This is a genomic window from Bacillus sp. SD088 (assembly GCF_017355205.1).
Classification (GTDB): domain Bacteria; phylum Bacillota; class Bacilli; order Bacillales; family Bacillaceae_C; genus Lederbergia.
This window is the reverse complement of sequence record NZ_JADIJK010000007.1, coordinates 57,672-115,342: the sequence shown is the minus strand read 5'-3', so window position 1 is coordinate 115,342 and position 57,671 is coordinate 57,672. Positions and strand designations below refer to the sequence as shown.

The window sequence follows — 57,671 nt, the reverse complement described above, 5'->3', positions numbered from 1 at the left end:
AATAGGAACATTGATTGTTCTTTGGCGAGGAATATTATCTTCTTCTACCTGTAAAATCTCAATCGCCCTAGGTTTTGTAGGGTCGCGTCTAATTAACCCTTTCTTTTCAAGCCGAGCAAGATGCCCATGAACCGTTGAACTCGAAGCTAATCCAACAGCCTGTCCAATTTCCCGTACGGATGGAGGATATCCTTTGCTTTTCACTTCATTTTTTATGAAATCAATAATGTCTTGTTGTCTTTTGGATAACTTTGTCAAATGTCTCACTCTCCCTCTATAAATATATCTATCTTAATTATAGCACGAAAATACATATACAACAAACGTAAGTTCGAAAAAAGCATTGACAACAAACGGTTGTTCTCATATAATGAATTTACATAAGAACAAACATTCTAAAAAAAGACGGGGGTCATAAATATGATAACTTTATGGAGAAAATATTCATTTATCATTGTATTTATATTCATTACATTTCTTATGGGAATTTATATAATAAGTAGTAAGACAAGTAGTGAGCAAACCCATTTAACTGTAACAGTTCAAGAAGGAGATTCCCTTTGGTCGATCTCAAAGAAATATGCGGAAGAATACGGGATTTCAACCGCTCAATTTGTAAAAATTATTGAGAAGGAAAATCAACTTTATGGAAAAGTGATCAAAAGCGGTGAACAACTTGTTATACCAGGTGAATATATTCATTCTTCGCCTTCACAACTGAAAATGGCACTAAAGGAAGAGTAAGGAAGTGTAAAAATGAAGGCTCTTATCTATTGCAGAGTAAGTACAGAAAAGGATACACAGGTCACCTCGCTCCATCGTCAGCAAGAAGAACTGGAGATGGCGGCAAAAAATTGGGGTTTAAACGTTCAGTCGGTTATTTGCGATCAAGCAAGTGGCTATGATATGGAAAGACCTGGTATTTTAGATGTATTTGAAAGAATAAAAAATGACGATATTGAAGCTATTTTAATCCAAGATGAAACGAGGATAGGCAGGGGAAATGCAAAAATCGCCTTGCTTCATTGCTTAATGAAGGAAAATGTGAAGGTTTATAATGTAGCACAAAATGGTGAGCTTCAACTATCTGAGGCTGACTCAATGGTCCTTAATATATTGAGTGTTGTAGAGGAATACCAGCGAACATTACATAATTTAAAAATAAAAAGAGGTATGAAACGTGCGGTTAAAAAAGGTTATCGGCCTGAGAAAAACCTAAAGAACCGTGGAAATATAGATGGGAGAGAAAGAAAAGTCGTCCCTATCGAAGAGATTGTAAGATTGCGGAAGAATAAATTGACTTTTGCAGAAATTGCTGCGACCTTAAGGGGATTCGGATACGAAATTTCTAAAGCTACGGTCCATAGAAGATACCAGGAGTATATGTTGCAATCAGACATAGAAACAAAAACAGAATAGCTTTAGTTGAAGGCAGATCATTTGTGATCTGTGCTTTTTTTTAGTAGGATAATATAAATTATGCCAAGTTTAAAGGAGCTTCTTTATGTTATCAAAGGAAAAAATTAAAAGAATTAATCAATTGGCCAAAAAAGCTAAAACATCAGGACTATCAAATGAAGAAGCGAAAGAACAAACAAAGCTTCGCTCTGAATATTTACAGCAATTTCGTTCATCCATGAGGCAAACAATCGAAAATGTACGTGTTTTCGATACAGAGGGCCAAGATGTAACACCTGAAAAGGTCAAACGCATTCAAGAAGGAAAAAACAAAAAACTTCATTAAAACGCATGCTCAATAAGGAAGTTGATGCAAGTTTTTCAAAATATGGTAAAATATAAAGCAGATTGAGTGAAAGGAAGTTGAGATATGTTTACGAAAGAGGATCAAATAGCAATAAATACTATACGAACATTATCGATCGATGCGATTGAAAAAGCAAATTCAGGACATCCTGGCTTACCAATGGGTGCAGCTCCTATGGCCTATACACTATGGACAAGATTTATGGATCATAATCCGAAAAATCCAGCTTGGTTTAACCGTGATCGTTTTGTGCTTTCAGCAGGACATGGCTCCATGTTACTATATAGCTTACTGCATCTATCAGGTTATGGTGTTGAAATGGATGACATTAAGAATTTCCGCCAATGGGGAAGTAGAACACCCGGGCATCCTGAGTATGGTCATACTCCAGGTGTAGAAGCAACAACAGGGCCACTTGGCCAAGGAATTGCAATGGCCGTTGGGATGGCAATGGCTGAGAAGCATCTCGCAGCTACCTATAATCAAGATGGCTATAATGTGGTGGATCACTATACTTACGCATTATGTGGTGATGGCGATTTAATGGAAGGTGTTTCATCTGAGGCAGTTTCCCTAGCTGGTCACTTAAAATTAGGAAAAATGATTTTATTATATGACTCCAATGATATCACTCTTGATGGAGAACTTGATAAATCCTTCTCTGAAAATGTAGGAGATCGTTTTAAAGCTTATGGTTGGCACTATATTAGAGTAGGGGATGGAAATAACGTCGAAGAAATCGCCAAAGCTTTGGAAGAAGCAAAGGCGGAAACCTCTAAACCAACCTTAATTGAAGTAAAAACGGTTATTGGCTATGGCTCTCCGAATAAATCTGGGAAATCAGCTGTTCACGGTGCTCCATTAGGCGAGGATGAAATGAAGCTAACAAAAGAATACTATAAATGGACATATGAAGAAGATTTCCATGTCCCAGCAGAAGTCTATGAATTATTCGAAAAAACAATTATTAAAAATGGACAAGAAAAAGAATCTGAGTGGGAAAACCGCTTAGCTAAATATAAGCAAGCATACCCAGAACTTGCAAGCCAATTTGAACAAGCCATTGCTGGAAAGCTTCCTGAAAATTGGGATCAAGATATTCCTGTCTATGAGGAAGGGAAAAGCTTAGCAACAAGAGCATCAAGCAGTGAAGTTCTAAATGCGATTGCTAAAAATACGCCTAGCCTAATTGGCGGAGCAGCTGACTTGGCTGGTTCTAATAAAACAATGATCTCTGGTTCTCCTGATTATAGTGCAGACGACTATTCTGGAAGAAATATTTGGTTTGGGGTAAGAGAATTTGGTATGGGTGCAGCGATGAATGGCATGGTGCTCCATGGTGGGTTACATGTCTTTGGCGGAACCTTCTTCGTGTTCTCTGATTATTTACGTCCCGCTATTCGTCTAGCTTCTTTAATGGAACTACCTGTTACCTATGTATTTACTCATGATAGTATTGCGGTTGGAGAAGATGGACCAACTCACGAACCAATTGAACAGCTAGCTTCATTACGTGCTATGCCTGGCCTTTCAGTTATCAGACCAGCAGATGGAAATGAAACAGCAGCGGCTTGGCGTCTAGCATTAAATTCGAAGCATCAACCTACAGCTCTTGTACTAACACGCCAAAACTTAGATACGATGCCTGGAACTATTGATGGAGCGGTTGATGGGGTAGAAAAAGGTGCCTATGTTGTTTCTCCTGCAAAAGAGGAAAATGTAGACCTTCTCCTTCTAGCAACAGGTTCAGAGGTAAACTTGGCTGTGGAGTCTCAGCAAGCATTAGCTGACAAGGGAATCCAAGCAACAGTTGTAAGTATGCCTTCATGGGATCGGTTTGAAAAGCAATCAAAAGAGTATAAGGAATCTGTATTGCCTAGCTCTGTTAAAAAGCGTCTTGCCATTGAAGTGGGTTCTTCCTTTGGCTGGGAAAGATACACTGGTGATGACGGAGCAGTACTTGGAATCGATCGATTCGGTGCCTCAGCACCAGGAGGAAAAGTCATGGCAGAATACGGATTTACCGTTGAAAATGTTGTAGCTCAGGTTGAAGAATTACTGAATCGCTAATAGTAAAATGTATGTAACGATCTAAATGGGTGAAAGAGAGGGGACCCCTCTCTTTTTTTTATAAGAAAAGTATATATTTGACTCGTATTATTAGACTTCGAAAACCTTGTAGGGAATGCTGAAATTTAAATGTTTTTTCTGAATATAACAAGATTAGACAAAAAATTTATCAAACCTCATCTATAATAGAGTAAAATAAGGCTGAGGAGTGAAGGGATCATGAGAATTTATTTGATTTACTTAATAGAAGATGAATTTGCCGAGTATTTCTATGGACGAGAAAGTAAAATTGTCGAATTGTTCAGAGCGGAAAAACAGTCGCATGGCGAATTATTAGAAACTATTAGAAAACAAATTAATTACATAACGAGACCATTGCCTTATTTAGATCTGCATAAACATTTATCATATGAGGTTGAAAAAAGAGAGTTTTTTATTAACGGAAAAACATACTGTAAGGAATCTAACTATAAAAATGATGGAGCAGAATTATCGATTGGAGAACGCTTTTTACAATTAAAAGCGTGGGGTGGATATGATAGTGAGTCTAGTTTTTTCGAAGCATTACGTAAATTTGATGGTAGATTTTTAGCCATGGATATGAAACATAACCATTATGGCTGGGTAAAGCCAATTAAAGAAAGAAAATATGTATGAAATCGTCGGCCATTATTGTATAATAATCAAGGATTTAGTAAACTGAATGATAGACAACTTGAAGGAGGATCACTATGTGGTGGCAATTTGGACTAACGGGTTTTTTATGTCTCCTAGCAGGACTAGCCCTAGGCTTTTTCATAGCCCGAAAATATATGATGGATTATTTAAAGAAAAATCCACCAATCAATGAACAAATGCTAAAAATGATGATGATGCAAATGGGAATGAAACCATCCCAAAAGAAAATCAATCAAATGATGAATGCAATGAATAAACAGATGGATAAGTAACCATTGGTACAACAACGCTTCTAACAATTTAGGAACTTGTTCATTCGCTTAACATAGCTGTTTGATTAATTTTTCTCAAACCACTTTTTCTAACAGAAAAAGTGGTTTTTGTGCTTTTAAAAGCCTTAATCGAAAACCAATCAATGCCAAGGGATACACGCAAATGGAAGATGCTGGCGGCTAATGAGCCTCCTTATGCAGTGTACGGGACTGACCGAGATTTTGTCTATACGAGATCGCATATTCCATTTGCGACATTCTAACGATATCCTGCTCCCAACTAATTGCCCACTATTTATAATGCTTTTTCCGCCGATTCAACAGTATGCTTCATCAATGTAGCAATTGTTACAGGACCAATACCACCTGGAACAGGGGTTATGGCGCTGGCAACTTCATAACAAGTATTATAATCAATATCCCCGACATTCCCTTTGTTATAACCTGCATCTAAAACGATTGCCCCCTTCTTTAACCAACTTCCTTGAATAAACTTAGGTTTCCCTACCGCTGCAACGACGATATCTGCTTGTTTTACAATGTCAGGTAAATTGGAAGTTCTTGAATGGCAGGTAGTAACGGTTGCATTTTCATTAAGAAGTAACGCTGAAATAGGTTTCCCTAGGATTGGGCTTCTCCCAACTACTACAGCATGTTTACCATCAATTTGTATCTGATAATATTCTAATATTTTCATAATTGCAGCTGGAGTACAGGAAGGATATTCCCCAAACCCTAATGCTGTCTGACCGTATCCTCTACTTGTAACACCATCTACGTCTTTTCGAATATCAATTGCTTCAAAAGCAAGCCGCTCATCAATATGCGCTGGGACTGGATGCTGCAAAAGAATGCCATGAACGGAATGATCATTATTTAATTCTTGAATCGTTTTTACTAACTCTATTGTTTCTGTTTCTTCGGGCAAATCAACACGAATGGACTTTATACCTATTCTTTTACACGCATTGCCTTTCATTCTTACATATGTCTCTGAAGCTGGATTATTCCCAACCAAAATTGTTGCAAGGCAAGGTATGATACCATTGTTTATTAATGATTCAATTCGTTCTTTCAAGTGTTCTTTTATTTCTTTAGCTACGACATTCCCATCCATAATGATTTTCTCCATAATAATAACTCCTCCTCAAATGTAATAAAAAAGAGATAAGGATGATATCCTTATCTCTGCCCAGACGACCCGACCATATAAAACACAGCTTCCTTGTGGTCTTTTCCACAAATGTCGTCAGTTACTGTGTCAAGTTTCCTTATATAAGAAAAAGATAGCATATAGGAATTAAATGTCAATAAATGGATGTGTTTTTATTACCATTAAAGAGGATATTCCAATTGCGGTATTCCAATACTATATCTCTTTCCACTGTATTTTGAAGTGAAAAGTGTTTTTTATATTTTAAAGAAACTTCATTCGTTAATATTCAACAAATTAAAGACAAGATTTTTATTTATAACGAATTCCGTTAGACAATTTTTCTAAACTAGACCAATCTACTATTCGAATAAAATCCTTGTCTTTTTCAATCATGTTCTTTTGTATTAGTGATTGAATGACACGATTTAGATGTCTATAGGTTGTCCCAAGTAAATCTGCAATTTCTTTAATATTTGAAGTTTGTATTTCTTTACCAAATCTATGCTTAGATTCAACTGATAAGGTTGATAAGAGGTAACTGGCAAATTTACTTTCCACCGTGGCCAATAAATTGACACGGGAAGCTGTTGTACAAGTTTGCAGCTTATAGCTTACATGTTCTAATAATGTTCGCAAAAAATTTGGATTTTTCATCTCAAATTGTTTAATATAATGAACGGGTAATCCGATGAATAAGCATGTATTCACTGCTTTAACTTGTGATTGAACGGGAACTTCTTGAATTAGTTCAATATCACCAATAATAGAGAAGGGTTGTGCAAATCGTAGTAAAAGTGATTTTCCAGTTTCGATGCTTGAAGTGATTTTTACGTTTCCTTCTACTAAAAACAATAATGATTCCAGCTCACTTCCTTCTAGTAAAATAATTTCATCTGGATCATATTGCTGAAGCGTAAACGGAAGTGGCTTTGCTGCATTAAATATTTGCTCAATCTGAAATTCTTGTAACTTCGTTTCCAGCTTTTGTTTATTATGAATAAACTTCATAAAAAAACTCCTTTTGGGACATATGTCCTTTTTATTATAAACTAAGCTGATATGATAGGTATAAATAAAAAGTTGCAGGAGTGTTACATAATGAAATTTGTGTTTGATTTAGATGGAACTATTTGTTTTAAAGGGCAGCCAGTTTCGGAAAGGTTATTAAGTTCCTTAGAAAAATTAGTTGGGATGGGACATGAAATCATATTGGCTTCAGCTAGACCAATACGAGATTTGCTTCCAGTCTTACATGAGAGGTTCCATCATTATCCAATGATTGGTGGAAATGGAGCAATCGTGGCAAATAAAGGGGAAATAATTTCAACGATTTGTTTTGAAGATCAAACAATTGTAAGAGTTACGCAGTTATTAAAAAAGTATAATGTAACCTATTTAATCGATAGTGATTGGGATTATGCCTATACTGGGCCCGCAGATCATCCGATTTTAAATAATCTTGATCCGCAAAGACGGGCTAAAAAAGTTAAATTAGAGCAATTACAACCAATTGTGAAAATACTAATGCTTACTGCTAATAATATGAAAGCTGTTGAAGAGCAGCTGGAAAATATAGACGTTGTCGTCCATGCTCACGGAAATGAAGGAATTTTAGACATTAGTCCAAAGGGCATAGATAAATGGAGCGGATTGCAACAACTAGGTGTTAAAGAGGGAGAATATATAGCATTTGGAAATGACGCCAATGATATTACGATGTTTCAACATGCGCTGCACTCCATTATGATCGGTCATAATGAACAGCTAGCACCATTTTCATCTGAACAATTGGTTTTAGATGAAGAGATTGAAAAAAATCTAGTACAAAGATTGGGTGAATGGGGAGATAGTAACATTAAATCTGAAATGACACGTATAATATAAAAGTAACCTTTATAATAAGACAGCATTCCAAACCCTTTTAATTGTGAAATGTTCATCAGTTTGTAACGAATCACTATTTTTGTTGCCGTGATGACAGCATCTAGGTGCCTATAGGATTAAATATTTGTTAGAATGGAATCAAATCAATGTAGGAGTTGCATGTTATGTCTGGCGATATTAATTTATTCTTGGCTTTTGGGGCGGGGTTTTTGAGCTTTATTTCACCATGCTGTCTCCCTCTATATCCCGCCTTTTTATCGTATATTACAGGAATGTCTGTTAGTGAAATAAAAAGTGAGAATGCGATGTTCAAGCGCAGAAGCATGTTACATACGCTTTTTTTCTTATTAGGTTTTTCCATTATTTTCATTGTCCTTGGGTTCAGTACTACGTTTATAGGTCACTTTTTCATACAGTACCAGGATCTAATTAGAAGAATTGGCTCAATATTTATTGTGTTCTTTGGTTTGGTGATTACAGGGGTCATTTCTTTTGATTTTATAATGAAAGAAAGACGTTTTGAATTTAAGAATCGCCCAGCAGGTTACCTCGGCTCTACCTTAATTGGAATGGCGTTTGCAGCTGGCTGGACACCTTGTACAGGCCCCATTTTGATGGTTGTATTGGGATTGATTGCTTCGAATCCGGGAGCAGGTGTGATTTATATGATCGCCTATACATTAGGTTTTGCCATTCCCTTCTTCATTCTCTCCTTCTTTATTGGTCGAATGAACTGGATTCGCAAACATAATGTAAAAATCATGAAAATTGGCGGAATCATCATGATTTTAGTTGGGATCTTGCTTTTCTTTGATGGTTTGACTTTTATTATCGGTATTTTTCAGTTGCTATTTGGCGATTTTATGGGTTTTTAAATGGATAAAGAAAAGTGAGATATGAAAATAGGTTTGAATCAGATAGATTCAAACCTATTTTTTCGTCCTCGGAAGAACAGCTTTTCTAAAAAAGATGTTCATAAGGAGAAACATCGATATTTAATTCCTCTAGCTTTTTTCTTAAAAATTTATGATCACGTTTAGGCGTAGCGACGATATACCCTCTTATCAATACATCTAAATCGATCTTTTTTACCTTTTCTTGTAAAGCCAGTTCTCCGATTTTCCCAGCAATTTTTTGTCTAGCAATATCGCGGAATAATTCGGGTACAGGACTGACTAATTCATCGAGTAAAGCCCTTTTATCTGGTGTCCATAGTTTTTTAGTCTTTTTAACAAAATATTCTTCCCAATCCATGTCTGATTTTCCATCTTCCTTAGGCAGGCGTTTGAGGAACTTTCTAAACATAAAAAACCCGCCTATCCCCATAAAAGTGATTAGGAACACAACCCATAAAAGTATAAGCCATAAAAACCAACCGTGAAGCATGTTTTCACCCCTATATAACATACAGTACTCTAGTTATTATAGCGAATATAAAATTATAAAAACAAGCACTTAGGACGTTTGTCGAAATAAATTCTTAATTCTACTTGATCTTTAAATCATGAGAAACGTAAAATAAGATTTAAGAGGATGTTCAAAAAATTCCGGTAAAAAAAGACACGGCGAGGGTAAGAGATCTTCGACTAAGGACCAACACATTCTATGGACAACGTCGAAGTCACCATATCCTGTACGGCGAAAGTCTGCGACCTTAGCTGACTCCGCCCTTTTTACCCGCCTTTTTGAACCGTACTTTAAGGTGGTGACCTGATTGGAGAAGACATATTATGTAGCAACCTTGATTTTTGCTTGGTTTATCACTTTAAGCTTATTTGTCTTTTCATTTTTTGCTTTCCAACTCTCGTATTATTTTTTTGGAGTCCTAATTTTGATCATTTGCATAGCAGCGGTAGCTGTCAATGTTTTGCTCTATCGAAATATAAAAAAGCAACCGCAAAAATAAAGTGAAACTTCAATCAGTGGGGTTCCTTCCATCCCCGCTGATTTTAGAGAATCAAAGGCTAAGGTCGCAACATCCTGTTGCAATAATGCCTTTGTGACCAACCTCCTGTTGGCCTGAACCAATCGGGCCTTTACGGGCAATTTATCCCCACGCCCAATGTTTCTCCGTATTCTCTAAAGTCTAGAGGTGGGAGTATTACTGCCCGTTAAGGCGGGATAAAAGAAAATCCGCTTTGCATCAGAAAAATAAATGCAAAGCGGATTTTTTATGCGTTAGGAAACTATGAAATGTTGCATTTATAGAGTAATTAGCTTGCAGTTTGACATCAAGCTCCAGCTCCTAGCCTCGAAAGGCTCGCAGGATGCGAGTCCATCGGCGCTGCGAAGTACAGGATGTACTGGTGCAGACGAAGCGACAGGACGTCGCGTTTGAGTCTGCCGACAGGATGTAGGATGTCGTGACCTTAGCCTTAGCCGATGTTCCACTAAATAACCCTGGACCTATGAAGGGGAAAAGCTCCTTCATAGGTCCAGAAACATTTGCTTGTCGCCGATATGCGGGTGCTTGCGCTTTTATTCTTAATTATTGTTTAATAAAAGAACTAAACAAGGTAAATAGTCCTTTTAATATAATGGCGGCTGCGAAAAGTAAGATCAAGATTACGGACATGGTCATTAGAATCCCCGCTACTGGTCCAAGCATGTCTGATACATTCGGGACAAACAATAGACCAATTACAGCAAAACCAGCAAATATACTAGCAAAGTATATGGGGATTTTACTATTCAGAAAAGTCATGATGATCCCTCCTTATCCTATTTTACGTTCAAATGGATTGGTTTGTGTCGGCATGAAAATTGTTTGGGCAACAAATAATGGAAATGTGCTACCACTATTTTTAATAAATAAACTACTTTCGAGAACTGAAATAGGATTGTAAAGAAATGAACATTGGTTTGTTATTGTCTTGTTATACTCCTCTGTTAGGATAAGACATGTTGGTTCGATTTGGGCTAACAAAAAGGAGGATATAAATATGAAAAAGTCTTTAATCGCTATGGCAGCCGCCATTACCGTAACAACCATTGGAGTCAATAGTGTTTCTGCGGCTACATACAAAGTCCAAGAGGGTGACAGCTTATGGAGTATCTCAGATAATGAAGGGACAACAGTCGATCATTTAAAAGAGCTAAATAATTTATCATCCGATATTATTCTACCTAATCAAACATTAGCATTAGATGCTCAAGAAGCAGAAGAAATATATACAGTAAAAGCTGGAGATTCTCTTTGGGACATTGCTAGCACCTATAATGTAACGGTTAAGCAATTAAAAAAGTGGAATAAACTTGATGGAGATACAATTCATCCGGGACAAGAACTTCACATACAAGGGAATAATAAGGTAGAAGAAAATAATAATCCTCAACAAAAAGAGGAAAAGGATGTTTCTACTCAATCTGAGAAATCTGAACCGGTGCAGGCTGATAACGAGCCCGCTGGAAAAGAAATGACAGTTACAGCTACAGCCTATACAGCTTCTTGCGATGGTTGTTCAGGTGTTACTGCAACAGGAATCGATCTGAAGAAAAATCCAGACCAAAAAGTCATCGCTGTAGATCCAAAAGTCATTCCATTAGGATCAAAGGTACAGGTTGAAGGATATGGAACGGCTGTCGCAGGCGATACGGGCGGTGCCATTAAAGGAAAGAAGATTGACCTATTTATGCCAGCTAAATCAGATGCCACTAAGTTTGGTGTCCGTTCTGTTAAAATAAAAGTTCTCGATTAAAGAAATAAAGGCTGTCTAAAGTGAAGTTCCTATTTCACCTTAGACAGTCTTTTTTTGTTTCATTTATAGCTTCTATGGGTATTCTAGAAAAAAAGGAGGCTGTTAGTATGGATACTTCTAAAGTGGTGGGTGTTTTTGATAGTGAAGATGAAGTAATTGAGGAAATAAGGAAATACGAAAAAAAAGGGGTAAAGAGGGATAATTTTTCCGTACTAGCCAAAGATGACAAAAAAACTGAATATTTAACAGAAAAAATGGATGTAGATGATGAGAATTCAGGTGGACCATTTGATTTTTTAAGTGGATTTTTAGCAGGGGCTGGACCAGCGGCCGGCGTTCCAACTGGAACCACTACAGGTGCAACATCAGGTGCAGGCGTTTTAGCGATTGGACCAATCGTTTCAGGGCTTCAGGAAGGAACTATGTATGATTGGGAAAATAACCTATCAGATGAGTATACGGAAGAACTTGACAATGGGAAAATCCTTCTTTTATTAAAAGAATAAGGGAACCAAAACGAAAAATAGACTTTCCTTCATATGTGAAGGGGGTCTATTTTTTTGTAATGAAAAAATTGCTTTTTCCAATCACTTTGTTTAGAGTAAAGGAAGTTGTTTCTCGTGAATATTTCTATGTGAAAAAAGCGTACTTTTATAGGACAAACTGTTTTCCCTAAAAGATTAGGATCATTTTACTTTCATCCAAACTTACACGAGTTGATAAGGAGAATCCATGGTTGAATAAAGTGAATAAAAAGAAAAACGTAAAAAAGACAAAGCAGGCTATTAGAAGAAGAATCGTGTTCGCGATTGTTCTCGTCCCCATGACTATTTTTATCGCGCTCATTTTTTATATTGGTCATTTGTTTAACGAAAATCAAGAAGTAGAGCGCCCCCTTATACCTGAAGAATTTATCCCAATTTATAAAGCGGCAGAGCAAGAATTCGGAGTACCATGGTATTTGTTAGCCGCCCACCATAGAGTAGAAACGATTTTTTCCACTATGGACCCTATGCTATCGCCTGCAGGGGCAGAAGGACCGATGCAGTTTATGCCATGTACATTTGTCGGTTGGACTCATCCGAGTTGTGATGGTCTAGGTGAGGGAGATATTCCAGAAGAGGACAAGGTAGACCCAGAGATTATAAAAAAGTATAACGGTTATGGAATAGATGCAAATGGTGATGGTAAAGCAGATCCATGGGATATAGAAGATGCTATTTTCAGCGCAGCCAATTTTTTATCCCATTCAGGTGCTGCGGAGGGAGAGGTTGAAAAAGCGATCTATACTTATAATCATAGCGATCAATATGTAGAGGATGTCCTTCATTACATGAATTTATATAAAGAAAAATATGATGAAGAGGACGAGGATGACATTGAAACTTAAAAAACCGGGAGTGTTTATGCTCCCGGTTTTTTTAAAAGTATAAAATTTTGGCTAGTGTTTTGATCTAGCTCCAGTGCCCAGCTCCTCGAGGCTCGGAGGATGCGAGTCCATCGGCGCTGCGAAGTACAGGATGTACTGGTGCAGACGAAGCGACAGGACGTCGCTGTTTGAGTCTGCCGCCAGGACGTCGCGAATTTAGCCTTTCTTCTTACATCAAGGTGCTTGCGCTTTTCTTATTTAGGCATTGTCTCTTCCCTTCGAAATAGCCCCAAGAATTAAGCTCATAATAAAGACCAAAATCAATGAACCAATTAAGGCTGGTACGATTGCCATTCCGGCTACCTGTGGTCCCCAGTCTCCAAATAAGGCTCCACCGATCCAAGCTCCAATAATCCCAGCGATGATATTTCCAACGATTCCACCAGGGATATTTTTTCCGAGAATTAAACTTGCAATCCAACCGATAATTCCACCAATGATTAGATATAAAAGAAAGCTCATTATATTCATCTCCTTTAAGATAATTGATTTAAACTAACGAACTTGTTTTTATTATGACCGAAAAGGTTGAGGATAAACATATTGGAAGAATTTGAAAAAAATATTGATATACGTTTGATAATGATTCATTTGATGAGAAATTTATAGTATTCCTTACAAAATCATTTTTATTCCATTCACTCGATTTTTTTGATATGATGAACAATGGATTGGGACTTGCATTCTTTTATGAAGTCATAAGTTTTTTTTATCGAAAACCATAACTTTCTTAATATTTACTTATAACAATAATTATTATAAAATAATATTGAGGAAAAATTAGCGGTTTTAAGCCTATTTTTTAAATAGGTTGGATGAATTGGAAATGGGGGTATTCTTATGGGAAAACAATCGAAAAATGATGTTTTTAAAGCGCGTTCTTCTTTTGAATTGAATGGGAAACGGTATAACTACTATCGACTATCAGTTTTAGATGATGCAGGTGTGGCCAAAGTAGGGCGTCTACCTTACTCTATTAAGGTCTTATTGGAATCTGTACTTCGTCAAATGGATGGACGGGTGATTAAACAATCGCATGTAGAAGATTTGGCTAAATGGGCAGAAGATAGCGAAGTGACAGGAGAAGTCCCATTTAAACCATCTCGAGTTATTTTACAGGATTTTACAGGAGTTCCGGCTGTAGTGGACCTTGCTTCACTTAGAAAAGCAATGTCTGATATAGGCGGAGATGCTGAAAAGATTAATCCGGAAATCCCTGTAGATCTAGTTATTGACCACTCTGTACAGGTCGATTCTTATGGGACACCAGAGGCATTACAAACAAATATGGATTTTGAATTTCAAAGAAATGCTGAACGTTATGAGTTTTTAAGCTGGGCCCAAAAAGCATTTGATAATTATCGTGCTGTACCACCTGCTACAGGTATTGTTCACCAGGTTAACTTAGAGTATTTAGCTAATGTGGTACATGCTGTCGAAACGCCAGATGGAGATTTTGATGCTTATCCGGATACGCTAGTAGGAACAGATTCCCATACAACCATGATCAATGGTGTAGGTGTGCTTGGATGGGGTGTAGGTGGAATTGAAGCGGAAGCAGGAATGCTCGGCCAGCCATCTTATTTTCCAATTCCGGAAGTAGTTGGAGTTAAATTAACGGGTGAATTACCAAATGCTGCAACAGCAACTGATTTGGCGTTAAAGGTTACACAAGTACTACGCTCACATGGTGTAGTTGGTAAATTTGTTGAGTTCTATGGTCCTGGTGTTGCAAGCCTACCACTAGCAGACCGTGCAACGATTGCGAATATGGCTCCAGAGTATGGGGCAACATGTGGCTTTTTCCCTGTAGATGCTGAAACATTAAACTATTTACGCCTTACTGGTCGTCCAGAAGAACAAATTCAACTTGTGGAAACATACTTAAAAGAAAATGATATGTTCTTTACAGTGGATAAAGAGGATCCAGTATACAAAGATATCGTTGAATTGGATTTATCTGAAATAGAAGCAAATCTTTCTGGTCCAAAACGTCCACAGGATTTGATTCCACTATCAAAAATGAAAACTTCTTTTGAAGTGTCTCTTCAAGCCCCTGCTGGAAATCAAGGCTTTGGTTTGACGGCAAGAGAAATCGATAAAGAAGCAACGGTTAAATTTAATAATGGTGATGAAGCTACGATGAAGACAGGTGCAGTAGCCATCGCAGCGATTACGAGTTGTACAAATACATCAAATCCATACGTTATGCTTGGTGCAGGTTTACTTGCGAAAAAAGCCGTTGAAAAAGGATTGGAAGTACCGAAGTATGTCAAAACATCACTTGCTCCAGGTTCAAAAGTGGTAACTGGTTACTTGCGTGATGCTGGACTTATGCCGTTTTTATCTAAATTAGGTTTTGATCTAGTCGGCTATGGGTGTACAACATGTATCGGAAACTCTGGACCATTGAAAGAGGAAATTGAAAAGGCGATTATGGATAATGATTTACTTGTTACATCTGTTCTTTCAGGTAACCGAAATTTTGAAGGACGTATCCATCCACTTGTGAGAGGAAATTACCTGGCATCCCCTCCACTTGTTGTTGCTTATGCTCTTGCAGGTACAGTTGATATTGACTTGAATAATGAACCGCTTGGAAAAGACCAAGATGGGAACGACGTGTTCATGAAGGATATTTGGCCTTCAAAAGAGGAAATTGCTGAAACTGTAAGTAGCGCTGTGACACCTGAACTATTCCGTAAAGAATATGAGCATGTGTTTGATGATAACAAGCGTTGGAATGAAATTAAAACAAGTAATGATCCATTGTATAAATGGAATGATGATTCGACTTATATTCAAAACCCACCTTTCTTTGAAGATTTAGCTAATGACTTAGAAACAGTCAAACCACTTACTGATTTAAGAGTAGTTGGTAAGTTCGGGGATTCCGTGACAACTGACCATATTTCTCCCGCCGGTGCGATTGGTAAAGATACACCTGCTGGAAAATATTTGATCGAAAAGGGTGTAAAACCACGTGATTTTAACTCTTATGGATCACGTCGTGGGAACCATGAAGTCATGATGCGCGGAACGTTTGCTAATATCCGCATCCGCAATCAAATTGCCCCGGAAACGGAGGGTGGTTTCACGACTTACTGGCCAACAGAAGAAATTATGCCGATTTATGATGCATGCATGCGTTATAAAGAGGAAGATACCGGTCTAGTTGTTCTTGCTGGGAAAGACTATGGTATGGGATCTTCTCGTGACTGGGCAGCAAAGGGAACGAATCTTCTTGGGATTAAAACAGTTATTGCTGAAAGCTTCGAAAGAATTCACCGTTCGAACTTAGCGATGATGGGTGTGTTACCATTACAGTTCAAAAAAGGTGAAAATGCTGAGACTCTTGGTTTAACTGGAAAAGAAGTTATCAATGTACATGTTGATGAAAAAGTTAAACCACGTGATATTATTAAGGTTACAGCTATAGCTGAAGATGGAAAGAAGACAGAATTTGATGCACTGGTTCGCTTTGATTCCGAAGTAGAAATTGACTACTACCGTAATGGAGGAATTCTACAACTCGTTCTTCGTGGAAAGCTTGCATAAAGCTTTAGATTTGTAATCAAAATTTCCCATGTGTTCTATGGGCAACACGAAAATCAGTAGATCCTGTACACGAAAACACTTTGCCTTAATTTTTTTAGGGTAAAGTGTTTTCTTTAAAGAGAAATTTAAAACCTTTCCTGAAAAAAAAGTTTGAAAATTTGGTTTAGTCAGTCGCCTTTTGGTGAATAGTAATAATAGGAAATTGTGAAGGAGTGATACATAGTGAGAAAAGTGCATAGAAAGTCTTTTTCTGATCTTGTACAAGAAAATAAACAAGCGTTAATAAATGATGCAAAGGCAATTGAAAAAATAGAAAGCAAATTGGAAGAAAAGCATACAAAAAGAGCATAATTAATCCTCATAAATCTCCCCCTTTCTGTGAAAGATATGATGGAAAGGGGGAGAAAAAATGAGTAAACCACAACATAGTCAGCAAAACTTTACTCCAGATCATCTTGGAGAAAAAAGTGTAGCAGTTGATGCAAATAAAGGAAAAAAGATGGCTAATAAAACCAATAAAGGTCCTGATGTAATACAAACAAAAGGGGAATAAAACTACATTATCAAAAGGAGTGTTTTATGATGGCACATGATAAATATCAACCGAAACCCGACGATCGTAGTGATAATGTAGAAAAATTAAAAGAGATGATCGACAATACCATTGAAAATATGGAAGAAGCAGAAGCAACAATGGAATTTTCTGACGGCAAACAAAGAGAAAATATTTCTAAGAAAAATGAAAAGAGACAACAAAGTCTTAAAGGTATGCGTGAAGAAATAGAAGATGAAGCAGCTGCGCAAGAAAATCAATATGAATAATCATCAAAAACCGGCCCTTTAAGCCGGTTTTTGATTTTAAAAATAAGAAAGCCTAAAAGAAATTTTTCTTGAGATTGCCTTGAGTCTGAGTGGAGTTGTAGTCTAGCTCCAGTCTTCATTAGCGTTGCACCAGTACGGCGCGAACTTTTCTGCCAAAGAAAGGCAAAGAACTTTCTTTGGATTAGAACGTTTGTTTGTCTTCCGATAGGCAGACTCCTTGGCTTTTCGTTAAAATCCATATTCTTTTTAGAAAATAAAGTAATGTGATAGAATGAACATAAGCATAAAGAGGGTGAGAATAGATGTATTTATCAGAAGCGAGCATAGAAGTTCGATATGCTGAAACAGATCAGATGGGAATTGTTTACCATGCAAACTATCTTATTTGGATGGAAATTGGAAGAACAAAGCTCATTGAGGATCTAGGCTTCCATTATACCAAAATGGAAGAGGATGGAATTTTAGCTCCCGTTGTTGATATCCAAGTGTCCTATCATCAGCCTGTAAAATATGGCGATCCTGTTAAAATCGAAACATGGATAGAGGAATATAACGGTCTTAGGACAACCTATGGGTATAAGATTTATATACACGATAAAGATTTAGCTGTAACTGGCTTTTCAAAGCATGTATGTGTAAAAAAAGATAATTTTAGACCTGTTTCTTTGCGTAAGCTTTATCCAGATTGGCACAAGGCTTATTTAAATGCCAAAAAAGATCCTGAAAGGGAAGGGAATAGATAATGGCATTTGGTATTACAAAATTGGATTTACATCATTGGAAACAGGAAATTGATCAAGGGAAAATAGCTTTTCTTACCCATTATTGGCTAGATGCTCGTTTTCCTGCTTGTAAGTCTGTTACGAAAGTAGGTTGTCATGATTTAGTGAAGCTTGCTAAGTGGGGAGAAGGCTTCCAATTAAAAGAAGAATGGATTCATCATCGTAAAGATGGCTATTCTCATTATGATTTACTTGGGGAAAAACAGATAGAGGTATTGGAAAAAGAAGGATTGCTTGATCATGTAAAAGCAAAAATCCAATTAAATTAAACGGGGAGGTCTTCGAAATGGAAATAAAATTAACCGATAGAGCGGCAAAGTGGTTTGAATCGGAAATGTCTTTACATAGTGGTGATTTTGTCCGTTTTTATGTTCGTTATGGTGGATCAAGCCCTATTCAACAAGGCTTCTCATTAGGTGTGAATAAGGAAGAACCTATGGATCCAGGCATTGAAATGATAAAAAACGGGATAACCTATTTCGTAGAAACACGTGATGTCTGGTACTTTGATCAGTATGATTTAGTTGTTGATTATGATGAAAAACAGGATGAACCAATTTATGATTATAAATAACAGAAAAGACGAAGGGAGATTTCTCTTCGTCCTTTCTATGTTTAGGGGATTCTGCATTATTTAGGAAACATGAATTGCTTTAAATCTTTTCCACTGTAATCTGTAAAGCCTTTTTCTTTTGCTTCATCAATCGGGTATACTTGATAATTTTTAAATTGTGTACTGGAGTTGAAGGTAGGATGAAAATCAACATTCTCAATCGTTGTGTCACTGGTTTCTCCGACCGTTTTCTTCTTGATTGAGACTTCAATCATTCCCCCAATATCTATGTATTCATTCTCCGTTGTTTGCCCATTAAGAAAATTTCCTAAAGAGTAAACAACAACCCCTTTTCCTCCGTCAGGTTTATCTATCCATTCAATCGGCTGTAAGACATGAGGGTGATGCCCAAAAATAATGTCAGCTCCAGCCTCAATGAACTGATGAGCGAGCTCCTTTTGCATTTGATTAGGTGTTCTGGCATATTCGTCTCCCCAATGCAGCGCAAGTAAGACAATATCTGATTTTCCTTGAGCTTCTTCAATATCATCTAGTACTTTCTTCGGCTCTAATATACTAACCAAATAATCCTTTCCTGCTGGAACGGGGACTCCATTTGTTCCATAAGCATAAGCCAAGACAGCTAATTTAATACCATTCACATTCACGACTCTTATTGTGCTTTTGTCTTCTGGACTTTTGAATGTCCCAGTATAGGGTAAATTTTTTTCTTCATAATAATCAATAGCACTTAAAATCCCTTTTTCACCCTTATCTAACATATGATTATTGGCCGTTGTGACCATATCAACACCAGCATTGATAATTCCATCAATGATTTCATAAGGGCTATTGAAACTAGGATAACCCGAAAGCCCTAATTTCGTTCCTCCTGGAACAGACTCTTGATTCGCAATTAAGAAATCCGGTTTTTGCAGTAGCGAATATACTGGAGACAACATAGGGTCAAAATTATAATCATCATCTTTAGTTAAAGCATCATGATAAACAGTGTCATGGAGTAAAATATCACCAATTCCGGCAATCACAGCTTCTGTCTCAAATTGTTTAGGAGTATGCTGAAGTGAGTTCTGGCCATTCTGCGCTATTTCACGGTTCGAAAGAGCAGTTGTTTTTTGAAAAATTAACAGAGCGATTATGCAGATCATCACCAAAAAAGTAAGAGAGACTGTCCATATCAACCGCTTGTTTCTTGTCAAATCTCTCCCTCCTTATCATCCTTATAACCATTTTATTTTAGGTTCTGTTTTATTTCGAATTCTACTGATATTCGTTCGGTGTCGTATAATAACGAAGGCTGCTAGAAGTGCTACGACAAGCGACAAAAGATAGTCCTTTGTGAAGATCATATTGATTAACGAATAGATAATCGCAAAAATTGCCACAATAATCGATGATAAAGATACGTATTTAGAAAGTTTTAAGCTAATTAAAAATACAATCACGACGGAAATAAAAAGTAGGGGATCATAGCCGAGTAAGATTCCTCCAGAAGTTGCCACAGCCTTGCCACCCCGAAAATGAGCAAAAACTGGAAACATATGACCAATAACGGCAAAGATTCCCGGGATTAATGGATGGAGCTCACTTCCAAACAGCATTGGTAAAAAAATAGTCACTGTTCCTTTGAGGATATCGGCTAGAATAACGACTGACCCCGCCTTTTTCCCTAAAGTACGAAATGAGTTCGTTGCTCCTAGATTTCCACTTCCATGTTCACGAATATCTATTCCGTAAAATACTTTACCAACAATCAAGCCAGAAGGAATGGACCCAATTAAATAGGCCAATAAAAGTATTAATACATACTGCATAAGCATTACCCCTTTTAAAATGCGTCAAATGAGTCCGAATGGGACAATCACTGCTCACTCATTGTACCATGAAGAACGGTAAATGAAAAAACTATTTTCCCTATATGAAAATGTTCAAAAATACCTGTCAAAATGACACTTCAGGATAAAGGATCTTCGACTAGATGCCGACATGTCCTGTGCTCGAAACAGCACCATCTCAAACTTTCGAAGCCGACTTGGTCCAATTTATCGTCTTATAGGCGCTTTCGCTTGAATCTTTATGAGGATTAAATTAACATTTAGATAATACGAATGATGCTGAGGAGGTTATGTATGTCCATTGAGAATCCAGACCGCAAGCAAATCGCTGAAATTCTTCATAAGGCAAAAAGGATCGCTGTTGTAGGGGTAAGTCAACAACCAAGTCGTACTTCCTATTCAGTAGCCAAAGCAATGAAGGATGCTGGCTATGAGATCATTCCAGTCAATCCTACAGTAGATGAGGTCTTTGGCATAAAAGCTGTACCTTCTTTAAGAGAGATCGATGGACATGTTGACATCGTAAATATTTTCAGACGACCAGAATACTTACCAGAGCTTGCCAAAGAATTTGATGAGATTGATGCCGATGTATTTTGGGCCCAACTTGGCATTGAGAACCAAGAAGCTTATGACTTTTTAACAAACAAAGGATATACCGTTATCATGAACCGCTGTATTAAAGTGGAACATGCAATAACGAGATCAAAATAAGCGCAGAGTGGCGCTTATTTTTTTACATAAAGGAATCCATCGAATGCTACAGTGATTTGCCAAAATCGATCATTCAGTTATATTATAAGACATATGTGTTCTATTATGGTACGATAGATAAGGGAACGTACGTTTTTGTGAAGGCGTAGAAATTAAGTCCTTTGCGATTATTTGTGCAGTTTTGAAAGGGGAAGTTTGTGTGACCGATCTTAAAAATAAAGAATTTGCATATAATGATGATTCTATACAAGTATTAGAAGGTTTAGAAGCCGTTAGAAAACGCCCAGGGATGTATATTGGGTCAACGGATACACGTGGTTTGCATCACCTCGTATATGAGATTGTAGACAATTCTGTAGATGAAGCGTTAGCGGGCTATGGAAATGAAATTACAATTACACTTCATCGTGATCAGAGTGTGACTGTAGAGGACAAGGGACGGGGTATGCCCACTGGGATCCATCATACTGGTAGACCAACAACCGAAGTTATCCTTACCGTTTTACATGCCGGAGGGAAGTTTGGGCAAGGTGGTTATAAAACAAGCGGAGGGCTCCACGGGGTAGGAGCTTCCGTGGTAAATGCTTTATCAGAGTGGTTAGTTGTGACAATAAAACGAGATGGCTTTATTTATGAGCAGAAGTTCCATCAAGGTGGTAAACCAGAAACAACACTAGAAAAAATAGGATCAACGAAACAAACTGGGACAACAATCCACTTTAAGCCAGATCCTAGCATCTTTAGTGTGACAGAATATAATTATGATACTTTATGTGAAAGGCTACGAGAATCTGCTTTCTTATTAAAGGGATTAAAGATTGAGATTAAGGATCAGCGTTTTGACCAAAAAGATGTCTTTTTCTATGAAAATGGAATTGAAGCTTTTGTTGAATATTTAAACGAAGATAAAGATCGCCTACACCCGGTTGCTTATTTTGAAGGCGAAGCAAATGAAATTGAAGTAGAATTTTCCTTTCAATTTAATGATGGCTTTTCCGAAAATATGCTTTCGTTTGTCAATAATGTTAGAACAAAGGATGGGGGCACTCATGAAGCAGGGACTAGGGCTACTATGACAAGAGTGTTTAATGACTATGCCAGAAAAACAGGATTATTAAAGGAAAAAGATAAAAACCTTGAGGGAACAGATATCAGAGAAGGATTGGCTGCTATTGTTTCAGTTAAAGTTCCAGAAGGAAAATTACAATTTGAGGGTCAAACAAAAGGAAAACTCGGAACCGCAGAAGCACGATCAGCAGTAGACACAGTGATCTCTGAACATTTATCCTATTTTTTGGCAGAAAATCATGATGTGAGTGCATTATTAACGAAAAAAGCCATCAAGGCATCTCAGGCGCGAGAAGCGGCTCGTAAAGCTCGAGAAGAAGCACGTAGTGGGAAAAAACGCCGTAAAACGGAAGCCATTCTTTCAGGGAAGTTAACGCCTGCTCAGTCCCGTAACCCACAAAAGAATGAGCTTTATTTAGTGGAGGGTGATTCTGCGGGGGGATCAGCCAAGCAAGGTCGAGATCGGAAGTTTCAAGCTGTTCTCCCTTTGCGTGGGAAAGTCATCAACACAGAAAAAGCCAAGCTACAAGATATCTTTAAAAACGAGGAGATTAACACCATTATTCATACGATTGGTGCCGGTGTTGGACCTGATTTTAATTTAGAAGACATAAATTACGATAAAGTTGTGATTATGACGGACGCTGACACAGATGGAGCTCATATTCAAGTATTATTACTGACATTTTTCTATCGCTATATGAAACCATTAATGGAAGCAGGGAAAGTGTTTATCGCTCTCCCGCCTCTTTATAAAGTAAGCAAGGGGAGCGGGAAAAAGGAAACTATTGAATATGCTTGGACAGATGAAGAATTGGATGGTGTCATTCAAAAGGTTGGGAAAGGGTATATGCTCCAACGCTACAAAGGTCTTGGTGAAATGAATGCCGATCAACTGTGGGAGACAACAATGAATCCAGATACGAGGACGCTTATTCGTGTTCGGATTGATGATATTGCCCGTGCTGAAAGAAGAGTGACAACCTTGATGGGGGATAAGGTAGAACCACGCCGAAAATGGATCGAAAACAATGTTCAATTTGGATTGGAAGAAGACCAAAGTATTTTAGAAAATGATAATTTGATGGTAGATGGGGGCCCTGAGGTATCGTGAGTATTCAAGAAAAATTTCAAGATTTAGCACTAGAAGAAGTCATTGGCGATCGTTTTGGCAGATATAGTAAATATATTATTCAAGACCGTGCATTACCGGATGCCCGAGATGGCTTAAAACCGGTTCAACGACGTATTCTATATGCGATGCATATGGAAGGAAATACAGCGGAAAAAGGATTTCGGAAATCAGCTAAAACAGTCGGGAACGTCATTGGGAACTACCATCCACATGGTGATACTTCTGTCTATGATGCGATGGTGAGAATGAGTCAGTCATGGAAAGTTCGTAATATGCTTGTTGATATGCATGGAAACAACGGAAGTGTGGATGGAGATCCAGCTGCGGCAATGCGTTATACAGAAGCAAGATTATCGAAAGTTTCTTCAGAGCTTTTAAGAGATATTGAAAAACGAACGGTCGATTTTGTCCCTAATTTTGATGACACCTCTTCAGAACCAATTGTCCTCCCAGCGCGTTTTCCAAATTTACTTGTCAATGGATCTACTGGAATTTCTGCCGGATATGCAACGGAAATCCCACCACATCATCTTGGGGAAGTGATTGATGCAGTGATTATGCGCATGGAAAAGCCGACTTCTCAAGTTGAAGATTTAATGACGGTAATCAAAGGCCCTGATTTTCCAACTGGAGGAATCATTCAAGGGGTAGATGGCATAAAAAAGGCGTATGAAACCGGACGAGGAAGAATTATTGTTAGAGCGAAGACAGAGATTGAAACGATTCGGGGAGGAAAAGAACAAATCGTCATTACAGAAATCCCTTATGACGTCAATAAAGCTAGTCTTGTAAAAAGGATGGATGAATTCCGGATTGATCGTAAACTTGAAGGGATTGCTGAGGTTCGAGATGAAACAGATCGAACTGGTTTAAGAATTGTAATAGAATTAAAAAAAGAAGCCGATTCGGAAAGTGTTTTAAATTACTTGTTCAAAAATAGTGATTTACAAGTGAATTATAACTTCAACATGGTGGCTATTGACGAACGCAGACCTAAACTAATGGGGCTTTGTCAGTTGTTGGATGCCTATATTGCTCATCAAAAAGAAGTGATTACAAATCGCTCTCGATTCGATCTTGAAAAAGCAAAAGAACGGCATCATATTGTCGAGGGACTAATGAAGGCACTTTCTGTGTTAGATGAAGTGATTGCCACAATCAGAGCTTCTAAGGATAAACGGAATGCAAAAGATAATTTAATCGCCAAGTTTGCTTTTACCGAAAAGCAGGCAGAAGCGATTGTTTCGTTGCAGCTTTATCGACTAACTAATACCGATGTCACGGCTTTACAAGCTGAAGCGGAGGAATTACTAAAAGCAATTAGTCGGTTATCAGCTATTCTTGAAAGTGATAAGAAATTATTATCTGTTATAAAAAAAGAATTAAAGGAAGTCAAAAAGAAGTATCAAGATGAACGAAGAACAGTCATTGAGGAAAAGATTTCCGAGATTAAGATCAATCTTGAGGTCATGATCCCTAGTGAAGATGTGATTGCCACCGTAACGAAGGGAGGATACATTAAGCGAACAAGTCTCCGCTCCTTCGCAGCTTCTAATGGTCAAGAACTTGCTATGAAAGAAACAGACCGTCTGCTATTGCAGCAAGAAGTGAATACGACAGATACGTTATTAGTCTTTACCAATAAGGGGAATTATTTATATTTCCCTGTTCATGAATTACCTGATATTAGATGGAAAGATATGGGACAACATATAGCTTCTCTTATTCCGATCGAACGCGATGAAGAAATTGTAAAGGTCATTCATGTAAAAGAATTTGAGGAAGCAATCAACCTTGTTTTTGTAACGAAACAGGGAATGGTGAAGAAAAGTTCACTTGCCGCCTATAAAGCGATGCGCTATTCAAGGCCGCTTGTTGCCATTAATATAAAAGAGCAAGACGAGTTAATTGACATCTTTTTAACAGACGGTCAGCAAGATCTTATCTTCGCGACCCACTTTGGTTATGTACTTTGGTATCCTGAATCGGAAGTAGGGATCATTGGACCAAGAGCGGCAGGTGTTAAAGCAATTAGCTTAAAACAGGGAGATTTCGTCATTGGAGCGGAACCTATCTCAATAGATGGTTCTCCAACTGAAAAAGCAATCTGTATTGTCACTCACCGAGGAGCGACTAAGAAAATGCGTCTCTCCGAGTTTGAGCGGGCGGCACGAGCGAAACGCGGCCTCGTCACATTAAGAGAATTAAAGAATAACCCGCATCGTTTGATTGGCATGAAGGCCGTAGAAGAGCAAGATGAGCTTATTGTAAGAACAGAAAATGGAAAAGAAGAAACTATTCTGGTATCTACTCTTAGATTTAATGACCGCTACTCCAATGGGTCTTTTATAATCGATGAGAAAACAGACGGGAAAGCGACCCTTCTCTATAGAAAAGCAACCAACAACAATAATAATGAATGATTCGAGCAATAAAGGCATCAAGTACAGGGAGAGAATGTACTTGATGTCTTTTTCTGTTTATCATTTGATTAAAAAGGGATAAAGCAAAAAATTTAATTTTTTCAAGAAAGTTATAAATATACTATTGTATTTATTTTTATTCACAGTATAATAATAAATATCCAATAAAATTTAAAGATTAACTTGATAAAGACACTGATTAGATGAATATGAGTATGAAAAGTTATACTCTAAATATACAGTTATGGACGAATTCATAGGAGTGAAATCAATGAAAATAGGCATTGTGGGTGCGACAGGTTACAGTGGAGCGGAATTACTGAGGATTTTACAGGTACATCCAGAATTCTCGATTACCTCTTTATACACATCATCCCAGCATGGGAAAAATATAGAAGAACATTATCCTCATTTAACTGGACTAATCCCACAAAAGTTAGAAGAGATTGATCCAGCAAAAATGGCGAAAGAAACAGATTTAATTTTCTTAGCCACCCCATCGGGAATTGCTTCTAAATTAGCACCGCAACTGGTGGAAAATGGCTGTTCAGTCATTGATTTATCTGGGGATTTTCGGATCAAAAACCAAGCGGAATATGAACAATGGTATAAGAAAGAAGCAGCTAATTCATTTTGGCTTGAAGAAGCTGTCTATTCATTACCAGAACTGAACCGGGAGAAAGCAAAGGGTGCAAGGTTTATTTCAAATCCAGGGTGTTACCCTACAGCTACGATATTAGGCCTTGCACCACTAGTGCAGGAAAAATTGTTAACGGAAAATTCAATCATCATCGATGCAAAATCAGGTGTTTCTGGTGCTGGGCAATCCGCAAGCTTAGCTACTATATACAGCGAATTAAATGAAAACTTGAAAGTATATAAAGTGAATCAACATCAACATATACCAGAAATTGAACAAATGCTAGGAAGCTTAGGCTACGAATCTCCGATTACATTTCAGACACATTTAGTTCCAATGACAAGGGGAATTATGGCAACAATATATGGAAATATAGATACGAAAGTAACAAAGAACGAAATTTGGGAGCTTTACCAACAAGCTTATGCTGATGAACCTTTTGTGAGGCTAAGAAAGCTAGGGACTTTTCCCACAACAAAAGAAGTAGCAGGTTCTAATTGCTGTGATATCGGGATAGATTTCGATGAACGAACTTCCAGGGTCACCATTGTTTCAGTGATTGATAATTTAATGAAAGGGGCTGCGAGTCAAGCAGTTCAAAATGCAAATATCATGTTTGGGTTTGATGAAACTTTAGGACTTCAGTTTAGTCCTGTATATCCATAGACTAGTTTTAGAGGAGTGTTCAAAATGAATGTAGCTAGTAAACAGCCAATTTCAAAAGTAACAGAGGGGAGCATTGTATCACCTCAGGGTTATTCTGCTGCTGGCCTTCACACGAAGGTAAAGTATAAAAGGAATGATTTAGGAGTTTTATATAGTGAGGTTCCTGCAGAGACTGCTGCTGTTTATACATTGAATCAAATTATTGCTGCTCCTCTTCTTGTTACAAAAGAAAGTATTGCTAAAGAAGGTAAAATTCAAGCAATCGTGATTAATAGCGGGAATGCAAATGCTTGTATGGGAAAGCAAGGATATTTAGATGCTGAAACGATGAGAACATCGGTTTCTGAACGATTTTCCATTCAAGAGCATTTCGTTGCAGTTGCATCAACTGGAGTAATCGGCGAAAAAATGCCGATGGATAAAATTATTTCTGGAATCGAGAAGATAACACCAGAAAAAACGAATCAAGCAGCTTATGACTTTAATGAATCTATTTTAACAACGGATACTTGTATGAAATCGACTTGTTATGAAACGTATATTGATGGTAAGAAGATTACAATGGGAGGATCGGCGAAAGGCTCTGGAATGATCGCACCTAATATGGCGACAATGCTAGGATTCATTACGACAGATGCCAAGATCTCTCATCAACATTTGCAAACAGCGCTCCAAGACATTACGAATGAAACCTTTAACCGTATCACAGTCGATGGTGATACATCGACAAATGATATGGTGCTTGTCATGGCAAATGGTTTAGCTGACAATCATACACTTTCACCAGCTCATGATGAGTGGGAAACCTTCAAGCAATTATTGAAGCAAGTTTGTGAAGATCTTGCGATTATGATTGCGAAAGATGGAGAAGGGGCAACAAAGTTAATAGAAGTACAAGTGCATGGAGCAATGACTTCTAGTGATGCTGGAAAGTGTGCTAAGACAGTAGTCGGCTCTGATTTGGTCAAAACAATGGTCTATGGCTCTGATCCGAATTGGGGACGCTTAATGATGGCGATTGGAAGAAGTGGGATTACATTAGATCCTCATGCTATTGACATTGAAATCGGACCATATGCATTACTTGCAAAAAGTGAGCCAGCTCATTACAACGAAGAACAATTAAGTCAGTATTTAAATAATGAAAAGGTAGAAATTACGATTCATTTAAATATGGGAGATGGTTCTGGTAAAGCATGGGGCTGTGATCTTACCTATGATTATGTCCGCATCAATGCTAGTTACCGCACGTAATTGGAGGGAAATCAAAATGGAAAAGATTATTGTCATCAAATGCGGTGGCAGCATGATTGATGACCTATCTGAAAAATTCTTTATGGATATAAAAAAAATGCAAGAACACGGATTTAAACCGATTATCGTCCATGGTGGTGGACCTGCTATTAATCGATTACTGGAGAATTTACAGATACAGTCAGAGTTTATTAACGGCTTAAGAAAGACGACAGAGGAAGTCATGGAAGTTGTAGAAATGGTTTTATCAGGAAGTATTACAAATAAAATTGTTCGTTCAATGCATGCAAATGGAATTTCTGCCATTGGGATGACAGGATCTGATAGTGGCTTAATCCAAGCGGAAGCGAAGGATTTTGAGAAGCTGGGCTTTGTTGGTGAAGTAACGTCCATTAATCGTGAGCTTCTATTAAATTTACTATCTATGGATCTAGTTCCTGTCATTTCACCAATTGCGATTAGTGAAAATTCAAATCAATATTTTAATGTGAACGCAGACTCTGCGGCGGCAGCCATTGCGGTAGCTATGAATGCTGACAAGATTTTATTCGTAACAGATGTACCAGGCATTTTAAAGAATAAACAAGTTATGGAGACCGTTTCTCAAAATGAAGTTCAAACACTTATCCAAGAAGGCGTGATTACGGGTGGAATGATCCCTAAAGTATTAGCCGCTCTTAAAAGTCTTGAAGGTGGAATGAATCGAGTAATGATTGTCAGTGGGAAAACACCTTTATATAGAGAAGGACATTTTATTGGCACGACAATTTTAAAAGCAGAGAAAGTGGTGAGCTTCGGATGACCGATTTATTTGAAAATTACGGACGTTGGGATTTAGAACTAGTATCTGGGAAGGGTACGACTGTTGTTGATATAAACGAGACGGAATATTTGGATTTTACATCTGGCATCGGGGTTTGCAACTTAGGTCATTGTCATCCAGAAGTTGTAGAGGCGTTAACGAAACAGGCCAGTCGATTATGGCATATGTCCAATTTATTTAAAAGCTCTCTGCAAGAGGAAGTGGCAGAGCAGCTCACAACATTCTCAAACGGAAATGCCGTTTTCTTCTGTAATAGCGGGGCTGAAGCCAATGAAGCAGCGATAAAATTAGCTCGGAAATATACAGGGAAATCAAAAGTGATTACATTTCAGCAATCTTTTCATGGACGTACTTTTGCGACAATGGCCGCAACAGGACAAGACAAAGTGAAGCAAGGCTTTGGAACCATGTTAGAAACCTTTGTTCATCTCCCTTTCAACAATAGCGAGGCGTTGGAAAAAGAGATCGATCAAGAAACAGCGGCAGTTATGCTTGAAATAATTCAAGGTGAAGGTGGAGTTCACCCAGCTACAGCAGAGTTTTTACAAGATGTAGAAAAATTATGTAAAAAGTATGGTGCCTTATTAATTATAGATGAAATACAAACCGGAATTGGGAGAACAGGAAAACCATTTGCTTATCAACATTACTCCATTTCCCCAGACATCATTACCTCAGCGAAGGGGCTTGGAAATGGTATTCCCGTTGGCGCTATGATTGGTAAGGAAAATTTAAAAGCAGCTTTTCCACCAGGTAGCCATGGTTCCACTTTTGGCGGTAATCCGCTGGCGATGTCTGCAGCTAAGAAGACACTTCAACTTATTTTTCAAGAAAAGTTCCTCGAAGAAGTGACGGAAAAAGGTGAGTATTTGGCGGATAAATTAGAAGAGGCTTTCTCTCATTGTGATTTCTTCAAAGGTATGCGTCATAAGGGCCTTATGCTTGGAATTGAGTTTTCGCAAGAGGTGGCTCCCTTTATGGCTGAACTAAGAAAAAATAGATTAATTGTATTAAACGCTGGGCCGAATGTTTTACGTTTTCTCCCCCCATTAACGGTAACAAAAACGGAGATTGATCAAGCGATTGAGGCAATGAAGAAAACTTTGCTGCAAACTGTATAAAGTAAATATTTTTTTGAAATAAAATGTATAAAAATTCATGTATAACTATAAAGATACAAGAGGAGTCGGTATGAATGAAGGGTGTAATTCAATTAGCAAATCATAAGCAATATACCGGCCAATGGCACGGAGATGTGTCCCATTGTAAAGGGGAAGTCATTTTTTATACAGGAATGGGTAATTTTTTAGAATTTATGACTGATCCGGAGACAAAAGGGAAAATTGTAGTTGCTACTTATCCAGGAGTGCTACATTCCCATTTCGATCCTGCTAAATTTGAAAGTGATGATTTACAGTTGACCGCTTTAATCATTCAACAGGAAATCTTTGGTCTTTCCGAAGCGGAGAATAACTGGCTTGCATTTTTTAATGAAAAAGGAATTCCGATTATGAGTGGAATGGATACACGCACAATCATTAAGCAGTTATTAAAGGATGGAGAAATGGCTGCTGAAATGACCGCTGATCACTATCATGTAGCATCCGCACTCGACGATCAGAAATCGATAATTCACGAAAAGACAAAAGTGTTAAATCCGACTGGAAAAACGAATCTAGTCGTCCTTAATTTTGGGATTAAAAAGTCATTACTCAATTGGCTAAAAGGGTTCCATTGCAAACTTACGATTCTTTCAGCTGAGACTTCTGCTTCCACTATTGCCGAACTCAAACCTGATGGTGTGATTCTTTCTGGAGGATGTGGCGATCCTGCTGATTATCAAGCGTATTTTGAAGACTATGCTAAAATAGCAGAATCATATCCTACACTTGCATTTGGTTTAGGTCATCAAATCCTCGCCCTTGCCTTTGGAGCAAGTGTGGAAAAAATGAAATGGGGACACAGAGGTTTCAAGCAAGCTATCCTTCATACTTCCTCGCAGCAGGTATATTTAACGAATCAGAATCATGGTCATCATATTTCCTTACAAAACCTAGAGAAGACAGGATTGACACCATCTTTCCTTTCCGTTCAAGACGGTGATATTGAAGGATTAATGCATAAGGACTTACCGATTACAACTTATCAATTTCACCCAGATGGAACAAATTTCAAATTAGAATCACTGATAAAAAACGCTTATTTTCAACAATTGGAACAAAGTAAAGGGGAAAAGCTGTATGCCGAAGCGAAATGACATCAAGAAAGTACTCGTGATTGGTTCGGGACCGATCATGATTGGGCAGGCTGCGGAATTTGATTATGCTGGTACACAGGCTTGCTTGGCGTTGAAAGAGGAAGGAATCAAAGTTGTATTGGTCAATAACAATCCAGCTACCATTATGACCGATGAACAAATAGCTGATACTGTTTATTTTGAACCCATGACAGTGGAAAGTATCGAAAGAATTATTGAAAAAGAAAACCCAGATGCGATTCTTGGAACCTTAGGAGGACAGACCGGACTCAATTTGACGGTTAAATTATATGAAGCAGGTATCCTAAAACAAAACAATGTTGAGGTATTAGGGACTTCACCTGAATCGATTCGTCAGGGAGAAGATCGGGAAGCATTTCGAGCTTTAATGCATGAGTTAAAGGAGCCTGTTCCAGAAAGTGAAATTATTCATACTGTTGAAGAAGCAGTAAATTTCGCTAACAAAATAGGTTATCCTGTTATTATACGACCAGCTTATACACTTGGTGGTGGAGGTGGAGGAATTGTTACCTCAAAGACAGAGCTGATCTCCGTTGTTAAAAAAGGGTTAGAGGCTAGTCCAATTACCCAATGTTTAATCGAAAAAAGCATTGCTGGTTTTAAAGAATTAGAGTTTGAAATGATTCGTGATGATAATGATACTTGTATTGCCATTTGTAGCATGGAAAATTTTGACCCTGTTGGGGTACACACGGGTGATTCGATTGTTATTGCTCCGCAGCAAACTCTAAGTAGCGATGAATATGCAACTTTGTATGAATCAGCGGTTAAAATTATTCGCGCATTAAAAATTATTGGCGGATGTAATATTCAATTTGCACAAGATCCAGATTCTAGCCAATATTATCTAATTGAAGTCAATCCAAGATTAAGCCGTTCCTCGGCCTTAGCCTCCAAAGCAACAGGGTATCCGATTGCGAAAATGGCTGCTAAGCTATCTCTTGGTTATCAGTTACATGAATTAACCAATCCAGTTACTGGTGTTACATTTGCAAGTATGGAACCCGTAGTCGATTATACAGTGGTAAAAATGCCGAGATGGCCATTTGATAAGTTTCACGAGGCTGACCGTAAATTGGGTACGCAAATGAAGGCAACAGGAGAAATCATGGCGATTGATCGTCATTTACCCGGTGCTCTTCAGAAGGCGATTCGCTCATTAGAAATGCCCACGTTAGGTCTTGAATTTAAAGGTCTTGCAGACTACCAGGATGAAGAATTATGGAAATCCATTCTTTTACCAGATGATCTCCGTCTTTTCTCGATTCTGGAATTGATGAGACGTGGTATTTCTGTGAAAGAAATACATGAAGCCACATCGATACAACCATTTTTCTTAGAAAATCTTGATTTCTTAGTCCAAATGGAGAAACAAATTAAAGCAACGGATATAGGGAAAATCGAAAAGGACTTTTTCCAAAAAGTGAAGGGACTTGGCTTTTCTGATGCTTGGTTAGCTCATACATGGCAAACAAGCTTAAAAGAGGTGCGGTTAAAGCAAAAAGCACTAGGATTACAGCCTGTTTATAATATGGTTGATTCATGTGCAGGGGTATATCCAGCTGCTGCTCCTTATTTTTATTCAACATGGAAAGGGGAAGGGGATCCATTCGAGAAGAAAGATAAACCAAAAATTGCGATCATTGGTTCAGGACCCGTAAGAATTGGCCAAGGAATTGAATTTGATTATTGCACAGTCCACGGTGTCTTAGCTTTGAAAAAGGCTGGTTATGAGGCAATACTGATTAATAATAATCCAGGTACTGTTAGTACAGATTTCCAAATAGCCGATCGCTTATATTTTGAACCTCTTTCCACAGAAGATGTACTTAATGTACTTGAATACGAACAACCTGATGGCGTGATTATCCAATTAGGGGGGCAAACGGCTATTAATTTAGCACAGGCCCTAGAAGAAAATGGTATGCCACTCCTTTCTATTTCACAAGAACAGATTGATACTTTGGAAGATCGTGATCGTTTTTATACACTGTTACAAAATCTGCAAATACCTCATATTCCAGGTGTTTCCGCAGCCAATGAAGAAGATTTATTGGCTAAAGTAGAAGAAGTGGGATTCCCGCTATTATTACGCCCTTCTTATGTTATTGGCGGGCAAGGGATGATCATTATCGAACAAGAAAAAGATTTGCAAAAGCAGTTAAATAAAATTGTTTATCCTGTGCTATTAGACGCTTATTATAAAGGAAAAGAAATGGAAATAGATGTCCTCTCAAATGGTCATGATATTTATGTTCCTGGCTTTTTTGAACATATTGAAAAAGCAGGCGTCCACTCAGGCGATAGTATGGCAGTAACACCGCCCATAACTATTACTGAACAAGATCAACAAAAAGCTTATCATTTTGCTGAAAAGATTGCTAAAGAACTCGGATTTAAAGGGATTTTTAATGTACAATTTGTCTTATATAAGGATGAAGTATATGTATTAGAGGTAAACCCTAGAGCTTCGCGTACGGTACCCATTATTAGTAAAATGACGGGTGTAAATTTGATTGAAGAATGTATTGATATCTTACTTGGAAAAGCTATTATAAGGGATGAACAGATAAAGCAAGATTATTATGCGATTAAAAACCCTGTTTTTTCTACAGGAAAGCTTGATGGTGTAGATCCTATTTTAACACCAGAAATGAAATCAACAGGGGAAGTTATTGCTTTTGGTTATCGTTATGATGAAGCTCTAACGAAGGCTGTAAACTGGGATGGCCATTCCATTCAGCAAAATACCGCGATCTATGTGGATAGTGACGAAGCGGATTTTACTCATATACAAGGGATTCTGAAAGAATATGATGTTGCCATCACGGATGCTCCTTTTAATGAATGGTTAAAAAATAGTAGAGGTTCTATTCTTGTCAGCTTCTTAGACACAGAAGATGCCGCGAACAAAAGAATGGCTGCATCCGCAGCACAGCATAAAGTCATCACAGAAATGGAAACATTAGTTGCATTTCTAAAAGGTATAAAGACAGAGGTCATTCCTCCCGTTTCTTTACATGAATGGCATCAGATTAAACAGAAAAAGAGAAGGTGATGTAATGGAAAACACAGTCAATTCGTTAAAAGGGAGAGATTTTCTAACACTTGCTGATTTCTCTCCAGCGGAAATTACGCAATTAATTGAAAATGCGATTGAGTTAAAGAAATTACAAAAGGAAGGGATTCCCCATCACTACTTGAAAGGAAAAACATTGGGGATGATTTTTGAAAAATCTTCAACGAGAACGCGCGTTTCCTTTGAAGTAGGGATGAATCAACTAGGCGGCCATGCTTTATTTTTAAGCAGTAATGATATCCAATTAGGAAGAGGAGAAACGATAGCTGATACGGCTAAGGTTTTATCCCGTTATGTTGATGGCATTATGATTCGTTCTTATGAGCATGCTGGTGTAAAGGAATTAGCTGCACATTCTGATGTGCCAGTTATCAATGCTTTGACAGATGATTTCCATCCATGCCAAGCATTAGCCGACTTAATGACATTATATGAAGTAAAGGGTGAACTAAAAGGCCAGAAACTTACTTATATCGGTGATGGAAACAATATGGCCCACTCATTAATGATCGCCTGTGCTAAGCTTGGGGTTGATTGTTCGATCGCTTCTCCAAAAGGATACGAGCCAAAACAAGAAATAATTGATTTAGCAACAAATATCACCAAAGAGACTGGGGCTAGTCTGCTTGTCACAAATGACCCTAGAGAAGCAGTGCAACATGCTGATGCCGTGTATACGGATGTTTGGACAAGCATGGGATGGGAAGAGGAAGAGGCAGTGCGTTTAAAAACTTTCCAATCTTATCAAGTAAATAGTGAGCTTATGACATACGCAGATAAAGCAGCGATATTTCTTCATTGTTTACCTGCAAAAAGAGGGCAAGAGGTAACAGCAGAGGTGATTGATGGTCCTCAATCTTTTGTCTTTGATGAAGCAGAGAATCGCTTACATGCGCAAAAAGCGTTGATGGTTGCTTTGATGGGAGAGTAAAAACAAAGCCTTACGGTCAACTTTTTCAAGATGAAATCATTCCTTGGTTTCATCTTTTTTTAGTTGTATGATGATATCCAGAGAGACGTTAAACGATTTAACCTAAACATTCACCCATCATAGGCTTTTTTCATACAATAAAGTAACAAAATATGAGGGGGAGTTAGAAAATGGAAAAGCTACAGGTAGATCAGCTTACTGTGATCATTGTTCCTCCAGCAACGAATTTCGCTCCTGTGGATGGACGACAATATATAATGGAACCGCTATTCGGTGCAAATCGGATTTTAACCATTGGTATTTCTTCGAATCAGTGTTGTTTGGATAAAAATGAGCAACCATTCGTACTGGAATGGAAGCCCAAATTAGGCGAATACGTTCTTACAGGGAAAATAAATTATTTCGAGGAAACATTTAAAGAGATAAATAGCAAACAATGGAAAAATAACATTAGGCACATACTAACACTTATTATAAAGTCAGATTATTATTTATTTCAGCATGTGCCATGGTTAATAGATGCACCGATATTAATTGAATTATACGATAACCATTCACAATTAATAAAAATAGAAAATTTTGGAACACCACGAAAATATATGTTAAATGAAAAAGTTGAGTATAAGCTTTAGTAAACAGTAAACCGGATATTGAAAATCCGGTTTTTATTTTCGTGTAGTAAAAAATCTCATTTTGTCTCACTATTAGGAGTATACTTTTGCATTGAGACTGTAAATATTGATATGCAGTTAACTTCCGATAATATATATTATGTTCGGGGCGTTATTTTGAGAAGGTAAATATCACTCTACCCTATGTTTATAACTTGTTTTTTTTACATTTCCAAGATCAACATATTGAACACTACTTTCAATAATATCATTAATAAATAGTTTATGGTTTTTAGCAAATTCTTTAACTTGTTCTAATAAATCTTTATTATAAGTAGTCTTAAATTGAATTCTATCTTTAGGTCTCGTTTTTTTCTCAAACACAATGGTTCCTTTAGCTAAAAGATTTTCTAAACCATTTTCGATAAGATAATTGATATGAGTGTCATTTTCCAACGCCAAATGTTCTAATTGAGTCAAAATATTTTTGCTTATGTTAGTTCTAAATTTAACCCTAGTATTATCAGTAGTATGAATTAATTCTCCATTCACTAATTTCCACATTTTAAACACTCCTAATATATTATTTTATTCATTTAGTAGCTCAGTAATTCGCTGCATCATGCGTTCTTTTTTATATAAAATAAAATTTTCATTTGAAACATTTTCATAAATGATTATTCCAAGTTTTGGAAGAACATATTTTCCTTTCACCCAAACGCGATACACTTTATTTCCAGTCTTAGTTGTAGTACTAGTAATGGTTGAATTCAATGACCACGAGTAAAAAACTGATAACAGCCCTTCTGCAAAATGGATACTTGCTGTTGTCACATTCATAACATATCCAGCTTTTTGTACCCACCCATCCCCATCAATCACCCCTCTTATAAAAGAAGGTAAATATTGATCTGGTACATTGGGAAAAGGAACATTTAAGGATTTCCTCGATTTTATTCCCAATACTTCAAGATCCTTTTTGATTTCCTTAGAATGGATAAGTAATGTTGGTGTTGTCTTTGTTTTCCAAAAAGGAGCTAATATATAATCTGCGCACATGTAATTTGCTGCGATTTTGAGAATCCTTTCATCTTTTTGAGATAAGGACACACTATGAACATGCTCATTAACATGTCCATCTGTAATAAATAAACCTAAAACCCAAGCCATTTCATGAGACCATTTTTTAAAGAAATTTTCATTAACTTTATGTACACGAGGCCGTCCTGATGATTGTTCCCGATTCATCTTTACTCCTTGTTTATAGAGCACATTTCGTATTGCCCGATCAGAAAGTCCAATGATCGGTTGCATTTCTTTAAAAGGCATTCCACTTTTATACATTTGAATAATCATTTCGTCTGTAATTCCTGGATTTCTGGGCATCATTTTCTCCTGTAAAAAAGATGTATTAAAATGATTCTATATACCTATTATAGAAACGAATGTTTGTGATTGCAAGTGGAAAATGTCTATGTATAAGGGCCAGACCACCAATAGATCACATTTTCTTCGTGTTTGATCAATTTTTTATATAATAGTACTACTGAATCCCAGTCTTGCTCCTGGTAGCTTCTAACGTAAAAATCCCCATCTACTGTTATTGTATAATACCTCTGATTTTTTAGTTTATATCATATTAGTCCGAATCTTTATATATCTTAATAATATACCTTATTGAACAAATAATCATCATTATGAAGAACGAATGAGTCCAGCGCCCTTCTACCTTCCGAACTGTACTAATCATTCTTTCCGTTGGTCCTGTAATTCATAGGTTCGACTGCTAATTATCTGGCATGGCTCTGTAATAAAAATTTGGAGGTCGATACCATCTATCGCACTACCTATCTATCATTCTATTTTTTGCATCATACATCATACGATTGAATGGGTGTCTGGTTCTTTATGTGTGGGTGCTCTACTGACACTTGGCTTTACTTGACAATGAGCAGCGGCACCTTCATCGACCGAAAATATCTTGAGAAGTTTTTTGAAAGAAGCAATATTTCCATGGAATTGCTGCGCTTGATTGATAACCTCATCTCCATCTTCTTCACCAGTTAATGATAAAGTAGGGCAAACGATTTTTTCTTCCAATCCGTTAATGCAGAAATGATCAAGTTTGGCCATTAATTCATGTAATGATTGAACACCAAAAGACCTCATTGCCACATCCATAATTGCTTTTTCACCTTCAGATATTATTTGATCAAGCGTTTCAGAAGGTAATTGCTGCACTTCCACTGTTAAAACAGTGCCCAATAGATATGCAAACTACGTAAAGGAGAATTTGGTATTAATGCTTGAATTCGAGTATCATAAGCCGCGGCACGAATCGCAATATAGCCCCCAAAACTATAACCTGTTATCGCTATTTTTTTAGGATCAATTTGATCAAATGCTTCTAATTGATCAATCACTGAAGACACGGACTTTTCACAATTCTCCGGTTTTTCTAATGATAATCCTGACAGATAATACGAACCTGGGTTATGCGGTCCTTCAAACAGTAAAACATTATAACCACGACGAATACATTCTCTCCCAATCCACAAGTGCATTTCCATAGCTGTTCCTTCTCCCCCCGTAGCTACGATGAGCGTAGGGTTGGATGACTTTTTACTCCGCGATGTAAATAGGTAACAGGGAAGAATTCCTTCTTTATAAGAGACATCTAGTTTTACAAAGGGTTCATCTAATAGGTCACATGCTTTTTCGAATTTTATGCGAGATTGTTCCCAATACCGCTGATGATCTGGATGATTTGGAGATAATATTCCCATAGCAGAGCGATAATAGCTAGCCGCACGTAGATTTAACAAGCCAGCGGATCGTCTATTTTGTTCTCGCTGTACCTGATTCGCAATACTCTACTGTTTCTGCAATCTTAGACCAAGCATTCGCAAAACTGTAAATATTTCCATCTTCTGTATTTTGAACAACCTGTAAAATTTCTCCAATTTCCGCTCCTCCCTCGCTCATTGTTGCTAATGTACACATTAATTGAAAGTCCATTTCCTAGTCCTGAAATAAATAAGGACGAACACCACTTCTTCCCTCTTCAAAACTCATTAAATCTCCTCCAACCTATTGTGTACTTAGGAAACTTGCTACAAAACAATTAACTAACGCCTCTTTTGTTTTCCACCTCCTATAAATGGTTGTTTTCCCTACGCCTGCATTTTCTGCTACTTTTTCGATTCTTAGTTTTGCAACCCCATCCTCCAGCATAAGTGATCGCGTTGCAGACAATATAGCTTGATGTGCCTCTTGACTACGTGGACGCCCCACATTTTGCTGTGTGTAATCTGATATTTTCTTCATATAAAAAAACACCCACCTTTACATTACGATACGAATCGTATCGTAATAAAAATCAGGTGTCAAATCCTTGGATGTTTTATCTTTTTCAATACTTCTTTCTCAGCTTTTAATAACTCATACGTCTCTTTTCTTTCTGCTACATTTTGTTGTTTAAATTAGACACATAAAAAGTGACTTTTAGTGGCATAAATCCTTCAAAAGTCACTTTACAATTATAATTAATTTTTTTCAAAAAGCAGTATAATTTTAACTATTCTTTGTTTCATTCATCTTTTTTATTTAATTTCTATCTTTTTCTCTTATTGGACGAATAACTTTACATGGATTTCCAGCAGCGATAACGTTAGGCGGAATATCTTTTGTTACTACACTCCCTGCACCGATAATAGAATTTTCTCCTATGGAAACCCCTTGTAAAACAGAAACATTTCCACCCAACCATACTTTATCGCCAATATGAATTGGTTTAGCATACACGACATGATTAGCTCTATCTATTGGATCTTCTGCATGGTTAGCACAAAATAAAGCGACTCTTGGACCTATATAAACATCATTTCCAATCGTTACGTCGCTACAATCAAGAATTACCATATCATGATTAATGTAAATATTATTGCCCATTGAAATATTAAACCCTAACTCACAATTAAAATTGGACTCTATATAAACATTCTCACCCATTTTATTAAAGAGATTTTTTAAAATGTCTACGTCATATTTATTTTCTGAGTTGATTAAAAAATTATATTTTCGGCATTCTTTAAGCGCTCGGTTTCTATATCTGTCCACAAATTGATCCATATCGTCATACTCATTACCATTTTTTGTTATTTCTTTAATATGCTCTATTTCTTTTTGCATTGTTATCCTCCATTTAATTTCATTAATATGACGATTATTATAGAGTTTTTCTTTGTCATAATCAACGAATGTCCCGCCAAGGATTCTCCAGCATATTCTAAATTTCCAATCAAATGTTTTAAACTGGTATATTCTTTTTTAGTTGGGATTTCTGCAAAAGAAAGCAGCGGCTAAATATAACTGCAGCACATTTAATTCATTGAACAGTCATTAACAGTTTGATATTTCACTATCAAATTTACCAGTTGGGAAAAAACTTCATTATGTCACGATTTTTATGGACAAAAGTCTGTTGGACTTTGATACTTCTAATCAAATAAATTTGAAAAATATGTATAATACTGGAATTTATTGGAAAACCTGCCAATATAACAAACTATAAATCGGAGGTTTACCCAATATGAAGTACAACATAATGATAAGCATCGTTTTTCTTGTTGGTCTATTTGTTTTATTACCAAACGTTCATGCAGATAATGGAAAAATATACAAAGTCGATTCGGCAACCATTGAGTTAATGGATGCACCTGCTCCGGATGCAACTGTTCTTGCTAAATTAGATCAGGATGAAAAAGTTACTATTTTTGAAGAATCTTATAGTTGGGGAAAAACATATTTTGATGGAAAAGAGGCGTGGGTTGCCTTATATCAACTAATAGCAGTTAATAATACACAAGAATTGTCAGAAGCTGAACAGCAAGATCAAGCTAATATAGTAGAAACAACATCGAATGAATCAGCGGAGAAGGGACAACTATATCGTGTTAAAGCATCTGTCCTCAATTTACGTAATGCTCCTGATATGGATGCAACGATTATTACTCATTTGAATAAAGGTTATAAAGTGACTATTTTTGAAAAGTCATCGGGTTGGGGAAAAACGTATTTTGATGGAAAAGAGGCATGGGTTGCCTTAAATTGGCTAGAGACAGATAATGAATCAATAGATAGCGGGGTATCAGAGGAAAATGAAACAAATGATTCATTACAAGCTGAAGAGGAAATTGAAAATGAAGAATCCGAAGCAGTACATGACCAAAAAAAAGATGAAAATGGAAAATCAACAATCGAGTCTACAGATAACGATGAAAAACAAGATACTCAAACAAAGCAAATTAGCGAAAATTCGCTGGCTGGTTATCATTTCGTTATTGACCCGGGCCATGGTGGAAAAGACCCCGGCGCGATCGGATCAGAGGTATATGAAAAAACATTGACACTCTCGACAGCCAAAAAATTAGAAAGACAATTACATAATAAAGGAGCTACTGTTACATTAACTAGAGCAGATGACACGTACATTTCATTAGAAAAACGGACTGAAATCAGTAATTCCAATAATACAAATGCATTTATCAGCTTGCATTATAATTCGTCGGATGATCAAGCTGTTCATGGAATCGAAACCTTTTATAGCGGAGATGATGATAATCGCCAGCTCGCAAATGCTGTTCATTCATCAGTAGTGAATCATGTAAATCTCAATGACCGTGGAGCGAAACAAGCAGGTTTTCAAGTTTTAAAAGATAACCAACAACAAGCTATACTCATTGAACTTGGTTTTATCAGCAATCCTGATGAACAAAAGCTTATCCAAACAGATCGTTATCAAGAAGAAGCAGTTAAAGGTATTATCGTTGGGTTGGAAGAATATTATCATGAATAAATTAACTTTGTACCTTAGTGCCAATAACTTTTGGCAATCCTTTAAAATAGGAGTTTCCGAAAAAACTCAAGGTATATAATGGGATGACATTATATACAAATGATAGAAGAGAACACTAATTACTGAGGTATGAACTATAAGAGTTAGAATGTTTTAACGAACATTTCAAATTTACAATACTCTTTAAATCCAAGCCGACGTAGTATCGGTTATGATGTACGGGCACGAGCTTGTACGGTTAGAAGCTGACATCCCTCCTCTTTGGACTTATTAATCCTATATTGCAATAACGAATGGTAAACTCCTTTATTACGATATTCAGGTAAAACAGCAGCACCTATAAGATACATAGTTTGACCATCAGAACTGATTCGAAATATGGCGTTTCCAATTGGCAATCCTTCATTGTTATAGGCAACGATGTATCCATCACGTCGCCCAGGTAAGGATATATAAGTTTTTACACACAAAGAAAGCAACCAACCTAGATGAGGTGTATAGGTGGTTACTTTCTGTTGTGGTGGTTCTTAGGTTTAATAGGTCCACACTTTAGCTTGAAGTTCTTGTACTCCAAATTCCAGTGCATCGTCTAAGTCTTCCATATAAATATCCAAATGGCCATTTGTAATAGCACTTCCCCGGTCTTCACAAACGTATGTTTTATTTAACTTCGGGATATGTATTTTCGTGCCAAAAGGAAGAGATTGTGGACATGCAACTGTCCTGCCTTCTTCTACCACTTCACCAGATGCTGTTATACCGTAGGCCGGATCACCAGGTTCTTTTCCTGTAGATTCAGGTCCAGCCGTATAAGCTGTAACTGTAAAAGGAGTTCCAGATTTATCTGGTATTTTTATTGTTTGCCCTGTTTTAATATAGGTAGGATCCGATAGGGATGGATTTGCCGCAATGATAGCATTTACATCTACTTGATAGTTTTGTGAGATACGATATACATTATCTCCTGATTGTACTTCATAATGCTTCTCAGCAGCAGCTGCCCCCGCGAAGAGTACGAACCCAACCAAAGCAAGAAATATCGAAGAAATATACTTGATAATAACACCTCCCTCTCCAATGTATAATTCCTATCTACCCATCTTTTTAGCTTGTAAACTTGGATTCTATCTATGTGAACATTTTTAATTTAATTGTAAAGAAAATGAAAAATAGAAATGTTTTTTTACAGGACATGGCTATTCCTGCATAAGAATTTTGTTGCTGGCGGAATGATTTTTTCTTTGGATTCGTTCTTATGCTTGTTACGCATAAAATAGCGGATAAGTCTTTATTTAGATCTTCTGAAGAGGCCTAGGATTAATAGCTAGGGATTAAAAGGGCGACGAATACAGTTGGACCGCCTTTTTCATAAAAAACAATCAACTATAATCATCTCCATCTCTATCATTGCAAATGGTATATAAATTATAGTTGATTTACTCTACTAGCTTTTTCAAATATGCTTTGCATATGGTAAAAAAGCTTAAAATAAACAATAGCAAAAAGATCCCCACACCAATCGCAGTCATCTGGTAAAATGCTGGTGCAATCATATTACGTAAGTTAATTAGAACGGTAATCAATAAAACCGTAGCAAATGTAAAAGGGACAAAAATCAGAATCGCTAGTTCTCTTGTTACAACAGAACTAATTTCTTTAATAGATAGATGGCCTGCTTTATACTTCATTCATTTATCTCACTAAGGACGCCCCATGGAGAGAGACAGACATTACAGTTTATAACACCATAACCTTCGCTAAAACTCTTAATTTACACACTGATTCTATATAAGAGCATGATTTGATAAAGATTAATCATGCTCTTTATAGCTGAAATTTTATTTAGTTAAGTTTATTTTTAAATTTTCCAAATCGCCATTTACAATGTAATCAAGATTTTCGTTTATCAAGTTTATATCTTGATTCCACCACTGAAGTTTGATCCAATCCTCGATTATATCATCAGAAAATCTCTTTTTTATTAGTTTGGAGGGGTTTCCACCAACAATAGTGTAAGGTTCAACATTTTTGGTGACAACAGATTCTGTTGCAACTATTGCACCATCGCCTATTTTTACTCCAGGCATGATTGTTACATTTCTGCCAATCCATACGTCGTTTCCAATCTCTGTATTCCCTTTGAGTGGCAGATTTTCTAATGTTGGTGTATGACTCGCCCAACCGTTTCCAAAAATATTAAAAGGATAGGTAGATCCATCCATTCGATGGTTAGCTCCATTCATAATAAATGTAGTACCCGGTCCGATTGAACAAAACTTTCCAATTATCAATTTATCCCCAATAAATTCATAGTGATAAAGAACTTGTTCTTCAAAAGATTCTCCTTGTTTACTGTCATAATAAGAAAAATCTCCAACTTCAATATTGGGTTTTGTCAGTGACGGTTTAATAAATTGGACACCATTATTACCTGAAATTGGGTAAATCATATCTGGGCTAGGTCCCAGTGGTCTTTTAGAGTCCATAAAACTGTCCACCCTTCATTCCATTAAGTTTAATTTTTCAATCTTGTTACATTCTAATGCAAACCATACGGTGCCTTCTTTATCACATACAATTCCGTGAGGTTCAGAATTAGGTGTATGGATTGGATATTCTTCAATCGATTTATTTTTTGTTATCCTTCCTATTTTATTTGCACCCCATTCGGTGAACCATAAGTCCTCATCCAATCCTTGAGTGATTGCATGAGGACGTGCATTTGGTGTAGGGATGTCAATTTCTGTTATTTCACCAGAAATAGTAATCCTCCCGATCTTATTTCCCGATATTTCTACAAACCAAAGTGCATCATCGTTCCCTCTTGTTACACCTACTGGTCCTGCTGAGGGTTTAGGTATTTGAAACTCCGTTAGTTTCCCCGACTCAGTTATCCTTCCAATTGCATTGTTTTGATTTTCAGTGAACCAAAGTGAGCTATCAGGGCCTAGCGTAATGAAAGCTGGGTAGGATTCTTTATTGGGTAGTCCATATTCATGAATCACACCTTCCACCGTCAATTTACCTATACGGTTTCGATTCATTTCTGTAAACCAAATATCTCCATTGGAGCCTTCCGTAATCCCATATGGTGCTGAATTCGAGTGTGGCAAAGGATACTCTTTAACTATGCCAGTTGCTGTAATTCTTCCTATTTTGTCTGTTTTATTTTCCGTAAACCAAATATCACCTTTTGAAGAAGCAGTTAAACACATCACTCTAGCATCAGGAGTTGGAACATTATATTCCTTAATCTCCCCTTCTTGATCAAGACAACTGATCTTATTTGCTTTATGTTGGGTAAACCATACCTTTCCTTCTTGTGTGACAGCTATCCCATAAGGACCTGAATCAGAATGTGCAATATTTATTTCTTGCTACTCAAATCTCATATAAAATCCCTCCATTGAGAATTTTCTAGCGCAAATAGCCTCCTATACTCATTTTCTGAGATAGGAGGCAATGCAAACTAGTCCAGACTAAAATAGACTTGTTTTTAAAGTCCTTTAGTCTTTATAAGGTACATTACACAATAATCCTATCTCAGAAAATTAATCAAAAAACATAACCTATAAGCATTCAGACCATGAAAAAGCTGAATGTATATGTTAAGTTATCGACTTTTCTAAAAGTTAGGATTATTGGATCATGTCCTTTTTTCACCCTTCCGTCTTTCGATAATTTCACAATAAAACACTACCTCAGTTTTGTCAACTACCTTTGTGTACAGCTTCATAGCTTATTTTTAGATATTTTTAAAATGATTTGCTTGATAATTCCAAAATTAAATGATTGGTGTGTTTTTTCCATTAAATACCTATTTTATAGATTGTCCATTGCAATTCTTATTGGAGATTTATTAGAGAGGTAACAAAAGGGGTGTCTTACATTATATTTACCGTAAGCATAGAAATAATGGATTTGGAAGCTGGAACAAAGTGTTTCAACCAAAGGAAAACCGAATTAGTATGTGCATAACTCTCGCTCCGGATCCCTAAGGTAATGAAATATTCGTCTTTTGAAGCTCCGCATTTTAGTATTGTCCCAAAAGAAGTTTATCACAAGTCATTATAATCTTTCTATTAACTTTATTTAGATGTATCTTTTTAAGTATTGGTGTTTTCTAAATAAATATTAATTTGTTCAATGTTCGTTTCGATGTTATTCTTGCAAAGTACTCGCCATACGGATAATCAAAACGTTCGTTATCTTTTATTCCAATGTCGCTTTATATTCCCCACTTCGTTGCTATACTTATTCCTATCAACGATATACCCCCACAAATATAATTTTCACTATTATTCATTTTTGCATTAGCCAAAAAGAACATTAACTTTGGGACATTCCATAAAAAGCACGCTTTGAGTGATATGTCTAATATACCCTACGTTGGAATACATTCCATATTGTATCTATGAAAAATCTACCTCAGATATTTTAGGCATGACAGCATTTAAGGCGCTTTATTTAGTTAATTTTGGTAAAGACATTTGCCCATACACATGATGTAGCCTTAGACTACCTCACATTGGAATCCAGGTGGGAGAAAGAGTGGCAGTCTGCTCTTGGAAAGTTTCTTATTTCCTTTTATCATACCAATCCACGGAATCCATCATTTCCACATTTCTTATTTGCTCGAGTGTACAACTTGTAACTCGCCCATCCTTTAAGTATAAGTGTATTTGATTTTCAACATAGCCGGATACTTTACACTCTAAGTCTTTATAATAACTTCCGTCTCTTCTTATCACATTTGCCTGAATCGAAACTGGTAAATTCATTACAAAAGCTTGATACAACACTTGGGCGATTTCTTCTTCTGTCATTTCTTTTTTCGGCTCAACCTCTAGTAGTTGGTCATTCACTTCCTCTTTTTTGAGTGCTTCTGAATGGTCGCTTAGCATCATCCCTAACCATTTCACAATCCCCCTATCTTTATATCCCAGCTGTTCCGGTGTGATGCGTGTGATCGATATTTTCTCCATTTTCACTCTTCCTTTCCAGATCGATGACCACCAAGCAATTTCGCACGATATCTAGCCATTCCACTTTCAAGTAAGCTGGAAGCGTGCAGAAGTGACGTGTATCCATGTTTTCTTTTCACAAAATCAATCGCCCTATCCATCTCTTCATTTCCTATCGTTTCTTCTATTGGTTCAAAGAAATCCAGTTGCAATGACTGCTTTGGTTGCAGTTTTCCAAAGGTGATATTAACGACCCTTACTGGTACATTTTCTTGATAATATTTATGAAAGATCATCAGCATATACTTCTTTAATTTTTTTGATGAATCGGTTGCATCAATCTTCATCTGATGATTAAATCCGCCTTGCGCTATCGTTTTCGAATAGCCAATGGCCAATTTAACAACACCAGTCACTAGATGGTGTTTCCTTAGTCTTGCTACATTCTCGTCTGTCATTTCCCGAATAACAATCTCAATGTCATGTTTCACTACATAATCTCTGTTGAGTATCTGGTTTTTGCTGAATGACGTACTTTTAGGTTTGTATGAATCCGCTAGTAATGTTCGGTCAATTCCGTGTGCGTGGCAAAATAGCTGTTCTCCAATCACGCCAAACTTTGCCTTTAATACACGAATATCATACTGAGACAAATCATAGATACTTCTAATACCTAGCCGATTAAGACTAGCTTCTGTTTTCCGCCCGATTCCCCAGAAATCAATTAATGGTGCTATTTTCCATACGGTATGTGGTACATCTTCATAACGCCACTCACCTATAAATCCATTTTGTTCGTCATGTTTCGCCTGATGATCGAGTGCTAATTTTGCTAACAGCGGATTATCCCCTATTCCCACAGTAAGGACTAGGCCTAATTTTAGCCATACATCATGTTGGATTTCCTTTGCTATATCATGTGTGCTGCCGAAAAGTTTATGCGATTTAGTCACATCAATAAACGATTCATCAATAGAATAAACAAGGACATCATCTTCCGCTACATAACGCTTAAAAATACTTAATATTTCTAAGTTTCTTTTTACATACAATGCCATACGAGGTTCTACAATTTCTATATTTGCTCCGTGCGGGATCTCATATATTCTTGTTCCTGTTTTAACTCCATACTCTTTCTTTACTAAAGGAGATGAGGCTAAAACCAAACCGCCTTGGTTATCGGGTTTAGATACAACCGCAATCCGGGCTTTTAAAGGATGCTGTTTGCGTGCGGCAGCTTCTACACTTGCAAAAAAAGATTTGACATCTATGCACATAATATCTCGTCTTGGCTCATTCGAATAATCCATCATAATAATATTTTTCATCGTCTCACTCCTGTAACGAATATATGTTTGCATCTCCATTATAAGAACGTACATTCCGTTAGTCAAGATCAACACGATGAAATCTCGATGCCAATATATGGAAGCAGAAACACGCCCCGCACGTCTCTTCTACCTTTTCCTACCGTTTCTGTTTACCAGACAGGCTTATCTATAAAGGTAACTAGGTCGATCCCAAAAGCGTTGTTTAGCCATTGTATCGATAAATGTTTGTCCAAATTGATGATCTGTATCGATCACAACTCCCGACATTTCTTTAATCCCCATTTCCTTCAATAGCTGACTGCTATCTTCCCTGGCGCTTATTGGCTTGAAATGATTGTACATATTCATAATAAAGGTCCGGGCTTGATAATAAAAATAGTTATCTGTTTCGGCTCTGCCAACAAGATACGCACCCTCATAGCTCAATGGGGAAAGCTTTGATCCACCTGATACGTTACTCCTCTGCTGTCACTTACTTCACCAAGCTTATCGCTAACAATGGAAGGATGCATCTTTGCCTCCTTCCATTGTTTAAGCAGGGCATCCACTTCCTTGCCAGGAAAACCTTCTGCAAGAAAAACAGTATCCGCCACAAAATTTGTATTCATTAGGCTTACTGCCGGCGATGATTTTGTAACAGCGGATTCTTCTACATCTGGTGCTGTATAACACCAACATTATTGGCAACGGCTTCTGCAAGCTCTTTGCTGACTCTTGCTAAGCGGTCAACCATTTGTTGAAGCACAGGCACATGAAGGCATCTTCCTAGTTCAAAACTATAGGCTCCAATAATATGCTCTCGTTCTACTGGTGTCATGCTGTTCCAGAAAAGTTTAGCCTGTGAATAATGATCTTTGAACGACGATGCTGTTTTACGCTGTTTCAATCCTTCTACAGTGGAAGGATAAGTTACAAAGCCTCCCTTATCTGGCGGAACTTCGGAAGGATTATTATCTGCCAATATATTTTTGTGATAAGAAATTTTTCCGCGGTCAATCACATGACGTGAAGCACCATACCGCTGGTTGTTAAAAACAGGACAAACCAGTTTATTGATTGGAAACTGCTGATAATTTGCACCTGCTCGTGCCTGTTGCGTATCCGTATACGAAAATAACCGCCCTTGCAACAGGGGATCGTTGGAGTAATCAATTCCACGCACAATATTCCCTGGATGAAATGCACTTTGCTGTTTCTGAAAAAGCATTATCGACCGTTTTATTTAGCATTATCTTCCCCATCTTTTGAAGCGGAACTTTCTCTTCAGGCCAAAACTTTGTCGGGTCTAAAATATCGAAATCAAACATAAATTCTTGATCTTCCCGAATAATCTGTACAGCAAGTTCAAATTCCGGATGATTTCCCATCTTGATATTGGTCCAAAGATCTCTTCGATGAAAATCAGCATCTTCGTCAAGCTTTTGCGCTTCATCCCAAATTAATGGATGAACCCCTAACATAGGCTTGATATGAAACTTGACAAAATGAGCTACTCCCTCTTTGTTCACAAAACGATATGTGTGCACACCGAAGCCCTCCATAGTACGGAAATTCTTGGGTATGGCCCGGTCAGGCATAATCCACATCGCCATATGGGTCGTCTCCGGGTTACTCCCCATAAAATCCCAAAAAGTATCGTGCGCTGTTTGGCCCTGAGAGTATTCATTATCAGGTTCTGGTTTGACAGAGTGAATAAAATCGGGGAATTTGATCGCGTCTTGAATAAAAAAGATAGGGAAATTGATGGCCACAATATCAAAATTCCCGTCATCTGTATAGAACTTAATGGAAATTCCTCGCACATCTCGAACAGTTTCATTACAGCCCCGTGAAGTTTATCCTATTGGTATACAAAGACATTCTTTAACGAATTATCTTAGTGTAAATCCAAGAGAAATTCCACCACCAAGGGATAAACCAATCAAACTAGCTTGTTCAAGATTCAGGGTATTCATTAATTGCTTCAAAAAATCAATGTAAAACGAGAGTGAATATTTTATATCAGGTTTTTCACTCGCTCCATAGCCAGGTAAATCAGGTGCAAATACAAGATGTGATTTCGATAAAGGTCCTATTACTTCCTTCCAAGAGATATTGGCTGAGTCAACGCCTGCTCCATGCAGAAGAATGACAGGCGTCCCCTTTTCTCCAGCTGTGTAACATTGGATATTCATATTGTTTATATCCAAGTCGAGCTTTTTTATTTCAGGTGAACTACTAAACATCTTCTTTTCTCCTTTCCTCACTTCATTCCTATAATTCGATTAATACTACACTCAACTAATTCGTTTGGGTTTTTGTCTTGATTGTTTAGCCAAAGCATCACCGCTCCCAAGGTAGAAGCTTGCAGCAAAAAGGACGCTTCTTTTACATCCATTACAGGAATTTCGCCGTTATCTATACAATTTTGGAGAATTCTTTGCACCTCATTATCGATAAGTAAACCTCTTTCCTTTGAAATTGCACGCAATTCTTTATCCCGCACACCTTCTAAATAAATGGCTATCATACTCGCTAAGGAGGCGGCATCACCGCTTCTAGCCGACCAATACATCAAGAAGTTCCGTAATGTCTCTATATTAGCTTCTTCTCTCTGATTCTCTATGACCACCAATCTTGTTTGTTCTAAAGCATACTGAAAGTAGCTAATTACCAGCCCTTTTTTTGAGCCAAATCGTTTTGATAAAATCGCAGTCGACACATTGGCTTCTTTTGCAATTTTTTCTAAAGACAAATTTGAGTATCCATGAATAGAAATTGCAGTATAAAAGCCTAAAAAGATTTGTTCGTCGCTATATTTAATCGGGCGCATTGTATCCCTCCATTAGTAAGTGTCCATTCACTTACTAAAATATAATAACATTATGTAAAAATCAATCATTTAAAATTGAAATCAATGTTTTTTCTCTAGCGGCAGTGGTAAAAATATTTGAACAATAACAGATTGTTGCCTATTCGACGTACTTGAGGTTTTTGTCTTTTAAAAGTGCGTTCCCTATGAAAGCGTTCGTAAAAATGACATCACGTTGGTCAGGATCAATCATGTCTCCTCGTTATACAACTAAAAGGGGCCCCGATAGCTAAATCAGGGCCCTCATCATTATTTATTTAAGTAATCTGTAACTGCACCAACGGAAGAACAAGATACATTATGCGCATATTTTCCTAATACACCTTTTTTATATAATGGTGGTGCAACCCAATCTTGCTTACGGCGTTCAAGCTCTTCTTCGGAAACTTCAAATGAAATTTCTTTTTTGCTGGAATCAATCGTTACAGTGTCCCCTTCTTTTAAGAAAGCAATCGGTCCACCTGCTTGGGCTTCCGGGGCAATATGGCCAACAACTAGCCCATGTGTACCACCGGAGAATCTACCGTCTGTTAATAAAGCAACTTTTTCCCCTAATCCTTTTCCAACTAAAATGGAGGAGACAGATAACATTTCTGGCATACCCGGAGCACCTTTTGGACCAATATGGCGAATAACGAGTACATCGCCTTCCTTTATTCTATTATGTGTGACTGCTTCAGTTGCTTCTTCTTCTGTATCAAACACACGAGCAGGCCCAGTATGCCTGGTTACTTGCACACCAGATACTTTTGCAACTGCACCACTAGGCGCAAGATTTCCTTTTAGAACAATTAGTGGACCATCTGCGCGTTTCGGATTATCAAAAGGCATAATAACCTTCTGTCCTTCCACAAGATCCGGTGCTTCCGCTAGATTCTCGGCGATTGTTTTACCTGTAACTGTTAAGCAATCGCCATGAAGGTACCCAGCTTCATATAGCATTTTCATGACTGCAGGTACACCACCTGCCCGATGCAGGTCTTGCATAACGTATTTACCACTTGGTCTTAAATCAGCAAGATGTGGCACTTTTTCCTGAATGCGATTAAAGTCTTCCAGTGTCAAATCGACTTCCAAGGCATGGGCGATTGCCATTAAATGCAAGATTGCATTTGTCGATCCACCAAGCGCCATTACAACAGTAATCCCATTCTCAAATGCCTTTTTTGTCATAATGTCTTTTGGATAAATTCCTTTCTCAAGCAATTTATAGACTGCTTGTCCTGCTTTCTCACAATCTTGCGCTTTATAATCTGACACTGCCGGATTGGAAGAACTGCCAGGCAGACTCATGCCCATTGCCTCAACAGCAGATGCCATCGTATTTGCTGTGTACATACCACCGCATGAACCCGCGCCTGGACACGCATGACATTCGATTGAACGTAATTCCTCGTCATCAATATCACCGTTATTATGTTTACCGACACCCTCAAATATCGACACAAGATCGATATCTTTGCCGTTTAAGGAACCAGGTGCAATTGTACCACCATACACAAACACTGCAGGTACGTCGGCATTGGCTATCGCGATCATACAGCCTGGAATATTCTTATCACAACCACCAATCGCTACAAATGCATCTAAATTTTCAGCTCCAACAACAGTTTCGATTGAATCAGCAATTAGATCACGACTTGGTAAGGAAAAGCGCATTCCTTGGGTCCCCATAGAGATACCATCTGAAACTGTAATTGTATTAAAAATCAATGGTACGCCACCGGCCGCTCTTGCTCCCTTTTTGGCATTGACAGCTAAATCATTAATATGGATATTACATGGTGTCACTTCACTCCATGTGCTAGCAATTCCGATCATTGGCTTCTTAAAATCCTCATCCGTTACACCGACAGCACGAAGCATCCCTCTGTTTGGCGCTTTAAGGGTACCTTCACTAAAAACATGACTTTTTATGCGTAGATCTTTTTCCATCTGAATACCACCCTTCTGTGGACTATTATAGGAGTGATTTTTCAATAATTCAATGTATTCAGGTCAATGAAAGGTTTTTCTCGAAAAAAAATAACCCAGTCAAGGTGATCAATGATAACCTGAAGGTTCTTACACCAGAAAGGAGATCAGATCACAGATAGGGTTACATGTTTAGAAAAAGCTGCGGAGCTTTTTGCATTTCCGAGATAAAAGGTTTTGATAAGAAAAAATAGAAGGTCAAAAGCCTGCCTCTTCTCCCCTCTTATTTTTTAGTGTATAAATGGGAAAGCAGTTCTCTGTTTTTGGCATCAAATTTCGCATTGTGAGAAGATATATAAATCTCTGCATATGCATCTGGCTTAAGATACAGCTTTGCTTGGTTCACCGCATTCGCTGCATCATTGTATGCACCAGCGATTAATCGCACCTTTCCATCGAATGAAAGAATATCACCAGCAGCATATAAACCAGCTATGTTCGTTTCGGCTTTACCAGATCCTTTCACGAAAAAATCGCGTTCCAATTCTATTTGTAATGGACTTTCTTTAATAAATTTCAGTTCTCTGTCATACCCATAATTAATGATTAAGTCATCCACTTCAAACCGAACCTCTTCACCGGTTTTTTGATTTCTCGTCAACACCTCTTTGACACGATGACCGTCCTCGTCAGCAATTAGTTTTTCTATCTTTGTATTTTTATAGATGCTAGCAGAGGAGGCTTCCAGATGAGCGATGTGTGCTTCCATCGCTTTGAATTCCTCACCACGATAAATCAATGATACTTTTTCGGCGATGGGTTCCAGTTCGTTGGCCCAGTCGATGGCAGTATCTCCACCACCGGAAACGACTATTTTCTTGTCTTTAAATGCATCAAGATTCTGAACCGTATAATGAAGATTGCTTACTTCAAAACGGTCAGCTCCTTCTATATCTAATTTAATTGGTTCAAAGATTCCTCCGCCAGTTGCCAAAATAACTGTTTTGCTTACGTATTCATGTCCTGTATGGGTTGTTATCACAAAAAGCTCATCTTGATTCTTTTCAAGCTTTTCCACTTTTTCATTTAAAATAATTTCCGGATCAAATGTACGCGCTTGCTCTTCCATTTGCTCTATTAATTGAGCACCGGTAATCGGTGTTATACCTCCTACATCCCAAATCATTTTTTCGGGATAGACATGAACCTTGCCCCCGAGCTTAGGTTTAAACTCGATAATGCGGGCGGATAAATCTCGCATTCCACAATAGAAAGCTGCATATAATCCTGCCGAGCCACCACCAATAATTGTTACATCTTTGCATTCTGTCGTCATTTAACACCCCTCCTTAAGTTAAAATTTCTAGTCTCCTTAGCATCTTCTCTTTTTATATGTTTTAAATTTAGTAAGTGGGTTTAAGAGTAGTTCACATGATGCCGTCCAATAGGTATCACAGAAGGTGATCCTGAAACTGGGTCCTCTATCACCTGGCAAGCTAAACCAAAGATCTCCTTAATCAATGTACTTGTAATAACTTCAGATGGCTTACCTTCTGCCATTAATTTTCCATTATGCATCGCAAAAATATTGTGTGCATAACGTGCAGATAAATTAATATCATGAAGAACCATCACAATCGTTGTTCCGTATTTTTGATTAAGATCAGTAAGTAAATCTAAAATTTCAACTTGATACGTAATATCTAAAAAGGTTGTAGGCTCATCGAGAAATAGGATATCTGTTTGCTGGGCCAGAGCCATTGCAATCCAGACCCGTTGCCTTTGTCCACCTGAAAGTTCATCTATATGATAATTGGCAAGTTCTGTTATATTCATAATATCCATTGCCTCAGCTACTGCTTCATAATCCTTCTTGGACCATCCGCTGAGTAAAGATTGATGAGGAAATCTCCCTCTTCCAACTAAATCCGCAACCGAGATTCCCTCTGGCACAATGGGGGATTGTGGTAAAAGCCCAAGTGTTCGAGCTAATTTTTTAGATGGTATTTTTTCAATTGACTTTCCATCCAGTACAGTATTTCCTGAAGCAGGTTTTAATAGCCTGGCCATCGTTTTAAGGAGGGTAGACTTACCGCATGCATTTGGTCCAATAATGACACTTATTTTATTATTAGGAATAACAAGACTTACTTTATGAATAATCGTTTTATGATCATATCCAGCTACTACTTGCTCCACTTCAAAATGATGTTCCGGTTTCATTATAATTCTCCCCTTCGATTCATACGAATCAGTAAGTAAATCAAGTATGGTGCTCCAATGATTCCTGTTATGACGCCGACCGGAAATCTGACATTAAAGGCAAATTGTCCAATTAGATCTGCTGCCAAAACTAGATTCGCACCTACTAGACCTGCAGGCATGATCGTTGAAAATCCTGCCCCTACTAGTCTTTTCGCAATGGGTCCCGCAAGGAAAGAAATAAATGCAATGGGTCCCGTTGTAGAGGTTGCCAAAGAAATCATGACAACAGAACTCAAAACAAGCAACATTCTTGTCATGTCTGTATTCACCCCAAGAGAAACGGCCGATTGTTCTCCAAGCTCTAGTATGCTTAAATGTTTGGTTAAAAGAATAACAATAGGAACCAAGATGAGAACAGATAAAATCAAAGGTGGCAACTCATGCATTTGTGAACCGTTAAGGCTACCGTTCAGCCATCTAAGTGCTGCAGGAAGATTTTGTTCAGCACTAACGAGCAAAAGATAAGATATAAGAGCATCAAACATGGCTTGAACGCCAATGCCAATTAGGATTAACCTGCCAATTGAAAAACCTCTTACTCTTGATAACCCATAAATCACAATGACAGTAATGAGACCTGCAACTAATGACGCAACAGAAATAACAGCATTACTTGCCTGCAAGATAACGATGCAAAACACTGCCGCTGCACTGGAACCGCCGGTGATACCAAGTACATTTGGATTCGCTAATGGATTACGAAACAATGTTTGGAAAATCGTCCCAGCAATACCAAATGCAAGGCCAGCAAAAAAACCTGCTACCATTCTCGGCAATCGTATGACATTCACTGCAAAAGAAACGCCTTGAATTTGTTCCCCCATAAGTGTCCGATAAACTTCTTTTATCGGATAAATCGTATTCCCAAGTAATAGCATAAGAAGACATAGAACACCTGCTAAGACTGTGAGAAGAGTTGTCACGATCATCCAACGCCGCCGTCTTTGCTGTCTGCCTTCCATAATATATGTGATAGAATCATTTCTCATAATGAACTCACTTTCGATCTAATAGCTAGTGTAATTAATAACGGTGCCCCTATAAATGCTGTTACGACACCAACTTCTAACTCTCCAGGACTGCCAACAAGCCTGCCGACTACATCTGACAATGTTAAGATGATTGCTCCGGAGATAGCTGACATGGGTATCACAAATCGTAAATCGGGTCCGAGAACAAGGCGCATGACATGCGTTGATAATAGTCCGATAAAGCCAATTGGACCTGCTAGTGCAGTAGCTGCTCCACATAAAAGAACAGCACCAAGAGAGGAAATAAATCGGAGAATTCCAGTTCGAACGCCTAAACCAGTTGCAGCTTCGTCACCTAATGCCATTGCATTTAGTGCTGGAGCAGTAAATATGGCAATCAATACACCAGTGACCAGGAACGGGACAAATGTAGTGATACTATCCCATGTTCCCGATCCGACACTTCCTACTTGCCAGAACCGAAATTGATCCATGGTGTGAGAACGCGGAATCAGAATTGCGGTGACAAAGGAAGAAAGCGCAGCACTGATAGCTGTTCCTGCCAGAACAAGCTTAATGGGAGTAGCCCCATTACGTCCCATCGAGCCAATTCCAAAAACAATAACGGTTGTAATTGCAGCACCAACTAAAGCAAGCCAAATATATTGACTGGCACTACCAATATGGAAAAACGCAATGCCAATTACAACGAATAATGACGCTCCGGTATTTACTCCAAGTATACTCGGATCAGCAAGCGGGTTACGGGTTACGGATTGCATAAGCGCTCCCGAAACCCCAAGTGCTACGCCGCATAATAGACTAAAGACAGTTCGGGAAATTCTCTTGCGAACAATATTGGCATCATATGAGTCTATGCTTGGATGAAATAACCCATTGATTACCTCATCAAGTCCAACTATTTTTGAGCCAAACACAAAGGAAGCAACGACACTCACAGCAAGCAAGATTAAGCCAACCACCAGAACCAGTACAAAATATTTTGGAATATGTGGGTTTGGCTGTTTTACTTTTGTACCTGAAAATCTATTCATTTATATTTTCAATAGCTCCTCCAATTAATTCCAAGTATTCATCAATTGTATACGTGATCGAAAGTGGAGTTGGCGTTCCCGCAGCCACTAAAGGCGTATCGCTATCAATAAATGCAACAGAACCTCTTTCAATTGCCGGAATTTTACCAATCAATGGATCCTCTTGAAGCGTTTTTAACAATTCGTCATTCCCATAACCGACAATGATATCTGCATCATTTAGCGCTCCAGCATTTTCAGCACTTAGATTCAAGGAATAACTGTCTGGATCATCGAGCATTTCCGTTATACTTTCCGGGTATTCCAATCCTAATTCAT

64 protein-coding genes, 1 pseudogene and 1 riboswitch (2 of these 66 cut by a window edge) are annotated in these 57,671 nt (G+C 37.7%); of the genes and pseudogenes, 32 read left to right on the top strand and 33 right to left on the bottom strand.

The features are described 5' to 3' along the window. A protein-coding gene (gene lexA / locus IPU53_RS08425; RefSeq protein ID WP_207449787.1) for a transcriptional repressor LexA crosses the window boundary here: on the bottom strand, positions 1–258 show its start. The gene continues 366 nt to the left of window position 1, outside the view; 258 of the gene's 624 nt are visible here — the first part of the coding sequence; it begins with the start codon at positions 256–258; its stop codon lies beyond the left edge, outside the window. Positions 259–420: 162 nt separating this feature from the next. Between lexA and yneA the strand changes: the two genes are divergently transcribed. From yneA to IPU53_RS08395, 6 genes are all read left to right on the top strand, one after another. After that, positions 421–744 (top strand): cell division suppressor protein YneA, encoded by a 324-nt coding sequence (yneA, locus tag IPU53_RS08420; protein ID WP_207449785.1) that lies wholly within the window; start codon positions 421–423, stop codon positions 742–744. A gap of 12 nt (positions 745–756) precedes the next feature. Next, positions 757–1,419: a YneB family resolvase-like protein gene (locus tag IPU53_RS08415; RefSeq protein WP_207449783.1), complete on the top strand. Its 663-nt coding sequence runs from the start codon at positions 757–759 to the stop codon at positions 1,417–1,419. A gap of 85 nt (positions 1,420–1,504) precedes the next feature. Beyond that, on the top strand, positions 1,505–1,744 hold the full coding sequence (locus IPU53_RS08410) for a DUF896 domain-containing protein (RefSeq protein ID WP_207449781.1): 240 nt from the start codon (positions 1,505–1,507) through the stop codon (positions 1,742–1,744). An 84-nt stretch (positions 1,745–1,828) separates the two neighbouring features. Further along, the gene (tkt, locus tag IPU53_RS08405) at positions 1,829–3,835 is read left to right on the top strand and encodes a transketolase (RefSeq protein WP_207449779.1); all 2,007 of its coding nucleotides are present in this window, start codon (positions 1,829–1,831) and stop codon (positions 3,833–3,835) included. Between the two features lie 219 nt (positions 3,836–4,054). Next, positions 4,055–4,492, top strand: a complete 438-nt coding sequence (gene sirA, locus IPU53_RS08400; RefSeq protein WP_207449777.1) for a sporulation inhibitor of replication protein SirA — start codon at positions 4,055–4,057, stop codon at positions 4,490–4,492. 74 nt (positions 4,493–4,566) lie between these two features. Continuing rightward, positions 4,567–4,785 (top strand): YneF family protein, encoded by a 219-nt coding sequence (locus IPU53_RS08395; RefSeq protein ID WP_207449775.1) that lies wholly within the window; start codon positions 4,567–4,569, stop codon positions 4,783–4,785. A gap of 295 nt (positions 4,786–5,080) precedes the next feature. Here the strand turns inward: IPU53_RS08395 and IPU53_RS08390 are convergent, their stop codons facing one another. Further along, positions 5,081–5,917 carry a bifunctional 5,10-methylenetetrahydrofolate dehydrogenase/5,10-methenyltetrahydrofolate cyclohydrolase gene (locus IPU53_RS08390; protein ID WP_242698153.1) on the bottom strand — a complete coding sequence of 279 codons (837 nt, stop codon included), beginning with the start codon at positions 5,915–5,917 and terminating at the stop codon, positions 5,081–5,083. Between the two features lie 51 nt (positions 5,918–5,968). Beyond that, a riboswitch (ZMP/ZTP riboswitch) is annotated at positions 5,969–6,052 on the bottom strand. A gap of 198 nt (positions 6,053–6,250) precedes the next feature. Then, positions 6,251–6,949 carry a Crp/Fnr family transcriptional regulator gene (locus tag IPU53_RS08385; protein ID WP_207449773.1) on the bottom strand — a complete coding sequence of 233 codons (699 nt, stop codon included), beginning with the start codon at positions 6,947–6,949 and terminating at the stop codon, positions 6,251–6,253. A gap of 90 nt (positions 6,950–7,039) precedes the next feature. On the opposite strand from IPU53_RS08385, the gene IPU53_RS08380 reads away from it, so the two are divergent. Together IPU53_RS08380 and IPU53_RS08375 are read left to right on the top strand one after the other, a co-directional pair. Then, positions 7,040–7,825: an HAD family hydrolase gene (locus IPU53_RS08380; RefSeq protein ID WP_207449771.1), complete on the top strand. Its 786-nt coding sequence runs from the start codon at positions 7,040–7,042 to the stop codon at positions 7,823–7,825. A gap of 164 nt (positions 7,826–7,989) precedes the next feature. Further along, positions 7,990–8,700: a cytochrome c biogenesis CcdA family protein gene (locus tag IPU53_RS08375; protein WP_207449769.1), complete on the top strand. Its 711-nt coding sequence runs from the start codon at positions 7,990–7,992 to the stop codon at positions 8,698–8,700. Positions 8,701–8,785: 85 nt separating this feature from the next. Here the strand turns inward: IPU53_RS08375 and IPU53_RS08370 are convergent, their stop codons facing one another. Then, positions 8,786–9,211: a DUF2621 domain-containing protein gene (locus IPU53_RS08370; RefSeq protein WP_207449767.1), complete on the bottom strand. Its 426-nt coding sequence runs from the start codon at positions 9,209–9,211 to the stop codon at positions 8,786–8,788. 328 nt (positions 9,212–9,539) lie between these two features. Here IPU53_RS08370 and IPU53_RS08365 point away from each other — a divergent pair, with 328 nt between their 5' ends. From IPU53_RS08365 to IPU53_RS08345, 5 genes are all read left to right on the top strand, one after another. After that, the gene (locus IPU53_RS08365; RefSeq protein ID WP_207449765.1) at positions 9,540–9,731 is read left to right on the top strand and encodes a hypothetical protein; all 192 of its coding nucleotides are present in this window, start codon (positions 9,540–9,542) and stop codon (positions 9,729–9,731) included. A gap of 457 nt (positions 9,732–10,188) precedes the next feature. Continuing rightward, positions 10,189–10,671, top strand: a complete 483-nt coding sequence (locus IPU53_RS08360; protein ID WP_207449763.1) for a hypothetical protein — start codon at positions 10,189–10,191, stop codon at positions 10,669–10,671. A 96-nt stretch (positions 10,672–10,767) separates the two neighbouring features. Next, entirely contained in the window at positions 10,768–11,523 is a 756-nt protein-coding gene (locus IPU53_RS08355) for a 3D domain-containing protein (RefSeq protein ID WP_207449761.1), read from the top strand. Positions 11,524–11,630: 107 nt separating this feature from the next. After that, entirely contained in the window at positions 11,631–12,029 is a 399-nt protein-coding gene (locus tag IPU53_RS08350) for a general stress protein (RefSeq protein WP_207449759.1), read from the top strand. A 239-nt stretch (positions 12,030–12,268) separates the two neighbouring features. Then, complete coding sequence (locus IPU53_RS08345) at positions 12,269–12,913, top strand: lytic transglycosylase domain-containing protein (protein ID WP_396019929.1); 645 nt, start codon at positions 12,269–12,271, stop codon at positions 12,911–12,913. Positions 12,914–13,150: 237 nt separating this feature from the next. On the opposite strand, the gene IPU53_RS08340 is transcribed toward IPU53_RS08345, so the two are convergent. Continuing rightward, positions 13,151–13,414, bottom strand: coding sequence for a GlsB/YeaQ/YmgE family stress response membrane protein (locus tag IPU53_RS08340; RefSeq protein ID WP_207449757.1), 264 nt, complete (start codon positions 13,412–13,414; stop codon positions 13,151–13,153). A gap of 378 nt (positions 13,415–13,792) precedes the next feature. On the opposite strand from IPU53_RS08340, the gene acnA reads away from it, so the two are divergent. From acnA to IPU53_RS08305, 7 genes are all read left to right on the top strand, one after another. After that, positions 13,793–16,510, top strand: coding sequence for an aconitate hydratase AcnA (acnA, locus tag IPU53_RS08335; RefSeq protein ID WP_207449755.1), 2,718 nt, complete (start codon positions 13,793–13,795; stop codon positions 16,508–16,510). A 222-nt stretch (positions 16,511–16,732) separates the two neighbouring features. Further along, positions 16,733–16,861: an FbpB family small basic protein gene (locus IPU53_RS08330; protein WP_207449753.1), complete on the top strand. Its 129-nt coding sequence runs from the start codon at positions 16,733–16,735 to the stop codon at positions 16,859–16,861. Positions 16,862–16,919: 58 nt separating this feature from the next. Beyond that, the gene (locus IPU53_RS08325) at positions 16,920–17,063 is read left to right on the top strand and encodes an acid-soluble spore protein N (protein ID WP_207449751.1); all 144 of its coding nucleotides are present in this window, start codon (positions 16,920–16,922) and stop codon (positions 17,061–17,063) included. A gap of 29 nt (positions 17,064–17,092) precedes the next feature. Beyond that, a complete protein-coding gene (tlp, locus tag IPU53_RS08320; RefSeq protein WP_207449916.1) occupies positions 17,093–17,332 on the top strand; it encodes a small acid-soluble spore protein Tlp in 240 nt (79 codons plus the stop codon). Positions 17,333–17,634: 302 nt separating this feature from the next. Continuing rightward, on the top strand, positions 17,635–18,075 hold the full coding sequence (locus tag IPU53_RS08315) for an acyl-CoA thioesterase (protein WP_207449749.1): 441 nt from the start codon (positions 17,635–17,637) through the stop codon (positions 18,073–18,075). Continuing rightward, entirely contained in the window at positions 18,075–18,383 is a 309-nt protein-coding gene (locus IPU53_RS08310) for a hypothetical protein (RefSeq protein WP_207449747.1), read from the top strand. Before IPU53_RS08315 ends, IPU53_RS08310 begins: the two co-directional genes overlap by 1 nt. 17 nt (positions 18,384–18,400) lie before the next feature. After that, positions 18,401–18,688 carry a HesB/YadR/YfhF family protein gene (locus tag IPU53_RS08305; protein WP_207449745.1) on the top strand — a complete coding sequence of 96 codons (288 nt, stop codon included), beginning with the start codon at positions 18,401–18,403 and terminating at the stop codon, positions 18,686–18,688. A 56-nt stretch (positions 18,689–18,744) separates the two neighbouring features. Here IPU53_RS08305 and IPU53_RS08300 read toward each other — a convergent pair whose 3' ends face one another. After that, positions 18,745–19,887 carry a CapA family protein gene (locus IPU53_RS08300; protein ID WP_242698151.1) on the bottom strand — a complete coding sequence of 381 codons (1,143 nt, stop codon included), beginning with the start codon at positions 19,885–19,887 and terminating at the stop codon, positions 18,745–18,747. Positions 19,888–19,908: 21 nt separating this feature from the next. Then, positions 19,909–20,502 carry a glycerol-3-phosphate 1-O-acyltransferase PlsY gene (gene plsY, locus IPU53_RS08295; protein ID WP_207449743.1) on the bottom strand — a complete coding sequence of 198 codons (594 nt, stop codon included), beginning with the start codon at positions 20,500–20,502 and terminating at the stop codon, positions 19,909–19,911. Between the two features lie 315 nt (positions 20,503–20,817). Between plsY and IPU53_RS08290 the strand changes: the two genes are divergently transcribed. The 11 genes from IPU53_RS08290 (at position 20,818) to IPU53_RS08240 (ending at position 36,166) form a co-directional block, all read left to right on the top strand. Beyond that, the gene (locus IPU53_RS08290) at positions 20,818–21,237 is read left to right on the top strand and encodes a CoA-binding protein (protein WP_207449741.1); all 420 of its coding nucleotides are present in this window, start codon (positions 20,818–20,820) and stop codon (positions 21,235–21,237) included. A gap of 199 nt (positions 21,238–21,436) precedes the next feature. Then, positions 21,437–23,419 (top strand): DNA topoisomerase IV subunit B, encoded by a 1,983-nt coding sequence (gene parE, locus IPU53_RS08285; protein WP_207449739.1) that lies wholly within the window; start codon positions 21,437–21,439, stop codon positions 23,417–23,419. Then, complete coding sequence (parC, locus tag IPU53_RS08280; RefSeq protein ID WP_207449737.1) at positions 23,416–25,863, top strand: DNA topoisomerase IV subunit A; 2,448 nt, start codon at positions 23,416–23,418, stop codon at positions 25,861–25,863. Before parE ends, parC begins: the two co-directional genes overlap by 4 nt. A gap of 271 nt (positions 25,864–26,134) precedes the next feature. Continuing rightward, on the top strand, positions 26,135–27,169 hold the full coding sequence (argC, locus tag IPU53_RS08275; RefSeq protein WP_207449735.1) for an N-acetyl-gamma-glutamyl-phosphate reductase: 1,035 nt from the start codon (positions 26,135–26,137) through the stop codon (positions 27,167–27,169). 24 nt (positions 27,170–27,193) lie between these two features. Then, the gene (argJ, locus tag IPU53_RS08270; protein ID WP_207449733.1) at positions 27,194–28,423 is read left to right on the top strand and encodes a bifunctional glutamate N-acetyltransferase/amino-acid acetyltransferase ArgJ; all 1,230 of its coding nucleotides are present in this window, start codon (positions 27,194–27,196) and stop codon (positions 28,421–28,423) included. A gap of 16 nt (positions 28,424–28,439) precedes the next feature. Then, a complete protein-coding gene (gene argB / locus IPU53_RS08265) occupies positions 28,440–29,225 on the top strand; it encodes an acetylglutamate kinase (RefSeq protein ID WP_207449731.1) in 786 nt (261 codons plus the stop codon). Then, a complete protein-coding gene (locus IPU53_RS08260) occupies positions 29,222–30,367 on the top strand; it encodes an acetylornithine transaminase (protein ID WP_207449729.1) in 1,146 nt (381 codons plus the stop codon). Before argB ends, IPU53_RS08260 begins: the two co-directional genes overlap by 4 nt. Before the next feature lie 74 nt (positions 30,368–30,441). Then, positions 30,442–31,503: a carbamoyl phosphate synthase small subunit gene (locus IPU53_RS08255; RefSeq protein ID WP_207449727.1), complete on the top strand. Its 1,062-nt coding sequence runs from the start codon at positions 30,442–30,444 to the stop codon at positions 31,501–31,503. After that, entirely contained in the window at positions 31,487–34,582 is a 3,096-nt protein-coding gene (locus IPU53_RS08250; protein ID WP_207449725.1) for a carbamoyl phosphate synthase large subunit, read from the top strand. The genes IPU53_RS08255 and IPU53_RS08250 overlap by 17 nt, the downstream gene beginning before the upstream one ends. Positions 34,583–34,586: 4 nt before the next feature. Next, complete coding sequence (argF, locus tag IPU53_RS08245) at positions 34,587–35,534, top strand: ornithine carbamoyltransferase (protein ID WP_207449723.1); 948 nt, start codon at positions 34,587–34,589, stop codon at positions 35,532–35,534. A gap of 170 nt (positions 35,535–35,704) precedes the next feature. Next, the gene (locus tag IPU53_RS08240) at positions 35,705–36,166 is read left to right on the top strand and encodes a staygreen family protein (protein WP_207449721.1); all 462 of its coding nucleotides are present in this window, start codon (positions 35,705–35,707) and stop codon (positions 36,164–36,166) included. Positions 36,167–36,337: 171 nt separating this feature from the next. On the opposite strand, the gene IPU53_RS08235 is transcribed toward IPU53_RS08240, so the two are convergent. The 7 genes from IPU53_RS08235 to IPU53_RS25260 form a co-directional block, all read right to left on the bottom strand. Then, on the bottom strand, positions 36,338–36,709 hold the full coding sequence (locus tag IPU53_RS08235) for an rRNA methyltransferase (RefSeq protein WP_207449719.1): 372 nt from the start codon (positions 36,707–36,709) through the stop codon (positions 36,338–36,340). Positions 36,710–36,733: 24 nt separating this feature from the next. Next, complete coding sequence (locus tag IPU53_RS08230) at positions 36,734–37,534, bottom strand: LAGLIDADG family homing endonuclease (protein WP_207449717.1); 801 nt, start codon at positions 37,532–37,534, stop codon at positions 36,734–36,736. Positions 37,535–38,023: 489 nt separating this feature from the next. Next, positions 38,024–38,410, bottom strand: a complete 387-nt coding sequence (locus tag IPU53_RS08225) for a hypothetical protein (protein WP_207449715.1) — start codon at positions 38,408–38,410, stop codon at positions 38,024–38,026. Beyond that, complete coding sequence (locus IPU53_RS08220; protein WP_207449713.1) at positions 38,395–38,970, bottom strand: alpha/beta hydrolase family protein; 576 nt, start codon at positions 38,968–38,970, stop codon at positions 38,395–38,397. Before IPU53_RS08220 ends, IPU53_RS08225 begins: the two co-directional genes overlap by 16 nt. Positions 38,971–38,983: 13 nt before the next feature. Beyond that, positions 38,984–39,163, bottom strand: coding sequence for a hypothetical protein (locus tag IPU53_RS08215; RefSeq protein ID WP_207449712.1), 180 nt, complete (start codon positions 39,161–39,163; stop codon positions 38,984–38,986). Between the two features lie 72 nt (positions 39,164–39,235). Continuing rightward, positions 39,236–39,472 (bottom strand): TetR/AcrR family transcriptional regulator, encoded by a 237-nt coding sequence (locus IPU53_RS08210; RefSeq protein ID WP_207449710.1) that lies wholly within the window; start codon positions 39,470–39,472, stop codon positions 39,236–39,238. 279 nt (positions 39,473–39,751) lie between these two features. After that, a complete protein-coding gene (locus IPU53_RS25260; RefSeq protein ID WP_207449708.1) occupies positions 39,752–40,336 on the bottom strand; it encodes a sugar O-acetyltransferase in 585 nt (194 codons plus the stop codon). 400 nt (positions 40,337–40,736) lie between these two features. Here IPU53_RS25260 and IPU53_RS08200 point away from each other — a divergent pair, with 400 nt between their 5' ends. Further along, a complete protein-coding gene (locus IPU53_RS08200) occupies positions 40,737–42,002 on the top strand; it encodes an N-acetylmuramoyl-L-alanine amidase (RefSeq protein ID WP_207449706.1) in 1,266 nt (421 codons plus the stop codon). A gap of 209 nt (positions 42,003–42,211) precedes the next feature. On the opposite strand, the gene IPU53_RS08195 is transcribed toward IPU53_RS08200, so the two are convergent. The 19 genes and pseudogenes from IPU53_RS08195 to IPU53_RS08110 all read right to left on the bottom strand — a co-directional run. Continuing rightward, positions 42,212–42,472: a GNAT family N-acetyltransferase gene (locus tag IPU53_RS08195; protein WP_207449704.1), complete on the bottom strand. Its 261-nt coding sequence runs from the start codon at positions 42,470–42,472 to the stop codon at positions 42,212–42,214. A 63-nt stretch (positions 42,473–42,535) separates the two neighbouring features. After that, positions 42,536–43,030, bottom strand: coding sequence for a LysM peptidoglycan-binding domain-containing protein (locus IPU53_RS08190; protein ID WP_242698150.1), 495 nt, complete (start codon positions 43,028–43,030; stop codon positions 42,536–42,538). Between the two features lie 408 nt (positions 43,031–43,438). Continuing rightward, positions 43,439–43,690, bottom strand: coding sequence for a hypothetical protein (locus IPU53_RS08185; RefSeq protein WP_207449702.1), 252 nt, complete (start codon positions 43,688–43,690; stop codon positions 43,439–43,441). A gap of 150 nt (positions 43,691–43,840) precedes the next feature. Further along, complete coding sequence (locus IPU53_RS08180) at positions 43,841–44,488, bottom strand: Vat family streptogramin A O-acetyltransferase (protein WP_207449700.1); 648 nt, start codon at positions 44,486–44,488, stop codon at positions 43,841–43,843. A 15-nt stretch (positions 44,489–44,503) separates the two neighbouring features. Beyond that, a complete protein-coding gene (locus IPU53_RS08175; protein WP_313886465.1) occupies positions 44,504–45,373 on the bottom strand; it encodes a Vgb family protein in 870 nt (289 codons plus the stop codon). A 1,206-nt stretch (positions 45,374–46,579) separates the two neighbouring features. Beyond that, the gene (locus IPU53_RS08170) at positions 46,580–46,987 is read right to left on the bottom strand and encodes a hypothetical protein (RefSeq protein WP_207449698.1); all 408 of its coding nucleotides are present in this window, start codon (positions 46,985–46,987) and stop codon (positions 46,580–46,582) included. Positions 46,988–46,989: 2 nt separating this feature from the next. Then, complete coding sequence (locus tag IPU53_RS08165) at positions 46,990–48,294, bottom strand: Y-family DNA polymerase (RefSeq protein WP_242698149.1); 1,305 nt, start codon at positions 48,292–48,294, stop codon at positions 46,990–46,992. 165 nt (positions 48,295–48,459) lie between these two features. Next, positions 48,460–48,723, bottom strand: coding sequence for a catalase (locus IPU53_RS08160; protein WP_207449696.1), 264 nt, complete (start codon positions 48,721–48,723; stop codon positions 48,460–48,462). Continuing rightward, positions 48,720–48,905: a hypothetical protein gene (locus tag IPU53_RS08155; RefSeq protein ID WP_207449694.1), complete on the bottom strand. Its 186-nt coding sequence runs from the start codon at positions 48,903–48,905 to the stop codon at positions 48,720–48,722. The genes IPU53_RS08160 and IPU53_RS08155 overlap by 4 nt, the downstream gene beginning before the upstream one ends. A 41-nt stretch (positions 48,906–48,946) precedes the next feature. Next, positions 48,947–49,114 carry a catalase-related domain-containing protein gene (locus tag IPU53_RS25730; RefSeq protein ID WP_242698162.1) on the bottom strand — a complete coding sequence of 56 codons (168 nt, stop codon included), beginning with the start codon at positions 49,112–49,114 and terminating at the stop codon, positions 48,947–48,949. Positions 49,115–49,315: 201 nt separating this feature from the next. After that, a pseudogene (locus IPU53_RS08150) lies at positions 49,316–50,099 on the bottom strand (catalase); the annotation flags it as partial. 69 nt (positions 50,100–50,168) lie between these two features. Beyond that, complete coding sequence (locus IPU53_RS08145; protein WP_207449692.1) at positions 50,169–50,522, bottom strand: alpha/beta fold hydrolase; 354 nt, start codon at positions 50,520–50,522, stop codon at positions 50,169–50,171. Positions 50,523–50,539: 17 nt separating this feature from the next. Then, complete coding sequence (locus IPU53_RS08140) at positions 50,540–51,109, bottom strand: TetR/AcrR family transcriptional regulator (protein WP_207449690.1); 570 nt, start codon at positions 51,107–51,109, stop codon at positions 50,540–50,542. A gap of 288 nt (positions 51,110–51,397) precedes the next feature. Beyond that, the gene (gene ilvD / locus IPU53_RS08135) at positions 51,398–53,083 is read right to left on the bottom strand and encodes a dihydroxy-acid dehydratase (protein WP_207449688.1); all 1,686 of its coding nucleotides are present in this window, start codon (positions 53,081–53,083) and stop codon (positions 51,398–51,400) included. A 262-nt stretch (positions 53,084–53,345) separates the two neighbouring features. Then, on the bottom strand, positions 53,346–54,398 hold the full coding sequence (locus IPU53_RS08130) for an NAD(P)/FAD-dependent oxidoreductase (protein WP_207449686.1): 1,053 nt from the start codon (positions 54,396–54,398) through the stop codon (positions 53,346–53,348). Positions 54,399–54,478: 80 nt separating this feature from the next. Further along, positions 54,479–55,285, bottom strand: coding sequence for an ABC transporter ATP-binding protein (locus IPU53_RS08125; RefSeq protein ID WP_207449684.1), 807 nt, complete (start codon positions 55,283–55,285; stop codon positions 54,479–54,481). Then, entirely contained in the window at positions 55,285–56,316 is a 1,032-nt protein-coding gene (locus tag IPU53_RS08120) for a FecCD family ABC transporter permease (RefSeq protein ID WP_207449682.1), read from the bottom strand. The genes IPU53_RS08125 and IPU53_RS08120 overlap by 1 nt, the downstream gene beginning before the upstream one ends. After that, positions 56,313–57,353 carry a FecCD family ABC transporter permease gene (locus tag IPU53_RS08115; RefSeq protein WP_207449680.1) on the bottom strand — a complete coding sequence of 347 codons (1,041 nt, stop codon included), beginning with the start codon at positions 57,351–57,353 and terminating at the stop codon, positions 56,313–56,315. Before IPU53_RS08115 ends, IPU53_RS08120 begins: the two co-directional genes overlap by 4 nt. Then, a protein-coding gene (locus tag IPU53_RS08110) for an iron-siderophore ABC transporter substrate-binding protein (protein WP_207449679.1) crosses the window boundary here: on the bottom strand, positions 57,346–57,671 show its 3' end. Its footprint extends 754 nt past the window's final position; the window shows 326 of its 1,080 coding nt (coding positions 755–1,080); the start codon falls outside the window, past its right edge; it ends in the stop codon at positions 57,346–57,348. The genes IPU53_RS08115 and IPU53_RS08110 overlap by 8 nt, the downstream gene beginning before the upstream one ends.

Excerpts from the sequence above, each read along its gene's own strand:
- yneA (WP_207449785.1), top strand. The coding sequence starts at position 421 with ATGATAACTTTATGGAGAAAATATTCATTTATCATTGTATTTATATTC.
- IPU53_RS08415 (WP_207449783.1), top strand. The coding sequence starts at position 757 with ATGAAGGCTCTTATCTATTGCAGAGTAAGTACAGAAAAGGATACACAG.
- IPU53_RS08410 (WP_207449781.1), top strand. The coding sequence starts at position 1,505 with ATGTTATCAAAGGAAAAAATTAAAAGAATTAATCAATTGGCCAAAAAA.
- tkt (WP_207449779.1), top strand. The coding sequence starts at position 1,829 with ATGTTTACGAAAGAGGATCAAATAGCAATAAATACTATACGAACATTA.
- sirA (WP_207449777.1), top strand. The coding sequence starts at position 4,055 with ATGAGAATTTATTTGATTTACTTAATAGAAGATGAATTTGCCGAGTAT.
- IPU53_RS08395 (WP_207449775.1), top strand. The coding sequence starts at position 4,567 with ATGTGGTGGCAATTTGGACTAACGGGTTTTTTATGTCTCCTAGCAGGA.
- IPU53_RS08390 (WP_242698153.1), bottom strand. The coding sequence starts at position 5,917 with ATGGAGAAAATCATTATGGATGGGAATGTCGTAGCTAAAGAAATAAAA.
- IPU53_RS08385 (WP_207449773.1), bottom strand. The coding sequence starts at position 6,949 with ATGAAGTTTATTCATAATAAACAAAAGCTGGAAACGAAGTTACAAGAA.
- IPU53_RS08380 (WP_207449771.1), top strand. The coding sequence starts at position 7,040 with ATGAAATTTGTGTTTGATTTAGATGGAACTATTTGTTTTAAAGGGCAG.
- IPU53_RS08375 (WP_207449769.1), top strand. The coding sequence starts at position 7,990 with ATGTCTGGCGATATTAATTTATTCTTGGCTTTTGGGGCGGGGTTTTTG.
- IPU53_RS08370 (WP_207449767.1), bottom strand. The coding sequence starts at position 9,211 with ATGCTTCACGGTTGGTTTTTATGGCTTATACTTTTATGGGTTGTGTTC.
- IPU53_RS08355 (WP_207449761.1), top strand. The coding sequence starts at position 10,768 with ATGAAAAAGTCTTTAATCGCTATGGCAGCCGCCATTACCGTAACAACC.
- IPU53_RS08350 (WP_207449759.1), top strand. The coding sequence starts at position 11,631 with ATGGATACTTCTAAAGTGGTGGGTGTTTTTGATAGTGAAGATGAAGTA.
- IPU53_RS08340 (WP_207449757.1), bottom strand. The coding sequence starts at position 13,414 with ATGAGCTTTCTTTTATATCTAATCATTGGTGGAATTATCGGTTGGATT.
- acnA (WP_207449755.1), top strand. The coding sequence starts at position 13,793 with ATGGGAAAACAATCGAAAAATGATGTTTTTAAAGCGCGTTCTTCTTTT.
- IPU53_RS08325 (WP_207449751.1), top strand. The coding sequence starts at position 16,920 with ATGAGTAAACCACAACATAGTCAGCAAAACTTTACTCCAGATCATCTT.
- tlp (WP_207449916.1), top strand. The coding sequence starts at position 17,093 with ATGGCACATGATAAATATCAACCGAAACCCGACGATCGTAGTGATAAT.
- IPU53_RS08315 (WP_207449749.1), top strand. The coding sequence starts at position 17,635 with ATGTATTTATCAGAAGCGAGCATAGAAGTTCGATATGCTGAAACAGAT.
- IPU53_RS08310 (WP_207449747.1), top strand. The coding sequence starts at position 18,075 with ATGGCATTTGGTATTACAAAATTGGATTTACATCATTGGAAACAGGAA.
- IPU53_RS08305 (WP_207449745.1), top strand. The coding sequence starts at position 18,401 with ATGGAAATAAAATTAACCGATAGAGCGGCAAAGTGGTTTGAATCGGAA.
- plsY (WP_207449743.1), bottom strand. The coding sequence starts at position 20,502 with ATGCAGTATGTATTAATACTTTTATTGGCCTATTTAATTGGGTCCATT.
- IPU53_RS08290 (WP_207449741.1), top strand. The coding sequence starts at position 20,818 with ATGTCCATTGAGAATCCAGACCGCAAGCAAATCGCTGAAATTCTTCAT.
- argC (WP_207449735.1), top strand. The coding sequence starts at position 26,135 with ATGAAAATAGGCATTGTGGGTGCGACAGGTTACAGTGGAGCGGAATTA.
- argJ (WP_207449733.1), top strand. The coding sequence starts at position 27,194 with ATGAATGTAGCTAGTAAACAGCCAATTTCAAAAGTAACAGAGGGGAGC.
- argB (WP_207449731.1), top strand. The coding sequence starts at position 28,440 with ATGGAAAAGATTATTGTCATCAAATGCGGTGGCAGCATGATTGATGAC.
- IPU53_RS08260 (WP_207449729.1), top strand. The coding sequence starts at position 29,222 with ATGACCGATTTATTTGAAAATTACGGACGTTGGGATTTAGAACTAGTA.
- IPU53_RS08255 (WP_207449727.1), top strand. The coding sequence starts at position 30,442 with ATGAAGGGTGTAATTCAATTAGCAAATCATAAGCAATATACCGGCCAA.
- IPU53_RS08250 (WP_207449725.1), top strand. The coding sequence starts at position 31,487 with ATGCCGAAGCGAAATGACATCAAGAAAGTACTCGTGATTGGTTCGGGA.
- argF (WP_207449723.1), top strand. The coding sequence starts at position 34,587 with ATGGAAAACACAGTCAATTCGTTAAAAGGGAGAGATTTTCTAACACTT.
- IPU53_RS08240 (WP_207449721.1), top strand. The coding sequence starts at position 35,705 with ATGGAAAAGCTACAGGTAGATCAGCTTACTGTGATCATTGTTCCTCCA.
- IPU53_RS08235 (WP_207449719.1), bottom strand. The coding sequence starts at position 36,709 with ATGTGGAAATTAGTGAATGGAGAATTAATTCATACTACTGATAATACT.
- IPU53_RS08230 (WP_207449717.1), bottom strand. The coding sequence starts at position 37,534 with ATGATGCCCAGAAATCCAGGAATTACAGACGAAATGATTATTCAAATG.
- IPU53_RS08215 (WP_207449712.1), bottom strand. The coding sequence starts at position 39,163 with ATGGACTTTCAATTAATGTGTACATTAGCAACAATGAGCGAGGGAGGA.
- IPU53_RS08210 (WP_207449710.1), bottom strand. The coding sequence starts at position 39,472 with ATGAAGAAAATATCAGATTACACACAGCAAAATGTGGGGCGTCCACGT.
- IPU53_RS25260 (WP_207449708.1), bottom strand. The coding sequence starts at position 40,336 with ATGCAAAAAGAAATAGAGCATATTAAAGAAATAACAAAAAATGGTAAT.
- IPU53_RS08200 (WP_207449706.1), top strand. The coding sequence starts at position 40,737 with ATGAAGTACAACATAATGATAAGCATCGTTTTTCTTGTTGGTCTATTT.
- IPU53_RS08185 (WP_207449702.1), bottom strand. The coding sequence starts at position 43,690 with ATGAAGTATAAAGCAGGCCATCTATCTATTAAAGAAATTAGTTCTGTT.
- IPU53_RS08180 (WP_207449700.1), bottom strand. The coding sequence starts at position 44,488 with ATGGACTCTAAAAGACCACTGGGACCTAGCCCAGATATGATTTACCCA.
- IPU53_RS08170 (WP_207449698.1), bottom strand. The coding sequence starts at position 46,987 with ATGGAGAAAATATCGATCACACGCATCACACCGGAACAGCTGGGATAT.
- IPU53_RS08165 (WP_242698149.1), bottom strand. The coding sequence starts at position 48,294 with ATGAAAAATATTATTATGATGGATTATTCGAATGAGCCAAGACGAGAT.
- IPU53_RS08155 (WP_207449694.1), bottom strand. The coding sequence starts at position 48,905 with ATGAATACAAATTTTGTGGCGGATACTGTTTTTCTTGCAGAAGGTTTT.
- IPU53_RS25730 (WP_242698162.1), bottom strand. The coding sequence starts at position 49,114 with ATGACACCAGTAGAACGAGAGCATATTATTGGAGCCTATAGTTTTGAA.
- IPU53_RS08145 (WP_207449692.1), bottom strand. The coding sequence starts at position 50,522 with ATGTTTAGTAGTTCACCTGAAATAAAAAAGCTCGACTTGGATATAAAC.
- IPU53_RS08140 (WP_207449690.1), bottom strand. The coding sequence starts at position 51,109 with ATGCGCCCGATTAAATATAGCGACGAACAAATCTTTTTAGGCTTTTAT.
- ilvD (WP_207449688.1), bottom strand. The coding sequence starts at position 53,083 with ATGGAAAAAGATCTACGCATAAAAAGTCATGTTTTTAGTGAAGGTACC.
- IPU53_RS08130 (WP_207449686.1), bottom strand. The coding sequence starts at position 54,398 with ATGACGACAGAATGCAAAGATGTAACAATTATTGGTGGTGGCTCGGCA.
- IPU53_RS08125 (WP_207449684.1), bottom strand. The coding sequence starts at position 55,285 with ATGAAACCGGAACATCATTTTGAAGTGGAGCAAGTAGTAGCTGGATAT.
- IPU53_RS08120 (WP_207449682.1), bottom strand. The coding sequence starts at position 56,316 with ATGAGAAATGATTCTATCACATATATTATGGAAGGCAGACAGCAAAGA.
- IPU53_RS08115 (WP_207449680.1), bottom strand. The coding sequence starts at position 57,353 with ATGAATAGATTTTCAGGTACAAAAGTAAAACAGCCAAACCCACATATT.